General features: G+C 39.2%; 58 protein-coding genes, 5 pseudogenes and 1 riboswitch (1 of these 64 running past the window's edge). Of the genes and pseudogenes, 24 read left to right on the top strand and 39 right to left on the bottom strand.

What is annotated here, in order from left to right; genetic code table 11:
• Positions 1-25: the start of a hypothetical protein gene (locus ACQKKK_RS20270; RefSeq protein WP_427618573.1), read on the bottom strand. It extends 182 nt beyond the left edge of the window; only the first 25 of its 207 coding nucleotides appear in the window; the start codon lies at positions 23-25; its stop codon lies beyond the left edge, outside the window.
• A 529-nt stretch (positions 26-554) separates the two neighbouring features.
• Between ACQKKK_RS20270 and ACQKKK_RS20265 the strand changes: the two genes are divergently transcribed.
• On the top strand, positions 555-734 hold the full coding sequence (locus ACQKKK_RS20265; protein ID WP_427618571.1) for a small acid-soluble spore protein H: 180 nt from the start codon (positions 555-557) through the stop codon (positions 732-734).
• A gap of 726 nt (positions 735-1,460) precedes the next feature.
• On the opposite strand, the gene ACQKKK_RS20260 is transcribed toward ACQKKK_RS20265, so the two are convergent.
• On the bottom strand, positions 1,461-2,603 hold the full coding sequence (locus ACQKKK_RS20260; protein ID WP_427618569.1) for a D-alanyl-D-alanine carboxypeptidase family protein: 1,143 nt from the start codon (positions 2,601-2,603) through the stop codon (positions 1,461-1,463).
• 720 nt (positions 2,604-3,323) lie between these two features.
• Between ACQKKK_RS20260 and ACQKKK_RS20255 the strand changes: the two are divergent.
• Positions 3,324-3,954 (top strand): annotated as a pseudogene (locus ACQKKK_RS20255) (glycosyltransferase).
• Between the two features lie 73 nt (positions 3,955-4,027).
• Here ACQKKK_RS20255 and ACQKKK_RS20250 read toward each other — a convergent pair.
• From ACQKKK_RS20250 to ACQKKK_RS20200, 11 genes and pseudogenes are all read right to left on the bottom strand, one after another.
• A pseudogene (locus tag ACQKKK_RS20250) lies at positions 4,028-4,144 on the bottom strand (IS110 family transposase); the annotation flags it as partial.
• Between the two features lie 167 nt (positions 4,145-4,311).
• Positions 4,312-5,589, bottom strand: a complete 1,278-nt coding sequence (locus ACQKKK_RS20245) for an MFS transporter (RefSeq protein WP_427618567.1) — start codon at positions 5,587-5,589, stop codon at positions 4,312-4,314.
• A 3-nt stretch (positions 5,590-5,592) separates the two neighbouring features.
• Positions 5,593-6,204, bottom strand: coding sequence for a PadR family transcriptional regulator (locus ACQKKK_RS20240; protein ID WP_427618565.1), 612 nt, complete (start codon positions 6,202-6,204; stop codon positions 5,593-5,595).
• Between the two features lie 413 nt (positions 6,205-6,617).
• Positions 6,618-7,253, bottom strand: coding sequence for a Type 1 glutamine amidotransferase-like domain-containing protein (locus ACQKKK_RS20235; protein ID WP_427618563.1), 636 nt, complete (start codon positions 7,251-7,253; stop codon positions 6,618-6,620).
• Between the two features lie 699 nt (positions 7,254-7,952).
• On the bottom strand, positions 7,953-8,474 hold the full coding sequence (locus ACQKKK_RS20230; protein WP_427618562.1) for a PepSY domain-containing protein: 522 nt from the start codon (positions 8,472-8,474) through the stop codon (positions 7,953-7,955).
• Positions 8,475-8,712: 238 nt separating this feature from the next.
• Positions 8,713-9,633 (bottom strand): type I pantothenate kinase, encoded by a 921-nt coding sequence (coaA, locus tag ACQKKK_RS20225; RefSeq protein WP_427618693.1) that lies wholly within the window; start codon positions 9,631-9,633, stop codon positions 8,713-8,715.
• Positions 9,634-9,809: 176 nt separating this feature from the next.
• Entirely contained in the window at positions 9,810-10,103 is a 294-nt protein-coding gene (locus ACQKKK_RS20220) for an RNA polymerase alpha subunit C-terminal domain-containing protein (protein ID WP_427618560.1), read from the bottom strand.
• 258 nt (positions 10,104-10,361) lie between these two features.
• Complete coding sequence (locus ACQKKK_RS20215) at positions 10,362-10,679, bottom strand: hypothetical protein (RefSeq protein ID WP_427618558.1); 318 nt, start codon at positions 10,677-10,679, stop codon at positions 10,362-10,364.
• A 50-nt stretch (positions 10,680-10,729) separates the two neighbouring features.
• Positions 10,730-12,127: an amino acid permease gene (locus ACQKKK_RS20210; RefSeq protein WP_427618556.1), complete on the bottom strand. Its 1,398-nt coding sequence runs from the start codon at positions 12,125-12,127 to the stop codon at positions 10,730-10,732.
• Between the two features lie 383 nt (positions 12,128-12,510).
• Positions 12,511-13,470, bottom strand: a complete 960-nt coding sequence (locus ACQKKK_RS20205; RefSeq protein WP_427618554.1) for an L-threonine 3-dehydrogenase — start codon at positions 13,468-13,470, stop codon at positions 12,511-12,513.
• Between the two features lie 43 nt (positions 13,471-13,513).
• The gene (locus ACQKKK_RS20200) at positions 13,514-14,704 is read right to left on the bottom strand and encodes a glycine C-acetyltransferase (protein ID WP_427618552.1); all 1,191 of its coding nucleotides are present in this window, start codon (positions 14,702-14,704) and stop codon (positions 13,514-13,516) included.
• 373 nt (positions 14,705-15,077) lie between these two features.
• On the opposite strand from ACQKKK_RS20200, the gene ACQKKK_RS20195 reads away from it, so the two are divergent.
• The gene (locus ACQKKK_RS20195) at positions 15,078-15,212 is read left to right on the top strand and encodes a hypothetical protein (RefSeq protein WP_427618551.1); all 135 of its coding nucleotides are present in this window, start codon (positions 15,078-15,080) and stop codon (positions 15,210-15,212) included.
• A 674-nt stretch (positions 15,213-15,886) separates the two neighbouring features.
• Here ACQKKK_RS20195 and ACQKKK_RS20190 read toward each other — a convergent pair.
• On the bottom strand, positions 15,887-16,150 hold the full coding sequence (locus ACQKKK_RS20190; RefSeq protein ID WP_427618549.1) for a hypothetical protein: 264 nt from the start codon (positions 16,148-16,150) through the stop codon (positions 15,887-15,889).
• Positions 16,151-16,850: 700 nt separating this feature from the next.
• Here ACQKKK_RS20190 and ACQKKK_RS20185 point away from each other — a divergent pair.
• Positions 16,851-17,083, top strand: a pseudogene (locus tag ACQKKK_RS20185) (IS3-like element ISBth8 family transposase); the annotation flags it as partial.
• A gap of 19 nt (positions 17,084-17,102) precedes the next feature.
• Positions 17,103-18,043: pseudogene (locus ACQKKK_RS20180) on the top strand (Mu transposase domain-containing protein); the annotation flags it as partial.
• Between the two features lie 101 nt (positions 18,044-18,144).
• Here the strand turns inward: ACQKKK_RS20180 and ACQKKK_RS20175 are convergent.
• Positions 18,145-18,930, bottom strand: coding sequence for an SDR family oxidoreductase (locus ACQKKK_RS20175; protein WP_427618548.1), 786 nt, complete (start codon positions 18,928-18,930; stop codon positions 18,145-18,147).
• A 184-nt stretch (positions 18,931-19,114) separates the two neighbouring features.
• Between ACQKKK_RS20175 and ACQKKK_RS20170 the strand changes: the two genes are divergently transcribed.
• A complete protein-coding gene (locus tag ACQKKK_RS20170) occupies positions 19,115-20,014 on the top strand; it encodes a 3-hydroxyacyl-CoA dehydrogenase (protein ID WP_427618546.1) in 900 nt (299 codons plus the stop codon).
• A 113-nt stretch (positions 20,015-20,127) separates the two neighbouring features.
• Here ACQKKK_RS20170 and ACQKKK_RS20165 read toward each other — a convergent pair whose 3' ends face one another.
• Together ACQKKK_RS20165 and ACQKKK_RS20160 are read right to left on the bottom strand one after the other, a co-directional pair.
• The gene (locus ACQKKK_RS20165; protein ID WP_427618544.1) at positions 20,128-20,646 is read right to left on the bottom strand and encodes a DUF1456 family protein; all 519 of its coding nucleotides are present in this window, start codon (positions 20,644-20,646) and stop codon (positions 20,128-20,130) included.
• 252 nt (positions 20,647-20,898) lie between these two features.
• Complete coding sequence (locus tag ACQKKK_RS20160) at positions 20,899-21,861, bottom strand: tRNA dihydrouridine synthase (RefSeq protein ID WP_427618691.1); 963 nt, start codon at positions 21,859-21,861, stop codon at positions 20,899-20,901.
• Positions 21,862-21,995: 134 nt separating this feature from the next.
• Between ACQKKK_RS20160 and ACQKKK_RS20155 the strand changes: the two genes are divergently transcribed.
• Positions 21,996-22,226 (top strand): hypothetical protein, encoded by a 231-nt coding sequence (locus tag ACQKKK_RS20155; RefSeq protein WP_427618542.1) that lies wholly within the window; start codon positions 21,996-21,998, stop codon positions 22,224-22,226.
• 24 nt (positions 22,227-22,250) lie between these two features.
• Here ACQKKK_RS20155 and rlmD read toward each other — a convergent pair whose 3' ends face one another.
• The 4 genes from rlmD to ACQKKK_RS20135 form a co-directional block, all read right to left on the bottom strand.
• Entirely contained in the window at positions 22,251-23,639 is a 1,389-nt protein-coding gene (gene rlmD / locus ACQKKK_RS20150; RefSeq protein WP_427618540.1) for a 23S rRNA (uracil(1939)-C(5))-methyltransferase RlmD, read from the bottom strand.
• Positions 23,636-24,520 carry a DNA-3-methyladenine glycosylase family protein gene (locus ACQKKK_RS20145; RefSeq protein ID WP_427618538.1) on the bottom strand — a complete coding sequence of 295 codons (885 nt, stop codon included), beginning with the start codon at positions 24,518-24,520 and terminating at the stop codon, positions 23,636-23,638. Before ACQKKK_RS20145 ends, rlmD begins: the two co-directional genes overlap by 4 nt.
• Before the next feature lie 122 nt (positions 24,521-24,642).
• Positions 24,643-25,428: a delta-lactam-biosynthetic de-N-acetylase gene (gene pdaA / locus ACQKKK_RS20140; protein ID WP_427618536.1), complete on the bottom strand. Its 786-nt coding sequence runs from the start codon at positions 25,426-25,428 to the stop codon at positions 24,643-24,645.
• A gap of 180 nt (positions 25,429-25,608) precedes the next feature.
• Positions 25,609-25,794, bottom strand: a complete 186-nt coding sequence (locus tag ACQKKK_RS20135) for a hypothetical protein (RefSeq protein ID WP_089362623.1) — start codon at positions 25,792-25,794, stop codon at positions 25,609-25,611.
• A gap of 111 nt (positions 25,795-25,905) precedes the next feature.
• On the opposite strand from ACQKKK_RS20135, the gene ACQKKK_RS20130 reads away from it, so the two are divergent.
• A complete protein-coding gene (locus tag ACQKKK_RS20130) occupies positions 25,906-26,043 on the top strand; it encodes a hypothetical protein (RefSeq protein ID WP_427618534.1) in 138 nt (45 codons plus the stop codon).
• 48 nt (positions 26,044-26,091) lie between these two features.
• Here ACQKKK_RS20130 and ACQKKK_RS20125 read toward each other — a convergent pair whose 3' ends face one another.
• Both ACQKKK_RS20125 and ACQKKK_RS20120 read right to left on the bottom strand, forming a co-directional pair.
• On the bottom strand, positions 26,092-27,660 hold the full coding sequence (locus ACQKKK_RS20125) for a fumarate hydratase (protein WP_427618532.1): 1,569 nt from the start codon (positions 27,658-27,660) through the stop codon (positions 26,092-26,094).
• 305 nt (positions 27,661-27,965) lie between these two features.
• Entirely contained in the window at positions 27,966-28,151 is a 186-nt protein-coding gene (locus ACQKKK_RS20120) for an SE1561 family protein (RefSeq protein WP_089362622.1), read from the bottom strand.
• A 156-nt stretch (positions 28,152-28,307) separates the two neighbouring features.
• On the opposite strand from ACQKKK_RS20120, the gene yfkAB reads away from it, so the two are divergent.
• The gene (gene yfkAB / locus ACQKKK_RS20115; RefSeq protein WP_427618689.1) at positions 28,308-29,429 is read left to right on the top strand and encodes a radical SAM/CxCxxxxC motif protein YfkAB; all 1,122 of its coding nucleotides are present in this window, start codon (positions 28,308-28,310) and stop codon (positions 29,427-29,429) included.
• Positions 29,430-29,464: 35 nt separating this feature from the next.
• Here yfkAB and ACQKKK_RS20110 read toward each other — a convergent pair whose 3' ends face one another.
• Complete coding sequence (locus tag ACQKKK_RS20110) at positions 29,465-30,277, bottom strand: YfkD family protein (RefSeq protein WP_427618530.1); 813 nt, start codon at positions 30,275-30,277, stop codon at positions 29,465-29,467.
• A 459-nt stretch (positions 30,278-30,736) separates the two neighbouring features.
• Positions 30,737-31,795, bottom strand: a complete 1,059-nt coding sequence (gene cax, locus ACQKKK_RS20105; protein WP_427618688.1) for a calcium/proton exchanger — start codon at positions 31,793-31,795, stop codon at positions 30,737-30,739.
• Between the two features lie 188 nt (positions 31,796-31,983).
• Here cax and ACQKKK_RS20100 point away from each other — a divergent pair, with 188 nt between their 5' ends.
• The gene (locus ACQKKK_RS20100) at positions 31,984-33,150 is read left to right on the top strand and encodes an MFS transporter (RefSeq protein ID WP_427618528.1); all 1,167 of its coding nucleotides are present in this window, start codon (positions 31,984-31,986) and stop codon (positions 33,148-33,150) included.
• 332 nt (positions 33,151-33,482) lie between these two features.
• Positions 33,483-35,402: a heavy metal translocating P-type ATPase gene (locus ACQKKK_RS20095; protein ID WP_427618526.1), complete on the top strand. Its 1,920-nt coding sequence runs from the start codon at positions 33,483-33,485 to the stop codon at positions 35,400-35,402.
• 233 nt (positions 35,403-35,635) lie between these two features.
• On the opposite strand, the gene ACQKKK_RS20090 is transcribed toward ACQKKK_RS20095, so the two are convergent.
• Together ACQKKK_RS20090 and ACQKKK_RS20085 are read right to left on the bottom strand one after the other, a co-directional pair.
• Complete coding sequence (locus ACQKKK_RS20090) at positions 35,636-36,475, bottom strand: YihY/virulence factor BrkB family protein (RefSeq protein ID WP_427618524.1); 840 nt, start codon at positions 36,473-36,475, stop codon at positions 35,636-35,638.
• A gap of 16 nt (positions 36,476-36,491) precedes the next feature.
• Positions 36,492-36,899, bottom strand: a complete 408-nt coding sequence (locus ACQKKK_RS20085) for a YtxH domain-containing protein (RefSeq protein WP_427618522.1) — start codon at positions 36,897-36,899, stop codon at positions 36,492-36,494.
• Between the two features lie 230 nt (positions 36,900-37,129).
• Here ACQKKK_RS20085 and ACQKKK_RS20080 point away from each other — a divergent pair, with 230 nt between their 5' ends.
• The 4 genes from ACQKKK_RS20080 (at position 37,130) to ACQKKK_RS20065 (ending at position 39,480) form a co-directional block, all read left to right on the top strand.
• Positions 37,130-37,354: a DUF1128 domain-containing protein gene (locus tag ACQKKK_RS20080; protein WP_427618520.1), complete on the top strand. Its 225-nt coding sequence runs from the start codon at positions 37,130-37,132 to the stop codon at positions 37,352-37,354.
• 103 nt (positions 37,355-37,457) lie between these two features.
• Positions 37,458-38,723 (top strand): molybdopterin molybdotransferase MoeA, encoded by a 1,266-nt coding sequence (locus tag ACQKKK_RS20075; RefSeq protein ID WP_427618518.1) that lies wholly within the window; start codon positions 37,458-37,460, stop codon positions 38,721-38,723.
• Positions 38,711-39,226, top strand: a complete 516-nt coding sequence (gene mobB, locus ACQKKK_RS20070; RefSeq protein WP_427618516.1) for a molybdopterin-guanine dinucleotide biosynthesis protein B — start codon at positions 38,711-38,713, stop codon at positions 39,224-39,226. The genes ACQKKK_RS20075 and mobB overlap by 13 nt, the downstream gene beginning before the upstream one ends.
• Positions 39,227-39,237: 11 nt before the next feature.
• Positions 39,238-39,480, top strand: a complete 243-nt coding sequence (locus tag ACQKKK_RS20065) for a DUF2164 domain-containing protein (protein WP_427618515.1) — start codon at positions 39,238-39,240, stop codon at positions 39,478-39,480.
• 40 nt (positions 39,481-39,520) lie between these two features.
• Here ACQKKK_RS20065 and map read toward each other — a convergent pair whose 3' ends face one another.
• From map to motA, 5 genes are all read right to left on the bottom strand, one after another.
• On the bottom strand, positions 39,521-40,267 hold the full coding sequence (gene map, locus ACQKKK_RS20060) for a type I methionyl aminopeptidase (protein WP_061461499.1): 747 nt from the start codon (positions 40,265-40,267) through the stop codon (positions 39,521-39,523).
• 113 nt (positions 40,268-40,380) lie between these two features.
• Positions 40,381-40,896: a type 1 glutamine amidotransferase domain-containing protein gene (locus tag ACQKKK_RS20055; protein ID WP_427618513.1), complete on the bottom strand. Its 516-nt coding sequence runs from the start codon at positions 40,894-40,896 to the stop codon at positions 40,381-40,383.
• 233 nt (positions 40,897-41,129) lie between these two features.
• Positions 41,130-41,405, bottom strand: a complete 276-nt coding sequence (locus tag ACQKKK_RS20050) for a late competence development ComFB family protein (RefSeq protein WP_427618511.1) — start codon at positions 41,403-41,405, stop codon at positions 41,130-41,132.
• A gap of 45 nt (positions 41,406-41,450) precedes the next feature.
• The gene (motB, locus tag ACQKKK_RS20045) at positions 41,451-42,206 is read right to left on the bottom strand and encodes a flagellar motor protein MotB (RefSeq protein ID WP_427618509.1); all 756 of its coding nucleotides are present in this window, start codon (positions 42,204-42,206) and stop codon (positions 41,451-41,453) included.
• Positions 42,199-42,990: a flagellar motor stator protein MotA gene (motA, locus tag ACQKKK_RS20040; RefSeq protein ID WP_427618507.1), complete on the bottom strand. Its 792-nt coding sequence runs from the start codon at positions 42,988-42,990 to the stop codon at positions 42,199-42,201. Before motA ends, motB begins: the two co-directional genes overlap by 8 nt.
• Positions 42,991-43,207: 217 nt before the next feature.
• Between motA and ACQKKK_RS20035 the strand changes: the two genes are divergently transcribed.
• Entirely contained in the window at positions 43,208-43,411 is a 204-nt protein-coding gene (locus ACQKKK_RS20035) for a hypothetical protein (protein WP_427618505.1), read from the top strand.
• 47 nt (positions 43,412-43,458) lie between these two features.
• Here the strand turns inward: ACQKKK_RS20035 and ACQKKK_RS20030 are convergent, their stop codons facing one another.
• Complete coding sequence (locus ACQKKK_RS20030; protein ID WP_427618503.1) at positions 43,459-44,556, bottom strand: AbrB family transcriptional regulator; 1,098 nt, start codon at positions 44,554-44,556, stop codon at positions 43,459-43,461.
• A 508-nt stretch (positions 44,557-45,064) separates the two neighbouring features.
• On the opposite strand from ACQKKK_RS20030, the gene mreBH reads away from it, so the two are divergent.
• From mreBH to ACQKKK_RS20000, 6 genes are all read left to right on the top strand, one after another.
• Positions 45,065-46,072, top strand: coding sequence for a rod-share determining protein MreBH (gene mreBH / locus ACQKKK_RS20025; RefSeq protein ID WP_427618501.1), 1,008 nt, complete (start codon positions 45,065-45,067; stop codon positions 46,070-46,072).
• 271 nt (positions 46,073-46,343) lie between these two features.
• Positions 46,344-46,907, top strand: coding sequence for a tyrosine-type recombinase/integrase (locus ACQKKK_RS20020; RefSeq protein WP_427618499.1), 564 nt, complete (start codon positions 46,344-46,346; stop codon positions 46,905-46,907).
• Between the two features lie 51 nt (positions 46,908-46,958).
• A complete protein-coding gene (locus ACQKKK_RS20015; protein WP_427618497.1) occupies positions 46,959-47,456 on the top strand; it encodes a cation:proton antiporter regulatory subunit in 498 nt (165 codons plus the stop codon).
• A 6-nt stretch (positions 47,457-47,462) separates the two neighbouring features.
• A complete protein-coding gene (locus ACQKKK_RS20010) occupies positions 47,463-48,689 on the top strand; it encodes a cation:proton antiporter (protein ID WP_427618495.1) in 1,227 nt (408 codons plus the stop codon).
• Positions 48,690-48,805: 116 nt separating this feature from the next.
• On the top strand, positions 48,806-49,249 hold the full coding sequence (locus tag ACQKKK_RS20005; RefSeq protein ID WP_427618493.1) for a hypothetical protein: 444 nt from the start codon (positions 48,806-48,808) through the stop codon (positions 49,247-49,249).
• Positions 49,250-49,371: 122 nt separating this feature from the next.
• Positions 49,372-50,238, top strand: coding sequence for a YihY/virulence factor BrkB family protein (locus ACQKKK_RS20000; protein WP_427618491.1), 867 nt, complete (start codon positions 49,372-49,374; stop codon positions 50,236-50,238).
• A gap of 66 nt (positions 50,239-50,304) precedes the next feature.
• Here the strand turns inward: ACQKKK_RS20000 and ACQKKK_RS19995 are convergent, their stop codons facing one another.
• From ACQKKK_RS19995 to ACQKKK_RS19975, 5 genes and pseudogenes are all read right to left on the bottom strand, one after another.
• Positions 50,305-51,471: a DHH family phosphoesterase gene (locus ACQKKK_RS19995; RefSeq protein ID WP_427618489.1), complete on the bottom strand. Its 1,167-nt coding sequence runs from the start codon at positions 51,469-51,471 to the stop codon at positions 50,305-50,307.
• Between the two features lie 478 nt (positions 51,472-51,949).
• The gene (gene ribH / locus ACQKKK_RS19990) at positions 51,950-52,420 is read right to left on the bottom strand and encodes a 6,7-dimethyl-8-ribityllumazine synthase (protein WP_061461475.1); all 471 of its coding nucleotides are present in this window, start codon (positions 52,418-52,420) and stop codon (positions 51,950-51,952) included.
• Between the two features lie 79 nt (positions 52,421-52,499).
• Positions 52,500-53,138: pseudogene (gene ribB / locus ACQKKK_RS19985) on the bottom strand (3,4-dihydroxy-2-butanone-4-phosphate synthase); the annotation flags it as partial.
• A gap of 18 nt (positions 53,139-53,156) precedes the next feature.
• Positions 53,157-53,795 carry a riboflavin synthase gene (ribE, locus tag ACQKKK_RS19980; protein WP_427618487.1) on the bottom strand — a complete coding sequence of 213 codons (639 nt, stop codon included), beginning with the start codon at positions 53,793-53,795 and terminating at the stop codon, positions 53,157-53,159.
• 146 nt (positions 53,796-53,941) lie between these two features.
• Positions 53,942-54,072, bottom strand: a riboswitch (FMN riboswitch).
• Positions 54,073-54,146: 74 nt separating this feature from the next.
• Positions 54,147-54,395, bottom strand: coding sequence for a hypothetical protein (locus tag ACQKKK_RS19975; protein WP_427618486.1), 249 nt, complete (start codon positions 54,393-54,395; stop codon positions 54,147-54,149).
• A gap of 159 nt (positions 54,396-54,554) precedes the next feature.
• Between ACQKKK_RS19975 and ACQKKK_RS19970 the strand changes: the two genes are divergently transcribed.
• Positions 54,555-54,995: a hypothetical protein gene (locus ACQKKK_RS19970; protein ID WP_427618485.1), complete on the top strand. Its 441-nt coding sequence runs from the start codon at positions 54,555-54,557 to the stop codon at positions 54,993-54,995.
• 14 nt (positions 54,996-55,009) lie between these two features.
• Here ACQKKK_RS19970 and megL read toward each other — a convergent pair whose 3' ends face one another.
• Positions 55,010-56,185 carry a methionine gamma-lyase gene (megL, locus tag ACQKKK_RS19965; RefSeq protein ID WP_427618484.1) on the bottom strand — a complete coding sequence of 392 codons (1,176 nt, stop codon included), beginning with the start codon at positions 56,183-56,185 and terminating at the stop codon, positions 55,010-55,012.
• A 166-nt stretch (positions 56,186-56,351) separates the two neighbouring features.
• On the opposite strand from megL, the gene ACQKKK_RS19960 reads away from it, so the two are divergent.
• Positions 56,352-57,257: a DMT family transporter gene (locus ACQKKK_RS19960; RefSeq protein ID WP_427618483.1), complete on the top strand. Its 906-nt coding sequence runs from the start codon at positions 56,352-56,354 to the stop codon at positions 57,255-57,257.
• Positions 57,258-57,425: the final 168 nt, after the last annotated feature.

Below are 57,425 nucleotides of genomic sequence, written 5' to 3'. Positions count from 1 at the left end.
GTAAAGATAAGAATAACCAAATCATAAGCACTCTCCAAAAAATTTCATCTTTATTATTATGACATTTTTCATAGGAGATAGGAAGTAGTTAAGAACAGTTTGAATAAACTATTCTTTATTACCGGCTTACCTTTCCACATAACCCCACTTTTTCCCTATTCAGGTATCCTTAATAGGGAAATCCTTACCATCATTATTTTCAGTAGGATAATTAGTTGGGTCTCAACGTGTATCAAGGTTCCCTGCTTTATTAAATGGATCAGTATTGTCTTGTGGCATATATTTCACTCCTTTGCTCATATTATCTGCTGATGGCATTAATCTATTCGCTAATATTGGAACCTTTTAAATAAAAAAGACAGCTAATTAATATGGCTGTCTCTTTTATGTTATATCCTCTTCGTGTAGCTTTGAAACAAAGTTTGATCCACTCACGCACCCGTTAGTTCAGTAAAGTCTAAAGGATTCTTGGAAGCATTTCAATTACAACAAGTATATCTAAGTAATTTGGAACAAATATTATAACTGTTGCAAATCTAAAGGAGGTGGCTAAAATGAACGCACAACGAGCAGAAGAAATTGCTTCTTCGCCAATTATGACAAATGTGACCTATAATGAGGAAAGTATCTACATTGAGCACGTGGATAAACAAAATGGAATAGCTACAATCCATTCCCTTGATGAACCAAATAAAAAACAAAGTGTTTCTATAACCAGCTTAAAAGAACAGTAATTTGTTAAATATCCCTTTGGTAATCCTCTTCCTTCGGGCCTAGCTTTGAAATAAAGTTTGATCAAATTCATAGATAAATGAATAAATAAAAGGTCATGTTTTGAAGAAAGCAATCAAAACATGACCTTGAAATATTTATTTGGATTATTCTTTTAAAAAAAGAAAATCCGAATAGGTTAAATCAACTATATTTTGTTTCTAGCAAAGAAAAAGGAAATACGTTTAACACTCTGGAAGATTACAATATCTGTTTTCCACACCTATTTTACATTATTTTTTAAAAGTTTACTTAATCGTTAATAGGCAATGATTAATTGTTTATTTTCTTTGTATGTCTTCCAAGAGTTTTATCACAATTTCATTTTGCTTTTCAATAGATTTTAAACTCTTCTCTATCGTGCTCGTAGCAATAACTAGAACAATCAAAATGGCGATTCCAACAAATAACAATTAGGTCTCCTCCAATAGGAAGTTAAATTTTGTAAACTTATGATATCACAAATAATCCCATACATTACACATTTATCTGCTTTTATTAGTTTTTTTCACGCCAAGTTGACCAAAGATTACGCTCTGGTTTACAAGTATCTCACTCTAATTAAGGGTTTGTAATTAAAGCCACCAGAAAAGCAGAAAAACGAAGTGATTATAGAACTCGTTACTAAAGAACCTCATCGATTGGCAATTAGGGGCGTTGTTGCTTATACTTTTCCCTAAAATCAGCCACTAAATAGGAAAACCGTTATCAGAGTGATAAGAATGACACAGCCTCCCCTTCCTAGAGATGAAACAGAAAATTTTAGCTTCCTCACTGATTGCTTCTTTTTTAAACAAGGCAGGCACTTCTGTGTTCCTAACATCAGCGACCGTTTTAAGGTCATAGGCTTCTATGGTGCTCCCATCTTGGTTCATGATTGAGAGAATTCCATCATTACTGGTTTTTAGGCTAGGTTCATCACTAATTAAATGAGTATAGTATAAGTCTTCGTTCAGCTTGTAGGATTTAGAGTGATCTGCTGAATAAAGTATGCTTTTTTTATCAATTTTGGCTGATTTAAAATTTTCAAAGCCATAATTGAATAGAAGCTCAGTATCAGAGTAGGCTTCCTTGTCTGAAGGAGCTTTAAGAGTGACCGCAATCAATTCCTGTTCTCCTCTAGTAGCAGTAGAAATAAGAGTGTAGCCCGCTTTACTAACGAAACCGGTTTTCCCACCGGTTATTCCCTTATAGGGTAGTTCGCCTTTTAAAATTTTATGATGGGTAACTAGAGTTGTGTCCCATGTTTCCACTTCCCATGGTAAATCCTTCTTCCCAAAATCTTTACGGAAAATTTCATTTTTCATTGCATATTGTGTGATTTTAGCAAGGTCACTGGCTGTAGTTACATGGTTTTTGTCAAACAATCCATGGGGGTTCGTAAAATGAGTATCAGTGACTTTTACTTCTTTTCTTAAAAACTCATTCAAATCCTCCATGAACAATTTTTCACTTCCAGACATATGCTCGGCAATTGCGATAGCTGCATCATTTCCGGAGTTGATTAACATTCCTGCAATTAATTTGGAAAGCTCTATTTTCTCCCCTGGTTCAATAAATACCGAAGAGCCGTCTGCCTCAGCTGCTTTTTTGCTAACAGTCACTAATTCATTCTGATCCCCGTGCTCTATAGCATATATAGCAGTAGCAACTTTTGTTAGACTTGCTGGATACATTTTTTTATTTATATTTTTTTCGTATAATACCTTCCCACTTTTCGCATCAATAATGATCCCAGCTTCACTAATGAGAGGTAAGTCGGATTCTGCACTTACAGTCGTAGTGGCGAAGGGGATTAAAGCCAAAATGAAGACAAAGAAAAACCTTTTCATATACCTCTCCTTAATTGATAGTAAAATTCTATATAGTCATACTATAATAAATCTGAATGTTTAAAGGTGTTTTATTGAAATTGAAATAAAACAGTAATTACCCTTTAATAATCATGGAAGCATATTGGATAATATTCTTCATTTACTTTCCATAAATACCTTTATGAGGGTTGTGATTTTTTAGTACTTATCAAATTATTAAGAAGCAAAGAGGATATTCGCTGTTTTTATTAGCTTGTCGTAATTGTTTTAATTTCCCGACTTCATTTCTATTGAAAATGAACTACTTAATTTGGACTGTTGAAAATCAGCATTCGAAGCATCGTTACTTTAAATGAAGACTTTTTTACTTAATGGATCCATCTTTTTTACAATACTTATTCTTGAATTAAAAACCCATTTTTCCACATTGTTATTTCTAAAGGGGTTTGAGTGGCTATACTTTCTGACCACAATCGCTCCCTGCCGTATACAAAAAAACACTTTTGCTTGTTCTAGCCCTCGATAGTTTAGCGACCTTCATCATAAGGGTTCTTCCCCCGTTATCTTAAGAATTTTCACCATAAACCAATAATTTATTAGAAATGTACTTTAATGTTTCGGTATTTTTTATTTTCAAAAAGATATTGAAGCCCATCCTCATATTGCAATATAAGTATCCTCTTCCTAAGAAACCAAATACTAATCAGGGTACTTATTTAATTTGGAAGGAGCGTTTTCATGAAAAAAATATTATTTATGGGGTTTATTTTATACATGCTGGCTGGATCAATTAGTGCCGTCACTACAACACCAGAAAATATAAGCCAAACTGAGGTAAAGTTTCAAACTGAATTCAGGAGACTTTGGATGGATCATGTATTGTGGACAAGTAATTATATTACAAGTGCAACAACAGCAGGAGCAGAAGACCAAAAGCAAGTATTGTCCAGACTTCTGAAAAATCAAGAGGATATTGGTAATACTGTGAAGGGTGTATACGGAGAGGAGGCTGGGAACAAACTTACGGATTTGCTTAAGGAACATATCGTTATTGCCGGCAAGATTGTAGATGCTGCTAAAACCGGAAAGGAAGCCTTGGTGAATCAGCTAAACAAAGAATGGTATAGAAATGCTGATGATATAGCGGCGTTCCTTAGCAGTGCCAACCCTTATTTAAAAAATAAAGATCTAAAAAATTGCGCTTTATAAACATCTAAAATTGGTGACAAATGACTTATCTGCAAGCTTGGCAAAAGATTGGGGTGCAAGAATCGTTGCGATTGATGAAGGGGTCACACATATAATCCTAATGGCAGATGCTATCTCTGCTGGAGTTGTGAAGCAGTTTCCGGAGAAGTTTAATAAATAATCTTAAGAATCTCCAGTAGAATGCTGGAGATTCTTAAAAAATCCCAAGTTAAAGGCAAGTTTTCCCCGTCTTATTCTTTACTTTGTTTAACATGTAGTAGATTGACAGATACGAACTTAATATTATTCTTTTTTAGTAGATGAGCTAGATTTAACCAGTAGTGACCGGTTGGCTCCATGCCTACAATAACTAAAAGCGATTCAGAATCGCTCACGATCGTGGAATAAAATCTAGAGTTCAAACATACATATTTCAACTTGCTTTATTTTTTTTGACCAATAAATTAAAGTTGCTAAAAATCTCATCCCAACTTCAACATTCATGTTTCAAAAGCAGATTGTATCATCATGTAACTTTTTAAGCTTGGAATTGTTTTTCCTTAATATCTTTTTGAACGTTAATTCTTCTCACGATAAAGATGAGGACAAGTGCACCCAATAAGCAGGTTGCCCCTCCTGCTCCCATCAAGACGATTGAAACGCCAAGCCATTTGGCAAGAAGAGATCCCGCAGCTGGTGCAATAAGCATAGAAAATGTTTGTAAAGATGTGGCCACAGCAGATACTCTCCCCATAATTTGCTTAGGCGTCTCGGACTGTAAAATAAAACCATAAGGGACAGACTCACCAGAGCTAATAAAACCAAGGAAAAAGGCGCCAATCATCCAGCCCCAATAAGGAAGATTTACAATCCCCATAATACCAAACCCCATAACAATTATTAAAGAACCACTAATAATAGATGAACATGACATTAGATGTAACGGTTTGTTTTTCCAATTTATCCAATTCCCTAATAGAAGCGAACCTACTACGCTTCCAAGTCCTATCGCACTTACCAGTAGTCCAAAATTGCCTTCATTAAAGCCTAGATTCTGAGCGATAAATACCAATAGTCCATCGTATAGGAAAATGATAAAAAACGCTACTGAGGAAAAAATCACTGAAATTTTTAATAAAGGGGTATATAAAATGTGCTTGATACCATCTGAAAGTTCTCCCCAATAATAACCACTATCACTATTTTTAGTTTTTGATTTATTCTCGGCATTCATTTCTTTTTCATCTAGTTTGGGAAGAGTTAATAAAAATACCATTGCAATGAAAAAAAAGACAGCTTCAAATAAAAAAGGGCTTTTTGCACCAAAAAAAGCTATGATGCCCCCACCAAGTGCAGGGCCAATAATTTTCATTGTATTTGTAGAAAGCTGGCTAAGTGTTACTGCCTGAGGAAGGTGGTTATCAGGTATCGTGTACCTGAGTATACTTTGTCTTGCGGAATCATAAATTGCTGCGACTGTTCCCTTCAAAAACACAAATATTAAAAGGATATAAAGATTAGGAGCAAAGAATAGTCCTGCTACAATCAAGATTCTTAAAAATAAACAAATAACCATTATTTGCTTTTTGGGAAGTCGATCCACAAAGACACTTGCAAAAGGACCTATAATGACCCAAGGTAGTCCTAATACAATGATTACTGCTGCAATGGCTGTTTCATCTAGCCCCCAATTGTAAGCAACAATAACCTGCAAAGCAATAAAATCAAGCCAATTACCAAGGTCTGAAAATAGCTGTGCACCAAATAATGAACGAAATGCACGGAATCTAACAGGCTTAAATATGCCAGCTTTCATCTGTTATTTCCCCTTTTCTTCTTGGATTGCTTTTCTTCGCCTTTCTAGAAATTTTTCTGTATTCCCATTTGGATCCTGTCCTTTTGGGAGTTGATTTTTTTCCAAGGCATTTATCGATTCTTCAATCCACATCAACTCAGCTTCTAATTGTATTTCGGCATGGCGAATTGCTAGCATACCAAAATTACTGATGTAAGAAACACCGTTTTCGGGCCAATCTTTAACAAATTCAAGTAAATCCTCAGTTGTTTCTTTTCTTTTTAGAAGATGACTGATTAATATTGAGCTTTCTATATCTTCATGCCATGTGGACATCTTCATTAATAATTCATCTCTAATATTTGGATAGCTCGGGGGAAGCCGAAGCCAATCTTCAAATTCTTCCCACCCCTTTGGAGTAAGTTCATAAAGTTTCTTTTTACGTCCCTCTTCATCTTGTTCGATAGGATAAATAAAACCCTCTTCTTCAAACTTTTTTAGTTTAGGATAAATACTTCCATAACTCATCCCCCAATATAAGCCGGCTGCTTTATGCTCAAACTCAGATTTAATATCGTATCCGGTACTTGGATAAAAACTCAAAATAGCAAGAATAGAATGTTCAATAGACAACATTTATAACCCCTCTCACATATCAAAGTGATATATCATCATGATATGTCTAATTGCAGGGAAAATCAACCAGATAATAAATTTTTTTACATATTTTTTCAAGAAAATTATCTTGTTACACAGTGATCAATTTTTAAAAAGTTGTTGTTTCACAAATTTGGCCTAATTGTTGATCAATGATCAAACAGCACTCTTAAACTCCCCTTTAGTTCAATAAGAAAAACCGAAATCAAAATCATTTCGGTTTTTCTTTTTATAAACGGTACGACATTATTTCGCGCACAAGTTACACTCTCCTTTGGAAAGCATATGATATAAAAATGCACATTTTACAATATTATGAAAATTCACGGTTTATTCTTATATAAAAAATTAAACATTTTTTGTGTTTCTTAATCAACTAAAGCACCTGTTAGTTAATTTTCACCATAAATTCTTTTATTTCTTTTTCTAAAAAACGACACATTGTGAATAGGTGTAACTACTTCTTTATCCCAATATATTGCACTACCATTTGGAATAGCGTATATATCCCTATTGTATGATAAAGGAAATAATTCTTCATCAACGGTTCCATCATAGTGAACTTCTACACTAAAATCTACTAACCCTAAACCTTTTATTACTTGTGTTTCGGGATAATCTTCATCTTTTGTGATAATACAATCTCTACAAAAAACTAACGCCCCAGCACTAACACCCACCATTAAGCCCGAGAAATCTTTAATAGCTTGTATCAATTCTTTTGCAATCAAACTTTCCATTAACTTCTCTGGTCTTCCGCCTGTAAAATAAAGAACATTATGGTCTTTTATTTCATTTTGCATTTCTTGATTTGTGAGTCGATAGTCGAGTAGTTTAATATGCTCTATTCCTATATCCCCAAATGATTTTTTTGCAGAATTAAACCATCTATCAAGTTTTGAATCCTTCGTAGCGAAAGGAATTATTAAGATTTTATTTCCTGCTTCAACGTGATTTGATAAATAATTCATTACTTCATCAAGTTCCCCAGCTAAAGGGTTTCCTCCCCCAATAAAACAAAGGCTCATTAGTATTTCTCCTTGTTATGCATTTTTCAAATATTATATCCTTTTCCAAAGCTTAAAAAAGTTAGTTTCTCATGAACTAAGTGCCTCGATCGTTGCAAAAAGCTAAAGCACCCGTTACTTGAAAGACTTCCACATCGGTTCATCCTTGTTACTTAGCTTATATAGCCACAGTGCTGACAGATTGGCATATGATACGACCTCCTTTCAATTAAATTACATTAATAAATTATACCATTTTTACCCAAACAATCCTGACCATGTTAGTGGAAGATTTAAAAAGGCATTTGTAATTTTTCCACCAGCTCAAAATCTTCCTGTCGTACTTGATCAACAAATTTAAAATATTCTTCTTTTTCTTTTGTTGTTTTTTCATTGAGGGAGTAATCAAACACCTAGCGACGTCTCTGCATCAATAGAAATCACTTGAATGGATTCACATTCCCGTCTCCTGGATAAACGTTAATCATCATATTTGGCCAAATCCAATAAAAATGCGCACGGTCACCTTCAGCATCTTTGCTTACTGTCATATATTGATAGGTGAATTTTGAACCGAAATTGTATTGTAGGCTTTTCCATCTTCTAATATATTGCCAGTTACTCTTACAGCATGATATGTTCCAATTCCTACTCAAGCAAGGTGAGTAGGCATGGTTAGATTGAATGGAAAAGCTTTTTCATACGATTAAACCTTCAAATCTATTGCCTTTTTTTCGCCATCAGACGCTTATAAAGGGGAAAGCCAAACATATAATACCCTGAAAATGACAGCATTATTAAAGATAGACCTGTTATTGTAAGGATACTGTATCTATACCAATTACCAAAGAAGGATCCATCATGTAAAGTAATGAGGAAAGTTGAGTAATCCGGGTTTGTAGATAATACTTTTCCAGTACTCGCATCGATTTGAACACTTTGACTGTTATTAAAGCGAACCTGGTAAACATTTGCACTTGGTCTATATTCAATTCTAAATATATCTTCAACCGAGTCTACATTTGGAAGCCCTTGAGATGTAGCAATGGAAACGACCCTATCCATGGGTATCGATTGACTTGGACTCGCCTCTTTTCCCGTCCTTAACTCATCAGCCACTCCCAGTGGTATCATATAAACAAGCAAGAGGCCTGTGACTGCTATAAACATAAAAAAAACAGATAAAATTAATCCTGACCATTTATGTACTTTTCTGCTTAAATGATACAACTTTACAGACATTGTTCCATCACCCTCCTTGACTTCAAAACAAATACAGAACCTAGGTTAGTTCAAATAAATAATATAAAGAAATTGTGGATCTATAACATTCTAAGCTCATAGTAAGAAATTCATAATTCAAATAAACTAACTAAACAAACCCTCCCTACTTCCTTTTATACAATTTGGAAACAGGGAGGTTATATTTAAAAGTATTAAAATCTTACCTCATTTTTAATCCCTCATTAATGGCCATATATCATTTTCGTAAATAGATATTTTCAACTTTATGATCTGATCCTTTTTTTAAAACTAGATTGGCCCGTCCTTTTGTCGGCAGTATATTTTCATGTAAATTTTTCAAATTGATTTCTTCCCAAATTTGAGTCGCTTTTTCAATAGCATTTTTTTTAGACAAGTTAGTATAGCGGTGAAAATAGGATTCGGGACGTTGAAATGCAGTTTTTTGAAGCAGAAGAAACCTTTCAACATACCACCTTTCTATGTCAACTTCGTTTGCATCAACATAGAGTGAAAAATCAAAAAAGTCACTGACGAATACTTGATTTTCTTTGTTAACTTGAAGAACATTAACACCTTCCACTATTAAAATATCTGGATTACAGATAGTTTGTACTTCATTTGACAAAATATCGTACGTTAAATGTGAGTAAATTGGTACTTCCACTTTATTTTTCCCTGCTTTTACATCACCGATAAGATTAATTAATTTCTGAGTATCATAACTTTCAGGAAACCCCTTTCTTTTCATCAATCCTTTTTCTTCTAAAGAATCATTTGAATACAAAAAACCATCTGTTGTGACCAGACCTACGTTTCTATGATTATCCCATCTAGATAATAATGTCTGAAGTAACCTTGCTGTCGTACTCTTTCCTACAGCAACACTCCCTGCAATTCCAATGATATAGGGTACCTTTTTAGCATTTGTTTTTAGAAATGAAGAAGTAGCAGTGTTAAGTTGCTGAGAAGCTTCGACATATAAATTAATTAAACGAGTCAAAGGCAAATAAATCTCTTCTACTTCCTGAATAGATATTTCTTCATTTATTCCTTTTAAGTCATCCAATTCTTCTTCAGTTAAAGGAAGAGGGGTATGGTTTCGCAAAGATGCCCACTTTTTTCGATTGAATTTAAAATAGGGAGTATAGGAACTCATGCTTTTCGTTACCTCACTTTTTAGAGTTACTTTCAGTTTAACAAGGATGATGACCATAAAAAAGATGTTCCTAATCCCTTAGTGACGTAAAGCCCCCTGTCACTTGAGAAATAAATTGAATGGATGGATCCAGCAGGTATAAAAGGCATTCTTGCAAGATTAATCATTCCAGGTGATTAATCTTTGAATGATAACCCACCTGTCTCCAAAGCAGCCCTAAGTTTAGGCAAAGAAGCTGGTCCCATACCGTGAAATTTCAAAATCTCTTTTTCACTATATGTTGATAACTGTTGCAAAGAGGTTATCCCGTTGTTTTCCAATGCACGTCTGGCTGGTGCCGAGAGCAATGAAAGAAATCCGGTGTCAGGTTTGCGTTCTTTCTCACACACAGGGCAGGTCGGACAGTCGCTGGATTTATAGTATTTGTGTCCCTTTTCGCAAGTCCTCCAATTTTCCTTTGAATTTGTCATTGTCAATGTCTCCTTTTCTTCTTAATTTTAGCATTCTAGCTTAAGAAGTAATAACATCGCAGGTATCTCACGCTAAGCTTTGGCGGAAACGTATCCTGATGTCATTAACTAGACTGCCCTGATCGTTTTCCATTCGTCATAGCTTAGAAAAAATTGATATATGTCAGATAAGCGTATGCCTGTATATTGGGCCTTCTTCTCTTTTAGTGATTAGTGAATTTTCATCAAATCCATTACATATGGCGAGATACCCATCGTTCAAGTGAAGCCCAATACCATATAAATAAAAATAATCCGTTGCGTTTGTTTCATACCAACAAAGGTCCTGGTCACAAGGATTTTATCCAACGTAACAGCGTATTCATCAGCTTTGTTTGCACATAATTCTAATTGGCAATTTTCAAAACGGATAACGATGGGACAATCATTAAACCATTTATCTTCATCTTGTTCCCAGGCCACCCATATTTCTTCAATGTTTTTACCGATTAGTCCTTCAAGTTCATTTCTATGGTCTTTTATGTTATTGGATGGGTTTGTATACATTTTAGGACTGTAATTTTTAAGTCCGAACATGAAAAGGGCTGCCGCAGCAACCCTTTACAAAACCCAAAGTGAATTATAGATTAACCCGCTTTATCTTCCTTCTGAGCCTCTGTCTGAACATCGGCTTGTACACGCTTGCCTATTCCAAAAGCGAAATAACTAATTACAACGATAGCCAGAAAACCTATTCCAACCATAAGTGATATACGTGTGTCATCATTAAACCACATTCCGGTCAATACCATAATCAAGAAAGCGATGGTCAAGTAGTTTGTAACAGGTGCAAAAGGCATTTTGAATGGATGATTATCCATTTCAGCTTTTTTTACTTTTCTGAATCGAATTTGACTGATCAAAATGACAAACCACGGAATCATACCTGGAAGTACACTCGCACTGTATACATGCACAAATAAATTCTCTGGTGCAATATAACTTAAAACAACGCCAATTGCTAACCCGACTATCACACCGAACGTGCCGAATAAAGGGACACCGCTATTAGATACTTTCGCAAAGAATTTTGGCGCTTGTCCATTCATTCCTAATGTGTAAAGCATACGACCTGCACTGTAAATACCGCTATTGCAGCCAGACATAGCAGCCGTGATTACGACAAAATTAATGATTCCAGCAGCTGCTGTAATACCAACCTTCGCAAAGGTTGCAACAAATGGGCTTCCAATTGAATTTAGTTGATCCCACGGGTAAACGGTTACAATTATAAAAATCGCACCAATATAGAAGATTAAAATACGCCAAATGGTACTTTGAATCGCTTTGGTTATCGTTTTTTGAGGATCTTTCGCTTCTCCAGCTGTAATCCCGATTAGTTCTACACCCTGATAAGCGGCAACAACTAGTGAAAGAGCAAAGAAGAATCCTTTCCAACCGCCTGTAAATAAACCACCATGTTCCCAAAGATTGGATAAGCCTAATGCTTCTCCCCCGTTACCGATGCCAAAGAAAATAAGTCCAAATCCTGCAACGATCATTAATATAATCGTTACGATTTTTATCAGTGCAAACCAAAATTCAATTTCACCAAAGGACTTAACGGAAATTAAGTTCGCCGCTCCAAGAATCACCATTGCGATTAAGCCTGGAATCCAAGCAGGGAGATCTGGGTACCAATATTGCATGTACGTTCCAACTGCAATAATTTCTGCCATCCCGACAATAACCCACTGGAACCAGTTACTCCATGCAGTCATATAGCCTGCCAATGGATGAATGTACTTATAACCAAATGTTGCAAATGAACCTGTACTTGGCTCTAAATACAGCATTTCCCCCATAGCGCGCATAATTAAAAATATGAAAATCCCTGAGATTGCATAAGCTAACATTACAGACGGACCTGTCCATTGAATTGTGCTGGCCGAACCCATGAATAGACCAACACCAATCGTACCGCCCAAAGCGATCATCTGAATATGGCGGCCTTTCAAGTCCCTATTCAAATCTTTGTTTGCCATTCCATTTCCCCCTACACTACTAATAGTCGAAATCTGATGCAAGATGCTTAATGCTCTCCCTATTTAGTATAGAAATGATATAGCAGGCTCCCACTCTTTTAAATCTATCTTAAAGCTGCCTCTTAAAATCATTCTTCACTTTTAATTTAAGCATTCCTGACAGTTAGAAAGGTTCTAGTTATTAAGTATCATATGAACTTAGAAGCATAGCTTTATCCTAATCAACCTATTTCCGAATAATTAATACGAGGTTGTTCAATTGAGTCAGTTAGAAAGCGCTTTCTTTTTATTGGTTATTGAAAGTTAAACGTTTAAAATACATCTGAATTAAGAAACTCGAATAAAAGAGTTTTACAACTCTTTTATTCGGCTAGCAGGTTTATTTATGCGGTTACTAAAAGTGACCTTAATTTCAGTTTCACCAACATGTCATTCGTCATTTTCTCCAAATCATATTCCGCCTTAAATCCCCACTCTTCCTTTGCACAAGTTGAATCTATTGTATTTGGCCAACTATCGGCAATGGATTGTCTTACAGGATCGACGTCATAATTCATGACAAATTCCGGAATATGCCTTTTTATCTCAGCTGCAATTTGCTCCGGATCAAAGCTCATGGCAGACACATTGAAAGAATTCCGATGTTTTAATTTTGAAGCATCTGCCTCCATTAGTGTAATGATGGCAGCTAAAGCATCAGGCATATACATCATATCCATATACGTTCCCTTATCAATGTAAGAAGTATATCGCTTGTTTTTAATCGCTTCATAGTATATTTCAACTGCATAGTCGGTAGTTCCACCGCCAGGAGGGGTGACATACGAAATCAGTCCCGGGAATCGGAGTCCTCTCGTATCAACCCCAAATTTATGATGATAATAATCACATAATAACTCTCCGGATACTTTATTCACTCCGTACATCGTATTCGGCCGTTGAATCGTGTCTTGCTGTGTCCAATCTTTAGGAGTGGTTGGACCAAACGCACCAATAGAACTAGGTGTGAATAACTGGCAATCGAGTTCTCGTGCCGATTCCAAAGCATTGACCAATCCGCCCATGTTTAAATGCCAAGCTAAAAGAGGTTTCTTTTCGGCTGTTGCTGACAATAAAGCAGCTAAATGTATAATCGTATCCACTTCATGTTTTTTTGCCAGATTAAACATTGCTTTTTCATCAGTAACATCTAAAATCTCAAATGGGCCTGATTGGGTAACATCGCTGTCCGTTTTACGAATATCTGTTGCAACTATATTGTCAGATCCATAGATTTCTCTCATTTTCAGTGTCAGTTCTGAACCAATTTGACCTAAAGCACCCGTTACTAAGACCTTTTTCATCAAAAATCCCTCCCCCTTTTTCTCTTTGCAGCAAGCAATGTTCTTAAATGATCGACATTTCTTTTCCTACTTTTTCATAAATCGCTAATGCACGATCCAGCATCTCTTTTGTATGGGCAGCAGTCGGCATATTCCGCACTCTTCCTGTTCCCTTTGGAACGGTAGGAAATACGATGGATTTAGCATATACGCCTTCTTCATTCAGCCTCTTTGAGAATTGCTGCGTTTTTGCTTCATCGCCTATAATGCAAGGCGTAATCGGTGTTTCGCTCGCTCCGATATCAAACCCTAATTCTTTTAGGCCTTTTTTTAAGTAATCACTGCTTTCCCACAGCTTATTTTGAAGATCTGAGCTATTCATCAAAATATCAATGGCCTCTATACTAGCTGCTACAGCTCCCGGTGTGACAGCCGTTGAAAATAAAAATGGACGACTTCTCACTTTTAACCAATCAATTAAATCTTTCTTTCCTGCTACATAGCCTCCTACAACACCAATGGCTTTGGATAATGTTCCAATTTGGAAATCCACTTTATCCGATAACCCGAAATGTTTTACTGTTCCTGCACCATTACCTAATACACCCGAACCGTGTGCATCATCAACATAAGTAATTAAATCAAACTCTTCTGCAATCTCCACAATTTCAGGAAGCTTGGCAATGTCCCCATCCATCGAGAAAACTCCATCGGTAATAATCATGACTTTGTTATATAATCCGGACTCTTTTGCTTGACGCGCTTTTGTTCGTAAATCGTCCATGTCGGAATGGATAAATGGAATAATCTTTGCTTTAGATAATCGGCATCCATCAATGATGGAAGCATGATTCAGTTCATCTGAAAGAATGGCATCGTGTTTATCCATCACTCCTGAAATGGCAGCCATATTACAATTAAAGCCCGATTGATAAGCAATGGCCGCTTCTGTATGTTTAAATTCAGCAAGCTTTTCTTCTAATTTAACATGAATATCTAATGTTCCGTTGATCGTACGAACGGCACCGGCTCCGACTCCATATGTTTTCGTTGCTTCTATGCAAGCCTCTATCAATCGTCGATCTGTTGCTAAACCTAAATAGTTATTTGATGATAAATTAATTAATTCTCTGCCTGCAATGGTGATTACCGGACCATTTGGACCTTCTACCGGATCTATAACGTTGTAAAGTCCTTTTTCTTTTAAATCCTCCAAATTTTCTTTCAAAAATCGATTTAATATTTCACTTGACATTTAATATACCTCCTCATTGATGATTGGAATAAATGCAGGAATTTTATATGTTTTACCCCTATTTCAAGATAAGTGAATTTGACTAACTTTTCTAAAAATACATGTGTCCTCTCTAAAAACACACACGAAAGTAGCCTAAATCCTTTTATACTAATAGTTATAACAATCATAATAATAGAAATTTTTAACGTTGTCCATATTGTACGGACAAAAAAATCGGAATTTTTGTAGTTTTACAATAAAATCCGTTAAAAAAGGCGTTCTAATCGATGTAATTTCGAGGAGAATATCATCAATTTTCAAAGGAGACCGATGTTTTATCTTCTGGTTTTTGGAGACCTTAATAAATAACCACAAATAAGGAGGGAGTATAGTGAAAACAGAAGATGAAAAAACCTCAGAAGGCTTAAATGAAATCTTTGAAATCATCAATGCAAAAGGTGACATAGGAGAAATAAAAGAAATCGTCCAAAAATCTGATGAAGAGGAAAATAGAGAAAAGGATTAATTATCCTCTTTTATCTGTTTTATATTGCTCTAATGAATAGTTGGAGTTCATTACAACATAAAGGGTCCATTCACCCTTGGACTAAACGGACCCTTAGTTCATAAAAAAAAGTTATGCACATTATCTGGAGGAAAGTCTGAAGAATAAGGATTTCCCCTATTTCCTCCTTCCTTTATCCACAACTTGTGCACAATTTTATTAAATTGAAAAAATGAAGTCAGCCCCTTTCAATGATGACGACTTCAAATGTACATTATGGGTTTACCTTTTTCATCCTGTGGAGTAAAGAATCATCTAAATGTTCATTCTCCCATATTACAAAATCCCTCAAATAATAGGTCAAATATTGACCATAATGATTATTGGTTTTAAAAAAACAACTAATCTACCTAGTAAACTCCTTTGAGGATTCTAACCATCAGTAGCACCGATAAGGCAGCATATATACCCCAGGCTACTTGAAAGAGTAGTAAAGGGAAGAGTGTAATTTGTACAAGAAGAAGCAAGTCCTTCCATCCTAAAGGGGCTTTCGCAAAAGGTGTACTTAAGCCGAAATTGAGTAAATAGTGAGAGGCAGAAGTGTTGATTTACATTTCTGCCTCTTCAATTTTTTCGCTATTTTACTTAAGGACTTATGAGATTATTAGGCTTTAGTAATCTAACTACAATGTTTTTTAAGCTGAAATAAAAAGATAAACTATCCCATTTATAAAGAAAAGAATACCATAAAAAACCCCAAAAATACCGGCACCAAATCCACCTGGATCAAATTTACCTGCGAATTCTAACGTAACATAGAAGACTATTGGAGATAATAGCAACATTAAAATACCAAATCGTGTCATTCTCTTTTTGCTATCTTTGGATAGAAAATAAACTAAGACGTTCGTTATCACAAAAATCAATAACCCTAATAATATAATTTTAAAAACATCCATTCAATCAACTCCTCTTTATAAGCATACATAAAATTGGGATATTTTAGCTTTACATTTCTTGTTCTAACTACTATTCTAATACTCATTCACCACCTTCTCCATACCAAAAATCTCTTGCCATTTATTCATTCTATAAAGTTTCTATTTTGCACAACAAAATAAGCGTGCTATTGCTCTTCTCTGATTCATGAAAGGCTATTCCACAATAGAAAAAATAGAATTTAAATGACAGGCAACAACATCGATGGGCTCTCTCTTTTAAAAGTTATTCAACTTGCGCTTAATGAAGGAATGTTGATTTAACAACCTGGAAGTCGACTGAGAGTATGGTGTGTTTGTTATATGTCAGGTTCCATTTATAACATGACGATTAGTTGAGAAGGCTTAAATCTCCGTAATTAGAGGTGTATATAAGTTTATTCTTTATAAAAATGACTAAAATAGTTTGATTTTTCATAATTATAAAATCTAAGCATTTCATAATTTCACAATGCTGCTAAGGAAAAGACTAGTCCTTTCCTAAGTTCAAAATCTGACTTTAAAAATTGTTAGGATTTTTAGTTTTTGTAGTTTTTTTGTTCTAGGTAATAATCTTACTTAAAAAAGAGAAAAGGTTTGGTATTATCCCCTACTGGTAGACAAAGAAAAAAGAGAGCATGATAAAATGTTCTTAACCGTCTATCTGTGAGGGGATTTTTCTATGGCGAAAAAGGGGCAAACGTTTCAAACTTACACAGAAGAATTAAAGCGAGAAGTCGTTGGTTGAAGTTGGAGGTAGGCTGGTCCTATCGCAGTTTCGTGAGCGATTTGGTATCAAATGTGATGCGCAAATAGCGAATTGGGTAAAGAAAGTGATTCTTTTGAAGACCAACGTGGTGTATGGAACCGGAAGAATTTTTCTAGTGTCGAAGAAGAATGGCTTACCTGAAAGCGTAGACTATTAAAAAAAGCCTCAACGTTTCGATCCTATATAGCACGTACACCAGAATTTCATGCCTACTTTGTAGAGGACAAGCGTATTCCTTCTCTAAAAGGAACTGTTCGTTATGAAACTCCTCCGGGTAAACAAGCTCAATTAGATTGGAAAGAGAATATTCTTTATGAGACAAAGGATGGTGAAAGTGTAGAAAAAACTGTGGCTGCACTTATTCTTTCTACTTCGAGAACACGTGTTTTTCATATGAGTCTATCAAAATCACAAAGGACTTTATTTTCTTTTTTAACGGTAGAACGTATGGCGGTGTAGAAATCCTTACGAATAATATGAAGACCTTCATGGATGAGGCTAGAACAGAACATTATGCAGGTAAAATGAATGGGAAGTTTGAACAATTTGCGAAAGACTTTGGCTTTAAAGTAAAAGCATATATTGCTGGATGCCCAAGAACACCAGGGAAAATCGAAACGACAATGAAGTTGTAAGATGAGATTCATTCATATCAAGGTCAGTTAATAATCGAGGAGTTGCCTCAGTTTATACAAGATTTAGCCAACCGAGTGATTCATCAGATTCACCAGGGAACGGGAAGAATTCTGATTATTGAATTTTAAAAAACAAAGGAACCACTTACTCCAGCTACCAACTGAAAAAGTAAGAGATTCCTATCTTATCAAGCATACCCTTGTTAAAAGTCAATGCATCCAACATGATCTCCTATAAATCAAATCACTATTCATACCACCAGAATATCAAAGAAAGAAAGTAGGTTTACAGGTATATGATGACAACTTATGGATTTATTTTAACATGAAACTCATTGCACAACAGCCAAGCTAAATTATAAAGAAGAGCATTATAAAGCAAGTTTACTTATTTCATCATCAAATTACCCTGAAATGGATAATATAACCAAACCCAATTTAGCAACAATTGGAGATGTGTATAAGGAGTGAATTCTACACCAAAGAGTATCTAAAAATTAAAGCGTAAAACATCAGATTAGTGTTGACATTTATACTCTAACGAAACAGTGCCCCATAATCTTTAGACTAAATCAGATTTCCATGCTCCATCGATTCTTTTCGGTTTCTTTCATCTGTTTTTCCGTTTTCTCGGGATGGACAGTACGGAATTTATGATGATCAGCAGGGATGATTTCAATCATCTTCTCAATCATGTCTTCCGGATCGAATTGGTTCTTTAATCCCTCTTCTTGCTTTTTCATATCCTCTGCTCTTGTAAAATTCCTGGCTTCATCAAACCACTTCCATTTTTCCACTGCTGCCCTGTCATTAAAACCGGTATCGTAGGCACCAGGATTGATAGTCGCAACCTGCACCCCAAATTTCTCAAGCTCATCCTTCAAGGTTAAAGCAATTCCCTCGATGGCATGTTTGGTTGCCGCATAGGGACCGCCATATGGTGTCGTGATGATCCCAGCCATTGAACTCAAAAACACGATTTTCCCGCTTCCTTTTTTGACCAGCTTTCTTGCAGCATGCTGAACGGTTTCAAGTGTAGCGAATACATTCACTTCGAAAAGCGCCCTGAATCGGTCCATCGGCATTTCCCCGAGCGGTCCGCCCTCATTGATCGCGGCATTTGCCACAAACACATCAAAGTCTTGGTTATCAATCAAAGCTCGATCACGTGCGTTTGTAATATCCAATTTGAATACGTCCATATCCAAGCCCTGTTCCTGCGCTTCCCTCATTAGATCCGTTTTCTGAGAAGTAATTTCCGTTGTGGCAATTACCCGGTGACCCCTTTTTGCAAGTCCGAGTGCGGCGCCTCTTCCAAGCCCGCTACCCGCGCCAGTAATGAAAATTGTTTTGGCCATCTTCCATTCCTCCTATCAAAGTTCTCTACTGCTTCTTTTTCCCATAAACGAATGACATAAACACGCGTTTATCCGTTCTCTTAAGGGGAAAATAATATATATCACCCTAATTCCTGCATCTATTATCCTGATATGAGCAATAATTAACAAGAAAAGATACCCCCAAGAAAGAAGGAGAATGGCTATGAATTATAAAAATATCATGATTGCCGGCAGCGGTGTTTTAGGAAGTCAGATCGCATTTCAAACCGCATTCAAAGGATTCAACGTTTCTGTATATGACATCAATGATGAAGCATTAGAGCGTGCAAAAGATAGGATCACTAATTTAAAGCCATACTATAAAGAAGACATAGGCGCTACGGAGGAAGATCTCAATACTGCTTATGATCGTATTTCTTTCAGCAGTGATTTATCTACGGCAGTTGCTGAAGCTGATCTTGTGATTGAAGCGATTCCGGAAGTGGTTCAAATCAAAACGGATTTTTACACGGAATTAGGAAGACTGGCTCCCGAAAAAACAATTTTCGCAACGAACTCTTCGACATTATTACCAAGCCAATTTGCCGAAGCGACTGGCCGGCCAAAAAAATTCCTGGCTTTACACTTTGCTAATGAAATCTGGAAAAACAATACAGCGGAAGTCATGCAACACCCTGGAACGGATAGTAAAGTGTTTGATGAAGTGATTGATTTTGCTAAATCAATTGGAATGGTTCCTCTGCCGTTACATAAAGAGCAGCCAGGTTATATTTTGAATTCATTACTGGTTCCACTTTTGGATGCGGCCCAAATGCTTCTATTGAAAGAAGTGGCTGATACAGAGACCATTGATAAAACGTGGATGATCGCCACGGGAGCACCACTTGGTCCTTTCGCTATATTAGACGTGGTCGGAATCAATACCGCTTATAATATTTCACTGGCAAAAGCGAAAGCGACAGGCGACCAGCAATTTGAAAAATTGGCTAACTTATTGAAAACGGAGTATATCGATAAAGGAAAAATCGGAAGGGAATCAGGAGAAGGTTTTTATAAATATCCCAATCCCCAATTTGCCAAACCGGACTTTTTACAAGGATAATGAAAAACAGGAGATGTCATTGAAACATCTCCTGTTTTTCATTCAAAAAAGACCCCGAAATCAGGGTCAATTAATGATGTGCATGATTAAAATAGTGATTTTTTGCTTGAACCTTATCCCCTATATTTATAAGCTAACCCTTTTAAGAAATTCCTGGCGAATTTATCCCCGCACTCTTTATAATTTCTATGACCAACTTTTCTTAATATGGCGCTTAATTCTCCTTTGGTTATCATGACTCCTGCTTCCTCCAAGATATCAATCATATCCTCGCTTGTTAATGTCAGCGCGATTTTCATTTTCTTTAGCAGTATATTATTCATGCTTTCCTTATTCTTTGCAGTAGATGCCGGGTTTTCTGGCTGGCCGGGTTTTGGTTCTTGTTTCCCTCTTTTAAAAATGATCAAGCCATTTAAAAATGACTCCAACATCGTATTGTTACATTTTATACCTTCATCATCCATATCATCTTCTTCGTATTCATCATAGAAACCATCTTTCGGCTTTGTGAGCATCTGCATGACTTCTTCTCTTGTCACTTCAATATCCCCGAGTTTAAATATCTCTACCATATCTTTATTTTTTATATCCAGCGCATATCTTAATCGAATTAATATATCATGATTATGCATTCATAAACCTCCTGTATATTTTTCTTTTTTCACAGTACCTTCATTATTTCACAAATGGATGGGAATAAACGCAGCTGAAAATCCTGGAACCCTTTACGGATTCCCGGATCCATCTGCCTATTATTTTCTTTTCAGTTTCGTGACCATTTCCACGAGTGCAGAGTTTATTACATTTTTCTTTCAGAAAACAGACTTTATAGTGATTCATTTTTTCTCTTTTGAGAATTACATCATTTCACTGTCCCTGTCCCATCAACATTCTTTTCCAAAGTTATCAAGCAATGCACGCACTTCATCTGTTGATTTCGTGTTCATTAATTGATTTCTTAACTCACCAGCTCCACGGAATCCTTTGACATAAATTTTGAAAAAGCGATGAAGCCCTGTGATTGAACGTGGCAGTACTTCCGCATATTGATCTTGAAGATCAAGCTGCAGTCTTAAAAGATCAAGGTATTCTTTACTGCTATGCTCTTTTGGCTCTTTTTCAAAGGCAAAAGGATTTTTAAAAATACCTCGCCCGATCATAACGCCATCAATACCATATTGTTCAGCAAGCTGCAGCCCAGTTTGACGGTCAGGAATGTCTCCATTGATTGTTAGTAGCGTATTTGGTGCGATACTGTCACGTAATTTTTTGATTTCCGGAATTAGCTCCCAATGCGCATCTACTTGGCTCATTTCCTTTCTTGTACGTAAATGAATAGAAAGGTTCGCAACATCCTGTTTTAAAATATGCTTTAGCCACTCCTCCCACTCATTTACATCATTATAGCCAAGTCGTGTTTTCACGCTGACAGGCAGTCCGCCCGCTTTTGCTGCTTGAATAAGTTCTGCCGCAACGTCTGGACGCAGAATAAGGCCACTACCTTTCCCTCTCGATGCCACATTCGGCACAGGGCAGCCCATATTAATATCGATGCCTTTAAATCCTAGTTCTGCCATGCCAATACTCATTTGCCGGAAATATTCGGGATTATCCCCCCAAATATGTGCCACCATTGGCTGTTCATCTTCTGTAAAAGTCAAACGGCCACGCACACTTTTCATGCCCTCTGGATGACAATAGCTATCAGAGTTTGTAAACTCTGTGAAAAATACATCCGGTCGACCGGCTTCACTTACTACGTGGCGAAAAACAACATCTGTCACATCTTCCATTGGTGCAAGTACAAAAAATGGACGTGGTAAATCACGCCAAAAATTATCTATCATTTCAAACTCAAATCCTTTCACTATGGATACAACTTCAAACTCTCGGTCAAAAAATTTTTACACTTATATCATGCTTAATAACTTATTATCAAACACAAGTACATTTGGACATTTATAATTTGTGAAAAACTATTGTGAAAATCGGCATGTTTATTTTAACGAAAATCGGTCCTGAATGGTATTGGTTGAAAGAATGTGAAAACAAAAATTATGCGGTTGATATTGGTAAAAAGTTAAAGGATATCTTTATACTAAATGATTTAACACCACAAATTCTCCATTCATTAGTTGAAAAGATTACTTGTACTTCAACTGGCGATATTCATATCCAATATAAATTTGTTAATCCGTTACAAATAGAATAAGGAAAAGGCAACTCCCGTATAGGGTTAGTTGCCTTCTTTTAAAATGAGTTGCGATACACACTCCACATGGCTCGTCTGCGGGAACATATCCACAGGCTGCATGGATTCTACTTCGTATAATGCGCTCAATTCTTGAAGGTCCTTCGCCAATGTAGACGGATTGCAAGATACGTACACTATGGTTTTCGGTTTAACTTTCAAGATGGTCTGCAGTAAGGATTGGTCACAGCCGGATCTTGGTGGATCGACGACCAGCACGTCCGGTTTCCAGCCTTCTTTGTTCCAGCGTGGTAGGATATTCTCGGCTTTGCCTGTTTCATAATGCATGTTGGTGCGTTTGTGTCTGATGGCATTTTTCTTGGCGTCTTCAATGGATTCTTTGATGACGTCCATTCCGCGAACCTCTTTTGCATCTTCAGACAGCCAAAGTCCGATAGTGCCTACACCGCAATAAGCATCTACGACTTTTTCGGTGCCGGTTAGGGCTGCCGCTTTTTTCACTTCGTCATACATGCGGACTGTTTGGACCGGATTAAGTTGGAAGAAAGTACGGGCCGATAGTTCGTATGATAGGTCACCCAATGTTTCGTTGATGACTTTTTCGCCTGCAAGGTGAATCGTCTTTTCGCCAAAAATAAGTGATGTGTTTTGATTATTAATATTTTGAACGACTGATTTCACTTCCGGCAGTTGGTCACGAATTTGTTTAAGCAACTGATCTTTTTGTGGAATTTCCTCCGCTCCTGTAACAAGGACAACCTGCACTTCACCTGTTTCAAAGCCGACCCGTGTTATTACCGTACGGATTACACCTTTTCTTTTTCTTTCATTATAAATCGAGATGTTCAGATTCTTTAGTATCTTTTTCACTGTACGAGTTACTTTATTGGTTGCCTTATGCTGTACAAGGCAGTTGGGAATATCGATCAAGTTATGGGAGTTTAAGCCGTAAAGACCAGCAATCAATTTGCCATCTTTCTGACCGACTTGGTACTGACTTTTGTTGCGGTAGTTCCAAGGATCTTCCATGCCGATCGTTTCTTTTATATTTAATGAAGAAATCGGGAATTTCGTATGACGTTCCATCGCTTGAATGACGATATCACGTTTTTCAATAAGCTGCTGGTCATAGCTTAAATGCTGTAGTTGACAGCCACCACATTCTGCGTAGATGGGACATGGCGCAGCAATGCGGTGTGGCGATTCTTTCCGGATGGTTTTTATTTTTGCTTCAGAAAAGTTCGGCTGGACTTTCGTTATTAAAGCTACTATTTCTTCACCTGGTAATGCTCCTGGGACGAAGACGACTTTCTTTTTGAAATAACCGACTCCCTCCCCGTTAATGCCAAGCCGTTTAATGGTAAGGGGAAGCGTTTGATCCACTTCTAGTTTTGTATCTTGAATGTTTGTCATTTCTTTTCACTCCGTTTTTCAATGCTTCTCCACAAATAGAGGGAAGCGTAGCTTAGATATGGAGCCCATTTCACACTATAGGTTTCCATTTCTTCTTGGGTTGGCTTTTGCGGTAAGCCATATAATATTTTCAAGGCATTTTGAATGCCAATATCGGCTTTGGGAAACAGATTCGGTCGGCCCAAACCAAAAAGCAGGAAGTTTTCAGCCGTCCATCTACCGATACCGCGTATTTTTATTAGTGTATCCATAACCTCTTGATCGGATAGCTTTTCCATTATATCAAGATTGAGATGGCCCTGAATGATTTGCTCGGAAAGTCCGATGACGTATTCCGCTTTTCGGCCACTGAATTGAATGGCTCTTAATTGCTCGACTTGAAGTTGGGCAGTTGTTTCCGGTGTCGGATAAAACCAGGCACCTTCTATCTGGTATCCGAATGTTTTAACGAATCGTTCCGTGAGCGTATGTGCAAAAGATAAGTTCAATTGCTGATGTATGATGCATTTGACGAGGCAACTGTAGTAATCGAAGTCCAAGACTATGGCTGTACCGCGGTGCTCTTCGAAAATTTCACGCAAATCGGATTCCTGGAAATGCCGGGAAACGCCTTCTAATGGCTGGTGCCAATGTAAAATCTTTTTTAACCGTTCGATAGCTTTAGACTTGTACGCCTCTGAATGACCTTTAATGATAAAGGAGGGTTCTTCGATATTTCCTATTGCCTGAACCTGCAAAACGATTGGTTCTTTTTCTATATATAGAGGAACTTTTACCGTTCTGTTTGTAAAATCAACTACCTGAAGCGGGTCTAACGATAATCGTTCGAGAACAAGATCGAAATTATAAGGTCCTTGAACCTGTAATTTTTCTGTCCACACAAGCGATCCATCCTTTAGCAGTTTTCCACGTATTATAGCATGTTTCCTGAAATATTACTTGAAATTGAGGAGAATGGATAAAAGCAGGACCTGAATTATCACTACAGGACCCGCTTTTTATTTTAATAAAGCATTCGGTTTGGCAATTGTTTCTCAATCATTAAATCATCAAGGCTACTGAATTTATACCCCTGTTTTTCAAGATCCGTCAGAATCGAGTCGAGTGCTTCCGCATTATCTTTTGACACGGTGTGCAGTAATAATATCGCCCCGGGATGAATCTGCTTAAGTACTTCATCGTGAGCGAACGCGGCACCCTTTTGTTGGTCAACAATCCAGTCTTTATATGCAAGCGACCAGAAAATGTGGTAATATCCTTCTTTTTGTGCGACTTTCATTGTTCTCTCATTGAATACACCACGCGGCGGCCTTAGATAATTCATCCCCTGTTGACCGGTTAATTTTTCCGTCGCTTTTTTAACCCTCTCCAGTTCAGTGCGAATTACATCATCCGTCACACTGGTCATATCAGGATGGTTCCAAGAATGATTTCCGACGATATGTCCTTCATTCGCCATACGGACAACGAGCTCAGGTGCCGTTTTTAAATAATGACCCGTGACGAAAAAAGCCCCAGGAGCCTTATGTTTCTTTAGAACATCCAGAATCTGCGCCGTGTAGCCATTTTCATAACCGTTATCAAACGTTAAGTATATATCTTTTTTCTTTGTATCCCCTTTATAAATCGCCTCATATTTAGGCAGCATCTCATTGAAGTTTTTACCAGCATCGGCAGGTGTCCCATTTTTCCCTTTATTGAAGCCCCAGTTATAGGATTCTGCAAAAGCTGGACCTGCCAAAGAGCATATCAAGCATATAAAAGCGGATAAAATCACGATTTTTTTCATTAGAATATCCCCCATGTTCTTTTTTCTTAGTGTTTGGAACATAGAGATTTATATGCATGATATTGTATGGGTCGAATTAACAGGTTGGAGGATGATTTCTGTTGCTCTAGGTCGAATTATAACCTTAACCCCACACAAAAAAAGGCCTTTCCTCCGAAAAGGATTGGCCCCTCTGTTTGTTTATCCTTTAAATAGCGCCTGTGCCGCCTTCCAAATAATAGTGATGGCGAAAATGAGAACGATTACAATTCCGATTACGTCTAGGAATGTTTCAAGACCGGAGAAAATCGTGTTTGCCACAGGGAGTTGAATGAAAGCAAAACCGGATAACATGGCGATAAAGAATAAGAAGTAGCTATTCTGCATGAAAATCCCCCCTTTCTCTTCTAATATATGTACGGCCGTTCCAAAAGATTGTACTTATATGAGGTAATTATCGCCTTTTTTTTCATATACATTAAAAAAGGGGGGGATGAAATGCTGGAATGGGTTATCACGTTAGGCTTTGTTGGATGTCTTGGTTTAGGTGGTGGAGTGTTTATTCATTTTGTGAAAAATGGATTGAATTTAGAGGATTCATCGAAGATCGATCCACTTCCGGAAATAGACGAGTAAGATATGCAAAAGACGCTCAACCGATTGGTGAGCGTCTTTTACCATACATTATTTAAATACTGGTTCTTTGAATTGTGCTAATTTTTCCAATGAAGATTGCTGAACATCTTTATGGAGGCTGTTTCCATGTGAATCCATGGTAACAACTGCTGTAAATCCTTCAACATTCAAATGCCACATTGCTTCTGGAATACCAAATTCAGTGAAGTTCACACCTTCGACGGATTTGATGCAGTCTGCATAATATTGAGCTGCCCCACCGATTGCGTTTAGATAAACGCCGCCGTGTTCACTTAGTGCTTCTAATGTTTTCGGTCCCATTCCGCCTTTACCGATGACTGCACGGATGCCGAATCGTTTCATGATATCGCCTTGGTATGGTTCTTCACGAATACTTGTTGTTGGTCCCGCAGCCTTCACATGCCATTTACCTTCTTCATCCTTCAACATAACTGGGCCACAGTGATAAATGACTTGTCCATCTAGGTCGATTGGTGCAGGATTTTCAGATAAGTGCTTATGGATAGCGTCACGGCCCGTATATATCCTGCCGTTAATATGAACTACGTCACCAACTTTTAATTCACGGATTTGTTCTTCCGTGATCGGTGCTTGTAGGGTGATTTCACGGGAAGCTACAACGTCAGATTCTACAGCGGTTGCCACTTCTTCCTTCGCTGCTTTTTCTTCTTCTAGAGCAAAGTCGATTTTCTCGCCTTCTTGGTATAACCACTCATTGATTTCGCCTGTTTCTGGATTCACTTTCACACCTAAACGGCGGAAAGCCCAGCAGTTGTAAGCAACGGAGACGAAAAAGCTTGCAGGGATACGGTGCATGACACCGATTTTACATCCAAGCAGTGTGGTTTCGCCGCCAAATCCCATCGTGCCGATTCCCAATTCATTAGCTGTCTTCATGATGTAATCTTCAAGATTACGAAGGTCTTCATTCGGATTCACATCTTCATTACTGCGGAAAAGTTGAGCCTTAGCCAGATCATATCCGGATGAACGGTCCCCTCCAATACCGACGCCGATGAAGCCGGCACTGCATCCCTGTCCTTGTGCTTGGTAGACAGAGTGAAGGACACATTTACGGATTCCGTCCAAATCACGGCCCGCTTTCCCCAATCCTTCAAGCTCCATAGGCAGACTGTATTGAATGTTTTTATTTTCACATCCGCCGCCTTTTAAGATGAGACGAACATCAATGTAGTCTTTTTCCCATTGATCGAATTTCATGACAGGAAGACCTTCCCCAAGGTTATCCCCGCTATTTTCACCCGATAAAGAATCAACTGCGTTTGGACGAAGTTTTCCGCCTTTTGTCGCTAAAATGATTGCATTTCGGATTGCGTCTTTTATTTCAAGTTGGTTCACGCCAACTGGAGTTTTAATTTTGAAAGTCGGCAGACCAGTATCCTGACAAATCGGTGATACATTGTCGTCAGCCATTGTAATATTATTCGTGATGGTGGCCAAGCTCAACGCTGAACGAGTGCCTGCATTTTCACGTTTTTTTGCGCTTTTGACCGCACGACGAACATCCTTTGGAAGATTCGTTGAAGTTTCAACGATAAGACTGTACATACTTTCTTGGAATTTTTGAATATCCAAATTTCTCTTCCCCCTCTTATTTCCCCTAGATTTATTCATTTTCCTGCTTCTCTATAAAGAGCGAATGATACAACACCCGTTTTATTATACATCTAACATAATCTTTCGAAAACAAGTAATTATTTTTCTTAATGAAAAGCAATTTGGAGAGAAATGATCAAAGCGCCTTAAATAGCCCATGAGCCAAATTTCCATTACCAATCATTCCCAAGGTGAAGATTTGAGATTAAAAAGGGATGACGCAGGTTGCTCGTCATCCCTTCATGAATATTAAAATTGAAAAAATCATACTATCGAAACAGATATTATTCTTCGCGGGTTTTGAATTGCTCAACTTTGCCTTCCAAATCATCTATCATGCCGATTAAGCGGTCTATATCTTCCAATTCAGTATTTTCCGGTTCGATATGATCAAGAACCTCCATGAACATCGTGAGGCGTTCTTTTAAGTATGTTAATTGTTCGTTTTTACCTGTAATGGATTTTCCCATGAGGCACTCTCCTTCCGTTCTTCTTTTCATCGTAACGAAATCTGCTTGAAAGTGCAATGGCAAGCTAAAATGCAGCTCTCCGCCATTTGACAATTTTTGTCCCCATTGTTCATAATGGGTTAGTGCATTATTACGTAAGGAGTTTTAAACATGTCAATAATCAAGCAAGATCTTTTAACACCAATTACACCCAAGTATGATCCTTGGGAAGCATATATGGACGTTGAACAATATGGAAAACTCTGCTTGACCAATGTGGAGTTCACTACCACCACCCTTTGCAATATGCGTTGCGAGCATTGTGCTGTCGGTTACACACTTCAGCCCAAGGATCCGGATGCTCTGCCTCTGGAATTACTGATTCAGCGCCTTGATGAGATTCCTTTGCTTCGCTCGCTTAGCATCACTGGCGGGGAACCGATGTTATCTAGGAAACAAGTGAAGAATTATGTTTTACCTTTATTGAAATATGCCCGTAGCCGTGGGGTCCGCACACAAATCAATTCCAATTTGACCCTTGATTTGGAACGTTATGAGGAAATCATTCCTTATTTGGATGTCCTGCACATTTCCCATAACTGGGGAACGATCGATGAATTCATTGATATAGGCTTCGCCATGATGGACCGAAAACCAACACGGGAACAGCGAAAGAAGTTATTTGATAAAATGATCGAAAATTCCCGTGCCCTGACAAAAGCTGGTGTGCTGGTTTCTGCAGAAACGATGCTTAACAAACGCACATTGCCTCATCTTGAGCATATTCACAGACAAATCGTCGATGAAATGGGATGCCAAAGACATGAAATTCATCCGATGTATCCAAGCGATTTCGCTTCTGCACTTGAAACGTTATCATTGGAAAATATGCGTGAAGCGATTCATCATTTGCTTGATATCCGTGATGAAAATGTTTGGATGCTTTTTGGTACCCTGCCATTCTATCCTTGCAATAACGCTAAAGAGGATATAGAGCTGCTTCAACGCCTTTATGGTTCACATAAAGTTACGGTTCGAAATGACCCTGATGGACGATCCAGGTTGAACGTCAATATTTTCACCGGGGAAGTGATCGTGACCGATTTCGGGGACGCACCTACATTGGGAAATATCATTGATTCGCCATTGACCGAATCGTACGACACATGGATGAATTCGAAACTGGCCAATGAATTGAACTGCCACTGCCCGGCAGTCAAATGTCTAGGCCCGAATGTTCTCGTCAAAAATGCATACTACCCGATGGAAGACTTCAGGATCAGGAAGTCTTCCATCTGAAGAAAAAACTCGCCAATCCGGCGAGTTTTTTCATTTTACCTGGGTTGCTGCGAGACTGTAAAGCTGAAGGAAACGTGGTCCTGAACCGGTATCCATGCCCCGATGCCTTGGGAAGTGATGTTCTTGATCGTAATGGTTCTCTTATTTCCTTTTAGGTTCAAATATACTTCCCCATATGTGACCTTGCCTTTTTCATTGACGGCGGAAGCATAACTGGATAAGTAACCAATCCTATTTGAAGCAACATTGTATACCTCATCTTTTTTCGTACCAGCTCCGATGATCGTTTCGAAAGCCAATGGCAAATTGGTTTTTTCTGTAGCTTTTAACAACATCATCTTTTGAACATCCTCAGCTTTAGGGATTTTCGCGGTCAGACCGCCGCTCACTGCCTTCTGACTCTCCTGGATGTAACGGATCCTATATGGAACTTCACCACCGCGATTATCATAGTAATTCATATTGATTTTCTGGTACTCCCAGTTTGGGGCCGTTTCCGATGACTCGTAATTCAATGCCCAATGGCCAAGGTATATGGTCGCCCTGTAACCAAAAGCAAGCGGAGCCTTTGCAATTGCTGATTCATTCAACATATGAATGAGTTCTGGATTTTCAATCTTTATATCCGACGAATCGATCAATTGTTCGGCAAACTTACTCGGCTGCAGCATCGGAAGATCCTGAGTCGGGTTCGGATACGTATTCTCCTTTGCAATATTCAATACGGAAGGCGGAATCTTTACCTTATTCGGAGTTGCTTTATCTCCTGGTTTATTGGCTGCAAAACTTACATTCGCCTGAATGAAGGCAATTAGGGCAATCATCGTAATAAGAATAATTCTTTTCATGCTGTCGCACTCCTTTTGAGGGGTTCAATCATTTTGTTTATAGATTTTGTTTTTAGCCAACATTCTATACATTTCATTCCGATGTCGAATTTGCAATATATTTATAAAGTTCAGAATATTTACTTTTCTGCTGAAATCGGTTATACTTAATTTACATTATAAAAAGGAGGCGAAATCGTTCATACCTATTACAATTCCAGGAGGTATGCTTATCGAACAATCCATGACACCCTTTTAAAGGATGACAGAAAACGAATTCGCCTATACTTAAATCTGATGTAAAAGGATGGTGTAACACTCTAGAATATTTTCTCAACTTACAAAAGCGTGATGAAAAATTTTGGATAAACTTATGAATGGTAATTTACTAATATAGAAATGACTCTGCTAAATCTAACCTGAGCAGAGTCATTTTTATTTATATAAAAGAAGACCTTCCGAAACGGAAGGCCTGCATTCTTATAATAAGTAAAATCCAATCCCCATGATGAAGTAAGCAGCCAATAGGGTAAGGCCTTCAAACCAGTTCGTTTCCCCGTCATTCGAAATCATAATCATCAGAAAGACTGCTGTAACCATTGAAATCAGTTCTGGCCATGTGAAAACAAGCGGCATATGAGTTGGATACATTAACGAAATCAGTACGAGTACAGGAGCTACGAACATCGCCACTTGAAGTGTGGAACCAACGGCAATCTCCACAGCGACATCCATTTTATTCTTATAGGCCATTATTACGGCTGATGCATGCTCTGCCGCGTTACCCACGATCGCAACGATAATGACACCGATGAATAACTCTGTCCATCCGAAGGTTTCCCCCACTTCGCTGAAGGTATGGACAAGCTTCTCCGATACGAACGCAACAGCCAAAGTAGCGACAGCAAGTATTATAATCGCCTTTTTCTTACTCCATTCCGGTTCTTCCTTTTCATGTTCCTTGGTTTTCTCCGTAGGCTGATATACCCCCCGGTGAGTAACCAATTTAAAGAATAATGCAGCAAGATATAATAAGATCAAAATGATGGAAATTCCGACACTTAACGACATCGTACTTGATTCACTCATGTTTTGTGTGAATACTTCCGGTATGACGAAGGCTACAATAACTGCAAATATTAACAGCCCGGCATTATGCCTGGCATCAAATACATTAAATTTCTGCCGTTTGTATTTGGTCCCTCCGATGAAGAACGAAAGGCCAGCCACCAACAATAAGTTCCCTAAAACGGAACCAGTCAAAGACGCCAATACAACACCAACCAGCCCCGCCTTTAATGAAAAGATGGATATGATCAATTCAACTGCATTACCAAAGGTTGCATTCAATAGACCGCCAATCCTTGGTCCCATAACAATCGCTAAACTTTCAGTCGCCCGGCCCATGAAGCCTGCAAGCGCGACGATTGTTAAGCAATATACTATGAACATGATTACGCTCGGCCAATGCAATAAAGACCCAAGGACAGATAATGGGACGCCTATCAGAACAAGCCCCAAAAATATTTTATTCACGATACTTCTCCTCACAATCCTATAGTTCTTTTCATGTAACAAAAACTATCATACATAATCTTCAGGCAATGACAAAGGAAAATTTATCATCGCTCCTCTTCTTGTAAATATTTACCCAAATCCCTATTGCTTAATCCTCTTCCTAAGATGTAACATCAAAAAGGTATACATTTCTTAGGAGACATAATTTTATGAAAAATAAACTGCTTTTAAGTGTTTTAATCCTTATTGTCGGCATATCTGGTTTCTCTCAAGGGATGCTTCTGCCGATCATTGCCATCATTTTTGAAAATGACGGAATTAGTTCATCCTTAAACGGATTTCATGCCGCCTCCCTTTATATTGGGATTCTGTTGATTTCTCCTTTTATGGAAGCGCCACTCCGTAAATATGGGTATAAGCCATTGATATTATTTGGCGGGATAACGGTCATTCTTTCTCTTGCCTTATTTCCTGTTTGGAAATCATTCTGGTTTTGGTTCGTACTACGTTTCTTCATTGGAATCGGCGATCATACACTCCACTTTGCTACCCAAACATGGATCACTGCCATTTCACCAATAGCGAAGCGCGGAAGAAATCTCGCCATCTATGGACTTTTCTTCAGTCTTGGCTTCATGGTTGGCCCGCTAATGACGAAGCTTCTCGAGATTAATCAGTCTTTGCCTTTCATCATCACATCCATACTCAGTCTTCTTACTTGGTTAACTGTTTTCCTTATTAGAAATGAGCTTCCTGAACAGGATGAATCTGAAAACACATCATTTCTTGGCACACTTAAAAGGTTTACGAAGGTGAGCCGCATAGCTTGGGTCGCTTTTTTACTTCCGTTCACTTTCGGCGTGCTCGAAGCATCATTGAATAGCAACTTTCCAGTTTTCGCCCTGCGCTCCGGAATCGATTTAACTGCAGTATCCATCATAATTCCGGCATTTTCAGGCGGAACTCTGCTTACACAGATTCCCCTGGGTATGATCAGTGACCGCTTTGGCCGGCGAAAGACCTTGCTGACTATCCTCTTTTCGGGCTTTATCATATTTTCTCTAGCAGGGATTTATTCCTATTCAGTGCTTGGACTATTCATCTGCTTCATGCTTGGAGGTATGATGGTTGGTTCGACTTTCTCCCTGGGAATCAGTTATATGGCAGATCTGTTACCTCGAAACCTTTTACCAGCAGGAAATTTATTATGCAGTATTTTCTATAGTCTGGGCAGCATTGGCGGTCCATTCTTTGGCGGCCTTGTAATAGATCATGTACACAGTGGGAATTTTTTTCATATGATAAGTATCATGCTTTTCCTTGTCTTCATTTCATTGGCCTTTTTTAAGGAGAAAATGCCTGCATCTGTTATGTAATATAGTTTATTATCTGGCCAATTCCATTTATTATTCAATTTGCATGGTATTTACAATAGCCCTTGTACATTGAAATAAATGGAATTTTATATTTTTTACTAGATTAGAATCATTCTTCTTTATTTCTGAATAGGATATGTGGTAATATAATATTAACAAAAGGGACATCATGTTAATAAATCTCTGTATTCATTGCTGCCATCGCAATAAGATGGCAGCTTTCATATTTTATCCAGAGAAATGACGTTGATTATCTTTCTCAATTGGATATTGCACAAATGATAATCCATATCATTTATACAAAAATAGAGAAGAATGTGGGAGGGAATCTTATGACTACAGATACTAAACATTTAACCCAACCGGCTACATGCAAAACCTCTTGGTTGGAAAAGGTAAAACCTCATTTAGAACTTATTGCTGCATTATTCAGCGGTTTATTAATAGTTTTGGGCTGGGCCCTTTCAAAGAACGGAATGGAGTCCACTTCCATAGTCATATACTTAGCCTCTTTCCTGATTGGCGGTTACGCCAAGGCAAAAGAAGGCATAGAAGATACGATTGCCGACCGGGAATTGAATGTTGAGATGCTGATGATTTTCGCCGCCGTCGGTTCTGCGATCATCGGATACTGGACAGAAGGTGCCATATTAATTTTCATCTTCGCTTTAAGCGGTGCGCTTGAAACATACACGATGAATAAAAGCCATAATGAGATTTCGGCGCTTATGGACTTACAGCCAGAAGAAGCGCTGCGCATCACTAACGGATATGAAGAAACCGTATCCGTTTCCCAGTTGCTTGTCGGGGATCTGATTTTAGTGAAACCAGGTGAGAGAGTCCCTTCTGATGGAAAAATCACGGACGGCCGTACCAATATAGATGAAGCGGCCATCACTGGCGAATCCATACCAGTCAGCAAATCCTTGGATGATGAAGTTTTTGCGGGAACGGTTAATCTCCGTGGTACGATTACCGTGGAAATTACCAAACCAGCAAGCGAAACATTATTTCAAAAAATAATCACTCTCGTTCAATCCGCACAAAGCGAAAAGTCCCCTTCTCAGTTGTTCATTGAACGGTTTGAAGGGACTTATGTAAAAGTCGTATTGACAGTAGTCGGCTTGATGATGTTCGCACCACATTTCATATTGGGCTGGAGCTGGACCGAAACATTCTACAGAGCGATGATCCTGCTCGTTGTCGCTTCTCCTTGTGCCCTTGTAGCATCTATTATGCCAGCTACACTTTCTGCCATATCAAATGGTGCACGCCATGGCATATTATTTAAAGGCGGCATCCATCTTGAGAATCTAGGTAATCTGCAGGCGATTGCTCTAGATAAAACCGGAACATTGACAAAAGGTAAACCAGAGGTAACGGATGTTATCATCCGCGAAGATTTAAGCGAAGAAGATTTCTTATTTCATATTGCTTCAGTTGAAAATTATTCAAACCACCCTTTGGCAACATCAATCGTACGTTATGCTAAAACGAAATTGCAAAAGGACATCATTAAACCGGATAACATGGAAGATATCTCAGGTAATGGGGTTCAAGCTTATTTCAATGGCGTGCTTTGGCAAGTTGGAAAAGCTGATTTCGTCGGTCGCAGCGAAGCCGAACGATTCAAAAACGGCATAGCGCTGACATTGGCTGAACAAGGTAAGACAATTGTTTATGCTAAAGATGATTTAGGGATTGCTGGTATACTCACTTTGAAAGATGTCGTGCGTGAAGAAACAATCTCTGCCATCGAAGCTTTGAAAAATGAGGGGATCCATACCATCATGCTGACAGGTGATGGTGAAAAAACGGCTAAAGCGATTGCGTCGGAGAGCCATATTGATGCATATATTGCCGAATGCCTACCTGAAACCAAAGTGAATGAAGTGAAAAAGCTGAAAGAAAATTTTGGTACAGTAGCAATGGTTGGGGATGGCATCAATGATGCACCTGCACTGGCAACAGCTTCCGTCGGAATCGCAATGGGTGAAGGTACTGATGTTGCCTTGGAGACAGCTGATGTTGTTCTGATGAAGAATGACCTGCCGCGTATTGCGGAAGCCGTCAAATTATCCAAGAAGATGAATCGAATCATCAAACAAAACGTCATTTTTTCGATCTCGGTCATCATGATCCTGATAGCATCCAATTTCCTTCAATTCCTTGACCTTCCATATGGCGTCATTGGCCATGAAGGAAGCACAATCCTTGTTATACTGAATAGCTTAAGACTTTTGAGAAACTAAAATGAAAAGGAGCCTATAAGGCTCCCTTTTTTTATGTTCGTTTCATTTAGTGATATCCGTTCTTACCGTTTGCAGAACCTGAAGTTTTATGGTTCGAACCTTTATTTTTTCCTTTTTGCTTTGTGCTGCCATCCTTTTTACTCATGAAAGAACTCCTCCTCTACAAAAGTTGTGTCATTTCTTGAATAGTATCTGCTTCAGGATAGGCCACTATTACGGGAACTCCAGGAAACTCATTCACATTCTGGATTTTCCTTTTCACTTAACAGGGCATTTATTTCCCCGCCCAGTATGATGATGAGCCCAGATAAATAAAACCAGACCATTAATACGATTATTCCTCCAAGGCTTCCATATGTCGCCGAATAATTAGCAAAATTCTTCACATAAAAAGAAAACAAAAGGGAAACGAGACTCCATCCTGCCGTTGCAAAGATAGAACCAGGCAATACGGTTAGGCATTTCAGTCTTTTGTTGGGCGCAATCCAATAAAGGATCGTGAACACTATTAAAAATACAAGCGTGCTGATCACCCAGCGCAGTTGATTCCAAATGATTAGAAACTCATCGGATTGTCCAATTTCGGCGAATAGAAATACTCCGATCTGTTTTCCGAATATCGGAAGCAATAAAACGACAATAAACACAAAAATCATCGCTAAAGTGAGAAGAATCGACATTCCCCGGGAAATAAAGAAAGTTCGACTTTCTTTTACACCATATGCATGATTAAATGCTTTAATGATTGCATTCATCCCATTCGATGCCGACCATATGGTTCCAATGACACCAAACGACAATAAAGTACCATTCGCTTCCATCACTTCCGATAGGTTAGCCTCAATGATTTTCATCGAACCAGCGGGTGCATATGTACTTATAGTATTTAAAATATCTTCTTGGGAAAATGGCAGATAGGCCAATAAAGTGAACAAAAAAATAAGTAATGGAAACAGGGAAAGTAAGAAGAAATAAGACAGCTGTGCGGCAAGTCCCGACACATCATCCATCTGTAACCGCTTTATGAATGTCTTAAAGAATGAGCCTTTAAGCCATTCTTTTTTACTGGCCATACCCCCACCCCATTTTTTAATTTAAGGAAACCCGTCCTTGCGGATCCTGACTTGAAGACGTCTCTTCCGTCTCTTCCGGCTCTGCAGCAAAGACTTCCTTCGTCTCCATCACTACTTGCGCAACTTGCGTTGGAATATCTTTCATTTCCTCCACCTTTTGGGAAATGAAAGATACATCATCGGAAATTTTTTCAACAGTGGAACGGACCTTAGATGATGTTTCACGTACTTGTGAAAGCACCCCATTGGGATTCTTCACGAATTCTTTCATATTACTCATGCAACTTTTGCTGTTTTCCAATACGGAATAACGCGTATTTTTATCAAAAAGGCTTACTGCAGCACCTGCTAACGCCCCGATAAAGACCGCTTGCATAAATTTACTTTTCTTGGCACACTTATATTCTTCTCGAATGTTGCTCATATATTCTCCTCCTCGTCATATATTGATTGATGATAATGGTAGCTATCTCCATTATACAATGTTTAAAAAAGTTTTTTCCTATCTTTTCCCAAACTCTCTCACTTTAAAACGCAGAGATGACAAAGTGAATTGAGGCTCAAGCTTCGTTTTCCACCCGAATATTCATTGACTTCTAGGGGTAATCATGCAAAGATGAAAATAATTTAGGAACGTATGAAAGGATGAAGGAAATGGATTTAACACAAAACACAGCTGAAAGTGTCGAGTTTATGGTTGAAGCAATTAAGGATAAATTAAAGGTGATGAACTTCGGTGCAATCAAATCAACCCATTTTGATATCGAAATGTACGAAGAACTGCACGATATTTATAAAATGGTGATGAAAAAAGACAATTTCAGTGTCCGTGAAATGGAAGCGATCGCTGAAGAACTTGGAAGACTGCGTAATAAGTAACATTCAAATCCTCCCATTCCGGTGAGGATTTTTTCATTTTTTTAGAGATTTCTGCTACATTTGATAGAGAACTTATTGTTGAAAACAGACAGGAGTTGTAAGCATGGTAGATAGAAGAACGCCTATTAGTATCGCCGAAGCAGTGGAAAAAGTGATGAAGCATAAATTAGGAGGACATGTGGAATTGATTCCCCTGGAAGAAAGTCAAGATCGTTTTTTGGCTCAAGATATTACAGCTACAAATGATGTTCCGCATTTTAACCGCTCGCCATATGATGGATTCGCCCTCAGGTCCAGGGATACCGTGGAAGGTTCCCTAAATAACCCACTCGAATTCGAAGTGGTTGAAGAGTTAGCTGCAGGTATGGTATCGACTATTCCCGTGCAAAAAAACCAAGTTGCAAGAATCATGACTGGAGCTCAGATGCCAGCTGGGTGTGATGCCGTAATTATGCTCGAGCTCACTAAGGAATTCGAAAAGGATGGAAAGAAGTACATATCATTTAAACGCTCACTTAAAGAAGGGGAAAACGTTTCTTTTCAAGGTGAGGACGCAAAGAAAGGGGATCTTCTTGTAAAAAAAGGGACAGCAATCAATCCAGGGATCATCGGCTTACTGGCAACATTCGGTTATGCAGAAGTCCCTGTTGCCAAAAAGCCTGTCGTCGGATTATTTGCAACAGGTTCGGAACTACTTGATGTTAATGAACCTTTGCAGCCCGGGAAGATTCGCAACAGCAATTCGTATGCCCTTTCCGCTCAAATTCGGAGGGCGGGAGGAGAAGTCCGTTTTTATGGAAAGCTTAAAGATGAATTCGAATTAAGCTACGAAGCCATTTCAACGGCTTTGGAGGAAGTCGATCTACTCATTACAACTGGGGGCGTTTCCGTCGGTGATTTTGACCTTCTCCCAGATATTTATCAAAAAGTTGGAGCAGATGTCTTATTCAACAAAGTGGCCATGCGCCCTGGCAGCGTGACGACCGTAGCCGTATATAATAACAAGATTTTATTCGGTTTATCCGGTAATCCATCCGCCAGTTATGTCGGCTTTGAACTATTTGCAAGACCGATCATCCGCACCATGCTGTTTTCGGAACATCCGCATTTACGAAAAGAGACTGCTCAATTGGCGGAGGACTTCTTAAAGCCCAACCCATTCTCACGTCTGCTTCGAACCCGATTATTTTACGAATCCGGCCGGTTGAAGGTAATTCCTAGCGGTGTGGATAAATCCAATATTACAACAAGCCTTTCTGGTGCCAATTCACTGACTGTCTTACCTGGGGGGACCCGTGGCTTCCAAACTGGAGATATCGTGGACATTCTGCTTCTCGATGACCAAGAAGGAAGCAAATGGCCTTGGTAAAACCCTTTATTTTTCAAGTGGTTGGCTACCAAAATAGAGGAAAAACGACATTCATAACGAATATAATCGAAAAGCTTCGCGCAGTAAAATTAGAAACAGCCATTTTAAAACACCATGGACATGGCGGAAAACCAGATATCACAGATATGAAAGATTCCCATAAACACTTTCAGTCTGGGGCAGCCGCTTCACTTGTTGAAGGAGACGGAACAATAGAATTGCTCGGCAATTTCAAGGGCGAAGCCCCTATCGCTGAGTTAATTCAATTATTGGGTCTATTTCTCCCCGATGTGATTTTAATTGAAGGTTATAAGCAAGAGGACTTTCCTAAGGTCATTATAATCAAAGAAGAGAGTGACCTCCTGCTATTGGAAAGACTTACGAATGTCAAAGCAGCGGTGGCTTGGCCAGAATGTCTGGAACAAACCAGGAATCATGCTTCAGTACCCGTCTTCCCTTTGGATTCGGATCAATTCATTCCATGGTTTTTAAAACAAATATGAAGGAGGGCACAATGTTCATTCAATTTCCCTTAGAGAAACGCAGGAAGATGATCGAACGTATCCAAGAATATGTGTATCAGGAACATGGCAAGGAAATAGGTGAAATCGCTGCTGAAAACCACTTGCAATTCATTTTGGAAAACATCGCTCCCTTTATTTATAATGAAGGGATTAAAGATGCGAAAAAAGTGATTGAGGACAGATTAGGCAATATTGAAGAGGATTTGTATTCATTGGAACGACCGATTGATTAAAATGAAAAAACAGCATCCTAATTGATGCTGTTTTTTACGTTCATTGTTCTGTCAGAATAAGCGGACCGTTTTTCGTGATGGCAATCGTATGCTCATATTGAGCCGAGTATTTCCCGTCTGCAGTGGAAGCCGTCCATCCATTCGCATCCCGGCTGGCTTTATATGTACCTACGTTTACCATTGGTTCGATAGTGAATACCATGCCTTCTTTAAGACGCGGGCCTTTATTCGGCAGCCCATAATGCGGAACCTGCGGCTCTTCATGAATGACATTTCCTATCCCATGTCCGATGAAATCACGAACGACCGAGAAGCCTTCCGCTTCGACATAGGTTTGAATGGCATGACCAATATCACCAATCCGATTGCCTTCCACACACACTTCAATCGCCTTATATAAAGATTCCTTCGTCACATGAACTAAATGTTCAGTTTCCTTGGAAACCTTTCCGACCGTATACGTCCAGGCAGAGTCGGAAAGGGCCCCGTTATAATTGACGACCATATCAATCGTTACGATATCTCCATTTTTCAAAGGGGTCTTACGGGGGAAACCATGACAGATTTCTTCATTTATGCTGGCACATGTCGCATACTCATACCCCTTGTAACCCTTTTGTTCCGGCTTCGCTCCATGTTTTTTTAAGAATCCTTCGACAAATTCTTCTATTTCCCATGTTGTTACACCAGGAACAATCAACTTTGCAATCTCCCTATGACAAGCCGCCAAAATTTTACCCGATTCATGCATCGCTTGAATTTCACGTGCAGATTTTAATACAATCAATCGTGACACTTCCTTTTTTATTCGTCTCTCCTTTTATTTTACTGCAAAGATGGAAGTATATGAATCCTTTAAATCTTATTAAATAAAAAATCCCGGCAGGCCGGGATTTTTCATTATTTCAATAGATTAAGCGATTCCCGGTTAAATGCCGGAAGATCTTCTGGCGTCCTGCTGGTTACAAGCTGATTGCCGCATACAACGACCTCTTTGTCCAAATATTTGGTACCTGCATACTCCATATCCACTTTAATGGATGTATATCCTGTTGCGTGGCGTCCTTCAAGTGTTTTCGCTGTAATCAGCAGCTGCGGTCCATGACAAATTGCAAATACAGGTTTTTTATCATCCATGAACGATTTGGCGAACGATACGAAGCGTTCGTCAGCACGCAGTTGATCAGGCGAGAACCCTCCGGGGATGAACAATGCATCGAAGTTCTCTGGTTTCACCGAATCGATGCTTTCATCAATCTCTACTTCTACTTCCCCTTGTTTTCCTTTAACAATTTTCCCTTTTTCCATTTCAATCGTCGTAACCGTATGGCCGGCTTCTTCAAATGCTTTTGCTGGTTCACTGTACTCCGAGTCCTCAAACATATTCGTTACTACACATGCGATATTTTTACCCATAAATATTCATCTCCTCAATTTTTGATCGAATGAACTTACTTTGTACTTTATTTATGTTCCCTCTTGCAGCATAAATAAAACACAAATTTAAGATGTCACTAAACCCAAAACCATTTCCGTTCATTTGAGTGAGATTCCGCTATAATTTCCGACATTCTTTCGAAGGTTGCTACACCTCGGTTTTAAAATCTGAAAGATAAGGAGTCCCTGACCTCTTTTCTTTTTCCAAGCCTTCAATGTTTGGGATACTGGCCAATAACGTGTATGGCATTGATGATTCTTTTATTGATCCATTTCCTGTTCTCTTCTGTATTCAAATTTTCAAACATCCTTTTCCGCCATTCTTCCGTGGTTACATAGTAATTAGGCAGGTTATTCAGTGATAATGTAATGATGTCATTTTTACATTTGCTGCACGAACAAAATGTTTGGTATTCCATACCTGACATTAAAACCTTTACCCATGTCACAATGATTTCTTCCATCACGTTTGTATATTGTCTTTCCATATATTCTCCTTCAAAAAGAAAAACCCGCCCATTCATGGCAGGTTTTTACTCATTTATTGCTGTCCGTGGAACAATCAGGATTTCAACTCTCCGGTTTTTCGCTCTTCCTTTTTTCGTTTCATTAGAAGTAACCGGCTTGAATTCCCCATGTCCCTTGGCACTGAACATTTCGGGATCCAACTCTTTATTTTCGAGGAGAAGTTTCATGAAATTCACGGATCGCATTACGCTCAGATCCCAGTTGGATTCATATCGGTAATTTTTAATAGGAACATTATCGGTATGTCCGCTTACAATAATGTTTCTGGGTAAGTCCATGACCAGTAAATCCGAGATTTCCTTAGCGATTTTCCGGTTTTCAATTTTCACCTCAGCCACACCCGATTCAAACAGCACGTTTTCCCTAATTGATATCAGCATGCCTTCATCTGTAAGGTTCGTTCCCAATTTATCCGTTAAATTATTCTTTTTTATATAGGCATTTACACGTTCCTGAACTTCCGTAAGTTTTTCTTGTTCGTTTTTCCCTAACTTCTTAAGATCTTCTACCCCAGATCTTTGCTCAGGTGATGTAGGCTCATTGCTGGGGGAATCACTTGGGAATTCCATAAAACCCGTCCCGCTCGTAAAGACCTGGTTAAATACATTGGACAACTGCTGGAACCTCACTGCATCAACCGAACTTGAAGCGAATAAGACGATAAAAAGCGCAAGAAGCAATGTTAAGATATCGGCATAGGGAACCAACCATGATTCATCGATATGCTCTTCATGCCTTTGTTTCTTTTTGCGCCTAGCCATCTTCTCTCACATCGCCTTCTAACCACTTTTTACGATCTCCAGCAGGCAAATATGATGTTAATTTCTGTTCAATCGTCCTTGGCGCTTCCCCTTCGATGATCGACAAAATCCCTTCTATCATCATTTCTTTAATCCGGACTTCCTGCTTGGATTTCCGTTTGAGCTTATTGGCAAATGGATGCCATAACACATACCCCGTGTAAATCCCCATCAAGGTTGCGACGAAAGCGGCAGATATCGCATGTCCCAATGCCTCCGTGTCAGCCATATTACCCAATGCAGCAATCAGCCCGATTACCGCACCCAATACACCAAGTGTCGGTGCGTATGTTCCGGCTTGACTGAAAATCGCTGCCGCGCTCAGATGACGTTCTTCCATCGCGTCTATTTCCTCTGCTAAAATATCACGAATATAATCGGCACTCTGACCTTCGACTGCAAGATTCAAGCCATTTTTCAAAAAAGTATTATCCACTTGCTCCGAAATGCTTTCCAATGCCAATAAGCCTTCTTTCCTGGCAATGACCGCCCATTCCGAAAAAGTTTTTATTAATTCTTCAGGCTTTGTCAATTTTTGTTCAAAGAATAAAATCTTAAATATTTTTGGTAGTCTTTTTAATTCTGACAAAGGGAAAGCCGTTACGACAGCAGCTATCGTCCCCACAATAATGATCATAATAGCCGCAGGGTTAATCAACGCTGTTACACTAACGCCCTTTAACACCATTCCGACTAAGATGGCCACAATACCCAGAACTACGCCCAAAACTGATGTTATATCCATATTACTCACCCATTCATTTAAAGTCTCGTCTTCTCCTTATATCGGATGAAAAAAAGAAATAGTAAGGATTATTTTACTAATTTTAAATTAAATCACCACAAATCCCACCTGTTCCACTCCTTGTAAGATCGAATTCAACAGCATGTTTCAACAGTCCGGGTAAAAATTCCGTCGAGAATGGAATTTCAGGACGTTTCGTTTGGGAGTTTCGTTCGCTTTGCGGAAAATTGTTCATTTACTCGTGAGTTTCGGTGCTTTACTCGTGAGTTTCGGTGCTTTACTCGTGAATTTTGGTGTTTTACTCGTGAGTTTTGGTGCTTTACTCGTGAGTTTTGTGCTTTTACTCGTGAGTTTTGGTGTTTTACTCGTGAGTCTCGTGCTTTTACTCGTGAGTGCTACGCTTTTAAGGGCAACATGCTAAAAGTTTCCGACATAGTAATTCCGTATTGAAAACAGGGACAAAGCCTGTCAGCTTTGTCCCTGTTTTTGCTTCCCCTGGTTTCTTCCATCCAACCATTTTATGATGGGTGATAGAAAAAATAAAATGAATAAAATCCTGAATAAATGAAAGCTTGTGACAACGGATAAATCCACATGCACAGACATGGCTGTGACTGCCATTTCGGCCACGCCGCCTGGCGCCATGCTCAAAAATAATTCGTTCGCCTGCAAGGATAGGATCGGAGCAAACTGAATGGAAAGATAATAGCAAAATCCAATTAACAGGACATTACTGACGAATACGGCCCCGAACATCTTTCTGAAAAGTCGGGGATTATCAACCTTCAGTGTGTAGCCTAAATGGGCGCCAATCAACAATTGTGAAAAGTTCAACCAAAAGTCAGGAATTTGCGGGGCACCTGGACCTACTAAATTAAATAAGGCTGCGGCCATGAGAGGTCCTAGTAAAAAAGGCAGCGGGAAATTCGCTTTCTTTGTGATGAAGATGAATAATAGCAAGGTGGCCAACATCATGATTGCTAATTTCCCATCATATTCAAATAAGAAAAACGGCCGCTCCGCTTTGGCCATCACCGCACCTGATTCAACTGACATTACATGGGTCACAAGCCAAGGAACAATGGATATTACAAGGATGACCCGAAGTGTTTGCATGAAACCTACAACCGTTTCATCACTATCCTTCATTTCCTCACTTAAGACCACCATCTGGGAAAGACCTCCCGGAAAACTGCCAAGCATGGAAGTGCTCAAAGATAAGTCCATTCGCTTCCCTAAAAACCAGCCAGTCAAAACTGTAAATGAAATGATTGCGATTGTCGTAAAAAGCATAACCGGCAAATATTCAAGCATCTCATTTAACGATTGTTTCGTGAATGAACTGCCCAGCTGTAAACCAAGAATGACCAATCCTGTACTTCTAAAAGTTTTAGACCAAAACATGTACTTCCCTAACTTCACTTTTGCAATCATCACCACGAATAATGGTCCTAGCATCCATGGTAAGTATATCCCAAGGCAATCAAACGCATATCCACCCAGGAAAGCTAGAAAAGATGTAAAGATGACTCTAAAACTCTTACTCTCGATTAAATTTGCACTCAAAAAATTACCTTCTTTATCTAAGCGGATTTTCATCTATATCTTAACATAAAATAAGCTAATCCAAAGCTGCCTTGCACCCTTTCAACTGAAGCGAGGAGTATGATGGGGAAAATACGAGGAAGCGAGAATTACCTTATGGACTTACGAGATTGGAATGCCTTGCCGGTGTAACTGTTGTAAATATATCATCCTGAGTTTTATATTCTATTTCTTGGATTACCGCTGATCTTTTCACATTTTTTTTGCAGTTCGTAGCCAATTTATTTGGCGGTTATTGTGCAGATCGATTTGGTAGTCATTGGCGGAGCTTAAATGGCAAGCATTTGTCTGCAATAGGCAAATTGTTGGTCCCGCTCGCCAGCGCACTTTTATATTTCATCATGTTTTTGCTCTATGAAAAGGAACAGTTCGACATTTCCACTATTTACTAGATTACCCACCCCCACAAACTCGCTACAAAAGGTAGAATGAATATATAGGGGTCAAACTCTTATGGAGGGGTGACTAGATGTTATCAAATACAGAAATAGGCATTGACTTAGGAACTGCAAATACGCTAGTTTACAGTAAAAATAAAGGAATCGTATTTAATGAGCCATCTGTGGTGGCCATTGATATAGAGACTAATAAAGTATTGGCAGTCGGTGTTGATGCTAAAAACATGATCGGGAAAACACCTGGAAATATCGTTGCAATCCGTCCACTTAAGGACGGTGTCATTGCGGATTTTAATGTAACCGCGCAAATGCTTCGGGAAATCATGAAAAAAGCAAGTAAGGCATTAGGCTTATCGATTCGAAAGCCTAGTGTAGTGGTCTGTACACCATCAGGTTCTACATCAGTTGAAAGAAGGGCCATTCAGGATGCAGTCAAAAGCTGCGGAGCCAAACAGGTCCACCTTATCGAGGAACCAGTAGCAGCAGCAATCGGCGCAGGCCTGCCTGTCGAAGAGCCCATTGCCAATGTCATCGTTGATATCGGCGGCGGCACGACTGAGGTCGCAATCATATCTTACGGCGGCGTCGTTTCTTGTAATTCAATTAGAATTGGCGGAGATCAATTGGATGAAGATATCAGCCAATATGTTAGAAAAAAACATAATGTGCTGATCGGGGAAAGAACAGCCGAGGAAATAAAAAAAGAAATTGGCTACGCACTCGTTGAACATCCCGCGATCACCATGGAAGTCAGGGGCCGCGATCTTGTAACGGGTCTTCCAAAGCCGATTACAATATCATCCACTGACATCCAGGAAGCCATCCAGGAATCGCTTCTTCATATATTGGAAGCAATCCGAGCCACTTTGGAAGACTGTCCTCCTGAATTAAGCGGGGATATCGTCGATCAAGGAGTCATTTTATCCGGCGGGGGTGCACTTCTCAACGGGATACAAGAATGGCTGACGAATGAAATTGTCGTCCCAGTCCAACTTGCAGATAATCCGCTTGAATCAGTTGCCATAGGTACTGGCATGTCACTTGAGGTCATTCACAAATTACAAAAAGCCGTATATTAAAAAGATGAAGGAATCCCAACTTGGGGTTTCTTTTTTTTATCTACCAAGCCTGATGTTCCCATGATGCTAAAAATAATCTCCACATTTTAAAGTTAAATAACTTCCCTGATATATTTTACCTCGTTTGGGTAGAGAATAAGGAAAAGGGTTTTTAGTTCGACAGTATGGTTGCTTTTTGGGAAAGATAATTCCTCCAGAACTAAACTCATGCAATGTAACATAAGTTGTGATACAATATAATTATGTTACATTGGTAAGAGGAGAAGATCTTATGGAATATGTAGAAGCCTTTAAGGATATCAATCAAATCAGCAAAATTAAAACATACTTACGAGCTCACTCCAGTCGGGATTATTTATTGTTCGTACTCGGCATCAATACTGGTATGAAGATAAATGAAATGCTCGAAATCACTGCCGCCAACGTTCTCGATGAAACGGGAAAAATCAAGGAGTTCTATGAGCAACGGATGGAAAATGACGACGTCAACCAAATTTATTTGAACCTGAAAGTCCGAACTGCCTTACAAGAATACCTTAAAGGTTCGAAGGTTATCGAAGGTCAGTTTTTATTTCTTTCCCCTAAGACGAAAAAGCCGATTACACGTCAACAGGCGCACCGAATCATCCATGATGCTGTGGAGGGAGCAGGTCTGACAGGTAAATTCGGAGCAAGTTCGATGCGTAAAACTTTTGGCTACCATGCCTATAAACAAGGAGTTTCACTAGCCTTGATACAAAAGCATTACCATCATTCCAGTCCATCGGAGACATTAAAATACATCGGCATATCCAAGGAAAAGAAATTTAAGACCAATATTGACGTTAACTTATAACATTCTTCTATCTTCTGTAAACTCTAACCAACATTTTAAGGAGGAATTCCAGTGAGAATTAGAGAAAGTGAACTTCCTGGTATTGGCCAAAAATTTGAAATCATAACAAGAAATGATGAAAAGTTAGTAGTCGTCATTCACGATGACGGCCGTCGGGAATTGTACCATTTTGATAATGAACATGAAGACGTCATATCGAGCATCACCCTTAACGATCAGGAATCACGGCAATTGGCTTCCATCATAGGCGGTATGGTTTATAAACCACAAGCACTTGAAACGATTGAAATGTCATTGGGTGACTTAGTGATTGAATGGTTCAAAGTGGAACCAGGTTCCAAGGCCATCAATCAAACGATCGGTTCGATAGATATCAGGAGCAATTATAACGTAACCGTCATCGCCCATTCGAAAAAAGGAAAAAAACAACTGAATAATCCTGGTCCAGACTCTATCATCGAAACAGGCGATACCCTTGTGATATCCGGGGAAAGAAAAGATATCCGTAACCTAATAAGAGAATTATTGACCGACGAAAGGAGTGACTAAGCTCATATGGACCATTTAGTCTTTGAAGTGGGAACTGCCCTACTTCTAGTAGCATTAGCTGCTCTCGTTGCAGGTAAATTTAAAATCTCAAATGTTCCACTATTAATTATCATCGGGATGCTCGTTGGCCCTCATGCCCCACAATTCGGATTAATTGACCTACGTTTCATTGAAAGTGATGAAATCATTGCATTCCTCGGACGTGTCGGTATCTTATTCCTTCTGTTTTACTTAGGTTTGGAATTTTCCGTTAAAAAGCTTATGAAGTCCGGGAAAAATATCGTGACCGGCGGAACGTATTACATTGTAATCAACGCCGGATTAGCCTTTGTATATGGTTTCCTTCTCGGTCTTCCTATAAAGGAAGTACTAATATTAACGGGGATAATCAGCTTTTCATCCAGCGCCATTGTGGCAAAGGTACTTGTGGACCTTAAAAGGACTGGGAACAATGAAACGGAGCTTATCCTTGGCATCATCATGTTTGAAGATATCTTCCTCGCTGTTTATTTATCAGTCGTATCCGGATTGGTATTAAGCTCTTCTGGTTCCATTTGGGGAACGTTACTTTCTACTTTTATCGCGATTGGGTATATGCTGGTATTTTTTGTTATCGCCCGGAAAGCATCTGGAATCCTTAACAAATTATTCAATATAACCTCTGATGAGATTTTTATCATCGTCGTGTTCGCATTACTATTCTTCATTGCAGGTTTCTCGGAAACGATTCATGTTGCGGAAGCCATTGGTGCATTACTGCTCGGCCTAGTCTTTTCTGAGACCGAACACAGCGACAGGATTGAGAAACTTGTCATTCCCTTTAGAGACTTCTTCGGGGCCATTTTCTTCTTTAGCTTTGGATTGAGTATCGATCCGACGACCCTTGGTGGAGCTGTCTGGATGGTTCTTGGAGCTGTCATCATCACTATAATCGGTAACTTTGTTGCTGGTATGATTGCCGGACGCAAATCCGGTTTATCTCACAGAGCTTCAGCAAACATCGGTTTAACGATCGTTTCACGTGGCGAATTCTCCATAATTTTGGCCAACCTCGGCATTGCCGGCGGCTTAATGCCTATACTAACCCCGTTCGCAGCACTTTATGTTTTGACCTTAGCGATTCTTGGGCCAATCCTTACGAAAGAATCCAAACACATCTATAATATCCTAAATAAAGTCTTCAAATGGACCCCTCCCAAGGTTCCAAAGGAACAGGGAAAAGAAGTGCAATAGATAAAAAAGCCAGACATGCTGTCTGGCTTTTTTATGTTTACCTATAACAACACACTTAAAACATCTTCCATAATTTCCTAGTTGTTATTATACTTGTTATAAAGGAGGCAAAAATCATGAATCTTTCTTTGAAAAGAGCCATTAGATATTTAATATTCCTTGTAGTATTATTAGGCGTATTATTCGTAGGCTTAAAGTATCAACAACACCTATTTAAGCTTAGCAGGGAAACATACGAGATTAAGGGATACTTGCTGTTCGAATCTTTATTCCCGATTTTCCTGGGCATGGTACTCGCCATTCCCCGAATTCTGCAAATTTTTTCAAAAAAAGGGCATTTGAAAGTGAATTGGCTAAGAATAGTTATCCTTGGCTTGCCATTCATTTACTTCGCCATCATTCCGGTATTGTATTTCTCTGAAGCAGTTAAAATTGATTTGCCCCTCTCAAATTTTATTTTTGGTTATTTCGGCGTAAATGGATCTACCACATTTAATACGATCACTGGAGTAATTGCAGGTTATATAATTGTTACAAGCTTATACAAGCGCGCAGATTAAACATGAAAGGGACTTCTTCTTTAGGAAGACCCTTTCAATTTCTTTTAATTAGAGGATTAACTTACATGAACAGAGGGAAAAGAAGCAGATAACCTAAGTAACTATTCAGGAGTGATGCACGAATGAATAAGCCGATAAAATTTTCAAAGGAACTGATTAAAGAAATAAAGGAAGATCGTGTTACGGGGCTGGCCGCTGAACAAGCTTATTACTATTTACTCGCACTTTTTCCTTTACTCATTTTACTGCTGTCCATATTACCTTATCTGAATATTGATATTCAGACAGCCCTGGACACGATTAAAACCTTCATGCCTGCGGAAACGATGGAAGTCATCGAGAAAAATATCATCACCATATTATCTGAACGGAACGGCGGCTTACTGACTTTTGGTTTCCTTGGCACCATATGGTCCGCCTCCAACGGAATGAATGCGTTCATCCATTCCATGAATATCGCTTATGATGTTGAAGAAACAAGGAATTTCCTTAAAGCCCGTTTCATCTCCATTATATTGACATTAGGCTTGGTTGTAGCATTCATCGTCATGTTGGGTCTCCCCGTCTTCGGAAAAGTCATCATCGATTTATTACAGCAAGTCATTCAGATTCCTGAAGAAATGCAAATTTTATTCAGCTTATTACGGTGGGGTATCGCGGTTGTAGTCATCTCACTCGTCCTAACTTTTCTATATCGCTTTGCACCTAATAAAAGTTTCCCCATTAAACATGTCTTCCCCGGGGCAGTGACCGCAACTGTACTTTGGCTGGGGATATCACTTGGATTTTCATTCTATGTCAGTAACTTTGCCAACTATTCTTCCACATACGGCAGTTTAGGAGGCGTCATCATCTTGATGCTATGGCTGTATTTGAGTGGTCTGATCTTTGTTATTGGGGGAGAAATTAACGCAATCCTTCATCGCCAAAATTCCATTCCAAAAAAACAATCACGTACGATCGTACATCCTGTTCCGCTTAAAAGGTAAAATCATGAATTACGATGGAAGAAACTAAGAAAGCGGCTGTCCCATTCGGACAGCCGCTTTTCCTATTCACCCTTTATTGACAAACTCTTCATATCTCTCATCATGGGCCAGCCATGCCGCATATTTCCGCTTCATGTATTTTTCCGCTTCCCCAAATGTATCGAATGTTTTTTTCTGCTGTTTTCCGTTGATTTCAACAATCCATTCCTCTTCTTCATCTTCATAGATGAATATGTCCTGTTTTTCTCTCGTTGAATATAGGCATCCCTCTGGGGATTCTTTTAAATTCAATTGATTTTTATGTGCATCGCGTTTAAGAGGCTCAGCAAAGAAGGTCTTTTCGACATATTGACTATATGCCTTTTCGGACATGGTACAACCAGCGGCTTTTTGATGGCCGCCCCCTTCGTACTTGCCAGCAACCTCAGAAACATCTATGTCATCGTGGATTGTCCGGAAGCTGATTCTTTTACTTCCTACCATCAGGATGGCTATATAATCCAGATGTGAGAACTCTTTCGACAGTTCATTTCCCAATTCTGAATGGTATGACTCTGCATGGACCACACCAGCTGTATGGGGACCGACCGTAGCCTGATAGACTTCTCTTTTTTTCCTGTTTATGTACCGATCTACCCGACTCTCTTCAACATTCAGAAGCGTTTGCTCCACTTCGTCAAAAGTAAAACTTTTTGCCGTAGACAGTTTATTTGCGATTTTCATTTCGAATTCTTCTATCGGAATCATGAAAAACAGGTCATTCAACCGTTTTGCCGTTGAATTTTTATTTACTTCCCATTCCCAAGTATCGTATTGACGGACCAATTCAACGAATTCAGCGACAATACTTGAAGGTTCCAGCAATTTTTTTTCAACTGCATACTGATAGAATAATGAAGTTGCTGCCGTCTGTTTACCGTCTTCCTGTTCGACAGTTACAGATGCCCAATCATGCTCGTTCAAATGCAGTGCTGACTTATGATGATCGATCAGCAGCGCTTTGCCTCCGTCTTCCACAAACTGCGTAATCATCTTTTCGTTATCTTCATCAACCGATAGATCAGTAACAATCAATGTATCCTCAATCTTTGCCTGCTCAAGAAATGCTCCTACATTTTGATTAAGGCGACCAATTGAATTATAACTAACCACTACTTCTTCTCCAAATGCCAGCTTAGCGACAATGCCGCAGCCGACTCCATCTAAATCATTATGTGTAAAGAGATGGTACACACAAACCCCTCCTAATAACTAATAATTTTACTTTTCCCTAAAGACAGGAATTTCAATTGCAATCTTTACAATTGTAGCATAATCATATCTGCATATTTTATCATGCTTTCATTACGCGATGCTTTTGTTCGTTTTTTTTTCGAAAAATCACTAATGAATCATTATTTCACAGAAATTATTCCTAAATATAATGAAAACACATTACTTTGAAATTGTTTTCCATGTATTCCTTTAAAACGGACAGGGCAGCACAGTAAACCATTAATGGTTCTGACATATCCCCGTTAGTGATCACTTTAAGTCTCATCCTATCCATCTTTCTAGGTCCCCCCAATAAGTGGCACTTAGGCTATTTTCAAGATTGTCCATACAACACGGGAAATCTGAGGAAGTCACAAATGCCTTCATTGAACTTAAAATCCGGTACATCAAAAAAGCCGCAGGGAATGTTATTCCCTACGGCTTTCCTAATGTGGAATCACTGTTCTATCAATTTTCCAAGGTTGGCCATTTCAATGGCACTAACGGCAGCTTCATAGCCTTTGTTACCTGATTTTGTTCCGGCACGTTCAATGGCTTGTTCAATGTTCTCAGTTGTCAACAAACCGAAGATAACCGGTACACCTGTGTCCAAGGAAACGGAAGCCATGCCTTTAGCTGCTTCATTGCAGACATAATCATAATGTGAAGTGGCACCCCTGATTACCGTTCCAAGTCCGATAACCGCATCATATTTACCCGTATTCACAAGTTTTTTCGCAATTAACGGAAGTTCGAAAGCACCCGGAACCCACGCGATGTCAACATCATTTTCATCAACGCCATGACGCTTAAGGCCATCCAATGCCCCTCCTAAAAGCTTGCTTGTGATAAACTCATTAAATCTTCCTACCACGATTCCGACCTTCAATCCTGATCCTATTAATTGTGCTTCAATAACTTTCCCCATGTCCAATTCCTCCAATTTTTTTAAAAATATCATTTTTTTCATATAAAGATTACATGCGCTAAAAAATCATTCAAGCATTCGGGATGTTCAGTTCAAGTTCCTGTTTCCCGATTGTATCACTTTGTTGAAGATACCGAATCAAATCGGCTATCGTAATGAATTTCAGATTGAATTTTCCAGCGATGACTTCTAAATCGGATACGCGTGCCATAGATCCATCATCATTCATGATTTCACATATGACACCAGCAGGAGCGGCACCGCATAATTTTGCCAAATCCACCGAAGCCTCAGTATGTCCTGCCCTCCTTAATACGCCGCCTTCTTTAGCGACTATCGGAAAAGTGTGACCAGGCCTTTGAAAATCTTCAGCTACCGAATCTTCTTTAAGAAGCTCAAGAATGGTCAAGGACCGTTCAAAAGCACTGATTCCTGTGGAAGTGCTTTTATGATCAACACTAACCGTAAAAGCAGTACCATGATGATCGGTATTTTCTCCTACCATAGGATGCAGGTTCAATTTCCCTGCCAGTTCTTCTGTAATGGTTGTACAAATCAAACCTCGTCCATGAGTCGCCATAAAATTGATTGCTTCCGGCGTAGCCTTTTCGGCCAACAAGACGAAATCCCCTTCGTTTTCCCGGTCTTCATCATCGGATACAATTACTACCTTGCCAGCTTTCAAATCTTCGATCGCTTCTTCAATTGTATGAAACATCATTACACCGCCCTTTTATTAGAATCCGTGCTCTGTCAAAAACTCTAAATTCAGTCCAGGTTTTGAATCGCCATTTTTCATTTGATGTATAATATATTTCCCTATCATGTCGTTTTCAATGTTAACGATATCGCCAGCCGCTTTTTGCCCCAATACGGTGTCCTGATGAGTCAATGGAATCAGAGATACAGTCAAAAGGTTTCGTTCAATTCCAAATATCGTCAGGCTCGTTCCATCAATGGTTACAGATCCTTTTGGAATGCAAAAGGCGCTAAGCCCTTCTTCCAATTGGATTACATAATATACGGCATTTTCTTTTCGTTCTTTTTTTATGATTGTTCCGGTCCCGTCGATATGACCTGAAACAAAATGACCGCCAAACCTTCCCTGTGCACTCATGGCTCGTTCGAGATTCACAGGTGATCCCAATTTTAACGTTCGGATCGAGGAAGCTTTGACCGTTTCCGGCATTACGTCGACCGTAAACAAACTTCTCGTGAAGGACGTTACCGTTAAGCAGACCCCATTGACTGAAATACTATCCCCCAGATGAACATCTTCAAGGATTTTCTCAGAACGAATCGACAACTCCATACTGCTTTTTCCTTTTTTCAAGGAATGGACGGTACCGATATCCTCGATGATTCCCGTAAACATGTTTTTCCCCCTTTTATAAAATATAAAAAACCCCTTAGGATGACCTAAGGAGTTAACAGGAGAAATGAGTGAAAAAAACTGTATACCTAAAAAGCCTAATATTTTCTTTTTTGAAAAATTAGGCGTACGTATACACTTGGGTTTCACACGTCCTTCTCCCATCCAGACTGTACTGTCGGCTTTGGAATCTCACCAAATCCTGCCTTTATCAGGCTCGCGGGCTTAGAATTTCTTCATCACCGCCGGTTGGGATTTTCACCCGACCCCGAAGGACTAAATAATATGAATCTTTGAATATTTTATCACCTTAAAGTGAGGATGTAAAATTTCTAAACTTAAATGGTTCATTTGTTATAGGAACTCCTTCACTTTATGGAAAAATGAAATTCCGCTCCAAGTATCTTCGATGTGCTCTAAAAGGTTAATCAGGCCAAATTGGTGTAATAGGCTATGCGGATTACAATTCAGACCCCAGCTTATTGCCATCAACAATTTGCTTTTCTTTCTATTCGTCGTCACGATGAATTTTTCAGCCAATTTCCTGCCTTTGAACGGCCGAACATCAAAAGAGCTTCCCGATAAACAGGATGTCCTCTTCACTCCTGCCGGTTATGTAATTTCCATATGGGGTTAATCTACTTTTTGCTCCCAACTGGATTTTAAGGAAATTTTTAGGTGAGCATCGTTAAAGTCCTGCAATAGAGCATCCTCCCCTAAGTTCTTTTTTAGCTGTGTCCTAAATGGCGCTTGGCTTATGGCTTGGAATTACGAACAATTTTTGTTGTCCGTATTCATTATCATTGTTCTTTTGGCTACATTAATAGTCATTTATACAAGCATAAAAAAGTGAAGCATAATGCTTTCGACCTATTTCCATTTTCCGTTTATACAGGTTGGGTGAGTGTTGCAGCCATCGCCGACATTTCTTATTACCTTACCTATATCGAATGGGACGGTTTTGGGATTTCCAGTGTAGCTTGGACGATCGTCTTGCTGATTGCAGCAACAATCCTGGCCTTTGTCTTTGCAGGTAAAAACCCGGATTGGTGCTATCCTCTCGTATTCGTTTGGGCATTCATAGGCATCGGGAACCGAAATGGTGCGGCCTACCAGGTAATCACAAACATTTCTTATATTCTGGCTGCTCTCATTTTTATCATGTCGATCATGACCTTCAATAAAAATCAGAGGAACTGCTAGGGAAGTATGGTGGTCTAAAAAGCTTGCTGAAGATCGTGCCATATGTCCTGCCAAGCTTCAAGGCCAACTGAGAGACGGACCAGTTGGTCACTGATGCCCATTTGTTCTCGCGATTCTTCAGGAACGGCAGAGTGCGTCATGGTAGCGGGATGCTGGATCAATGTTTCGGCATCTCCTAGACTGACAGCAATTTTTATAAGTTTCAATTTATTGAGGAATTCCTGTGCATCCTGTTTTGTGCCATGCAATTCGAAAGAGATAAGGCCGCCTCCGTGTTTCATCTGTTTTTGCATTATATAATGTTCCGGTGAAGCTTCATCACCTGGATAATATACCTTTTTCACCTTTGGATGTTTCTCAAGTTCATGAAAGATTTTCATTGCATTGGCTGAGTGACGGTCCATCCTGACAGGCAAGGTCTTTAACCCCCTTAATAGTAACCAGGCATCGAATGGTGAAATGATTCCACCGATATCCTTCTGTGTAGTCCCAGCTATCTGACTCATAAAGTCCTTCTTACCAACGACAAGGCCCGCAACGACATCCCCATGTCCGCAAAGATATTTCGTAGCACTATGAAGCACGATATCACACCCATATTCAAGCGGTCTCTGTAAGTAGGGTGTCGAAAACGTATTATCGACTACAACCGTCACATTATACTCCTTCGCTACTCTCACTACCATCTGTAAGTCAATCATTTTCATCGTCGGATTGATCGGGGTTTCTACATAAATGCAGGTCGTTTCCGGCCGAATCATTTTCCTTACCTTTTCTTCTGTATCCATTTCACAAAAATCATGAGTAATGCGGTATTTATTTTTCATTAACTGCAGAAGGCCAAAAGTACAACCATATAAACCCTGTGAACACAGGATGTGGTCATCCGTTTTAGTTAACGCAAAAAGCACCGCAGAAACTGCAGCCATACCTGATCCGAAAGCAAGGCCAGCTTCCCCGCCTTCCAAAGCGGCAATCTTTTCTTCCAGCACTTGTACCGTCGGATTTCCAAGGCGTGAATAAATATATCCATCTTCTATACCGGCAAAACGCCGTTCCCCTTGCTCTGCCGTTTCAAAAGTGAATGTTGAGGTTTGGAATAATGGTGTTGCCAAGCTCCCTAAATGCTTCTTCGAGTCATATCCTTCATGTATGACTGCCGTTTCAAACTGTTTATACTTTCCTGTCATAACGTCTCCTCCTAACCTATGTCTATTGCTATCATATGTCAAAAACCCACATAAAGGAAGCGTTTTCATACATGGTTTTCCCTATTTAAAAAAACCCTTATTTTAGTAAATATGATATAATTTAACGATTCGATATTTATAGTTGAAGACTTTGGGAGGGCACAAGATGAACAAATTCATTTTTGGTTTTCTGGTCATTTTAACGACTGCGTTAATGGGTTCTTCATTTGCTATAGGAAAAATTGGCTTAGCGTATACTTCCCCGATGTTACTTGCAGCGATTCGGTTCATCCTAGCAGGTTTCATCATGGCCATTGTCGTCAAGCTCATCAAACGCCCGCATCCAAAAAAGATCAAGGATTGGTCCAAATTGAGTATCATTGGTTTTTTCCAGACAGCTGGTGTCATGGGATGCATCTTTGTAGGTTTAAGGACCATTTCAGCCGGTGAACTTTCAATCTTGACATTCATGAACCCATTATTAGTGGTCATTTTTGGAACGCTATTTCTTAGAACTATTTATACCCTGCAACAATGGTCGGGAGTTTTGCTCGGTTTTATTGGCGTTTTTATTACAATGGGAGCACATCTTGATTTGAAGACCGGCACCCTTCTTGGATTGATGTCAGCCATTTCATGGTCCATCGCGACCCTATTGATGAAAGTCTGGGGACATACCTTCGACACTTGGGTCATGTCAGCCTATCAAATGCTGTGCGGAGGTTTTCTCCTGCTCATTGGATCATTTCTTTTTGAACAGCCCTTTTTCAAGATTTCCCAGGCATCCATCCTTATTTTGTTATGGCTGGCCATCATGGCATCCATCGTTCAATTTTCTGTTTGGTTTTTCCTATTACAAAAGGGGGATTCAGCCAAAACGAGCGCCTTCCTATTTCTAGCTCCCTTTTTTGGTGTCCTATCTGGCTACCTCTTACTGGATGAGCCTGTTCACTGGTACGTTGCAGTTGGAGGCTCTCTCATTTTCATCGGCATATTTTTGGTTAACTGGGAATCCCATCATACAGTGGAAAAGGTATGTAGAGTGGATTCTGAAAATGAATATCCACTTTAATTTCAAGACGAGAAGGAGTTCAGGCATGTGTGCGGATTGTATATGCCCCTGCAAAAAAAGAGATAGCCGCAACGGAGGGCACTGAAAAAGTCCCTTCGGGCCAATAGAGGTAGATTTTCTCAGTTTATTCTGAGGAAATCTACCTTTTTTTGTTTTATAATCAAGGTA

This window comes from Peribacillus sp. NPDC006672, assembly GCF_050274955.1.
Taxonomy (GTDB): Bacteria; Bacillota; Bacilli; order Bacillales; family DSM-1321; genus Peribacillus.
This window is presented reverse-complemented; position numbering and strand designations above follow the sequence as displayed.

What these genes read in the sequence shown, in the direction of transcription:
- ACQKKK_RS20170 (WP_427618546.1), top strand. Translation starts at nt 19,115, where the DNA reads ATGAATTATAAAAATATCATGATTGCCGGCAGCGGTGTTTTAGGAAGT.
- ACQKKK_RS20065 (WP_427618515.1), top strand. Translation starts at nt 39,238, where the DNA reads ATGTTCATTCAATTTCCCTTAGAGAAACGCAGGAAGATGATCGAACGT.
- ACQKKK_RS20240 (WP_427618565.1), bottom strand. Translation starts at nt 6,204, where the DNA reads ATGTTGTCTATTGAACATTCTATTCTTGCTATTTTGAGTTTTTATCCA.
- ACQKKK_RS20265 (WP_427618571.1), top strand. Translation starts at nt 555, where the DNA reads ATGAACGCACAACGAGCAGAAGAAATTGCTTCTTCGCCAATTATGACA.
- ACQKKK_RS20000 (WP_427618491.1), top strand. Translation starts at nt 49,372, where the DNA reads ATGAATAAGCCGATAAAATTTTCAAAGGAACTGATTAAAGAAATAAAG.
- ACQKKK_RS20235 (WP_427618563.1), bottom strand. Translation starts at nt 7,253, where the DNA reads ATGAGCCTTTGTTTTATTGGGGGAGGAAACCCTTTAGCTGGGGAACTT.
- ACQKKK_RS20075 (WP_427618518.1), top strand. Translation starts at nt 37,458, where the DNA reads ATGGTAGATAGAAGAACGCCTATTAGTATCGCCGAAGCAGTGGAAAAA.
- ACQKKK_RS20085 (WP_427618522.1), bottom strand. Translation starts at nt 36,899, where the DNA reads ATGAGCAACATTCGAGAAGAATATAAGTGTGCCAAGAAAAGTAAATTT.
- ACQKKK_RS20130 (WP_427618534.1), top strand. Translation starts at nt 25,906, where the DNA reads ATGCTGGAATGGGTTATCACGTTAGGCTTTGTTGGATGTCTTGGTTTA.
- mreBH (WP_427618501.1), top strand. Translation starts at nt 45,065, where the DNA reads ATGTTATCAAATACAGAAATAGGCATTGACTTAGGAACTGCAAATACG.
- ACQKKK_RS20165 (WP_427618544.1), bottom strand. Translation starts at nt 20,646, where the DNA reads ATGCATAATCATGATATATTAATTCGATTAAGATATGCGCTGGATATA.
- ACQKKK_RS20190 (WP_427618549.1), bottom strand. Translation starts at nt 16,150, where the DNA reads ATGGATGTTTTTAAAATTATATTATTAGGGTTATTGATTTTTGTGATA.
- coaA (WP_427618693.1), bottom strand. Translation starts at nt 9,633, where the DNA reads ATGAGTTCCTATACTCCCTATTTTAAATTCAATCGAAAAAAGTGGGCA.
- ACQKKK_RS20175 (WP_427618548.1), bottom strand. Translation starts at nt 18,930, where the DNA reads ATGGCCAAAACAATTTTCATTACTGGCGCGGGTAGCGGGCTTGGAAGA.
- ACQKKK_RS20200 (WP_427618552.1), bottom strand. Translation starts at nt 14,704, where the DNA reads ATGTCAAGTGAAATATTAAATCGATTTTTGAAAGAAAATTTGGAGGAT.
- ACQKKK_RS20110 (WP_427618530.1), bottom strand. Translation starts at nt 30,277, where the DNA reads ATGAAAAGAATTATTCTTATTACGATGATTGCCCTAATTGCCTTCATT.
- ribE (WP_427618487.1), bottom strand. Translation starts at nt 53,795, where the DNA reads ATGTTTACGGGAATCATCGAGGATATCGGTACCGTCCATTCCTTGAAA.
- ACQKKK_RS20095 (WP_427618526.1), top strand. Translation starts at nt 33,483, where the DNA reads ATGACTACAGATACTAAACATTTAACCCAACCGGCTACATGCAAAACC.
- motB (WP_427618509.1), bottom strand. Translation starts at nt 42,206, where the DNA reads ATGGCTAGGCGCAAAAAGAAACAAAGGCATGAAGAGCATATCGATGAA.
- ACQKKK_RS20220 (WP_427618560.1), bottom strand. Translation starts at nt 10,103, where the DNA reads ATGACAAATTCAAAGGAAAATTGGAGGACTTGCGAAAAGGGACACAAA.
- ACQKKK_RS20215 (WP_427618558.1), bottom strand. Translation starts at nt 10,679, where the DNA reads ATGTTCGGACTTAAAAATTACAGTCCTAAAATGTATACAAACCCATCC.
- ACQKKK_RS19960 (WP_427618483.1), top strand. Translation starts at nt 56,352, where the DNA reads ATGAACAAATTCATTTTTGGTTTTCTGGTCATTTTAACGACTGCGTTA.
- pdaA (WP_427618536.1), bottom strand. Translation starts at nt 25,428, where the DNA reads ATGAAAAAAATCGTGATTTTATCCGCTTTTATATGCTTGATATGCTCT.
- motA (WP_427618507.1), bottom strand. Translation starts at nt 42,990, where the DNA reads ATGGATATAACATCAGTTTTGGGCGTAGTTCTGGGTATTGTGGCCATC.
- ACQKKK_RS20005 (WP_427618493.1), top strand. Translation starts at nt 48,806, where the DNA reads ATGAATCTTTCTTTGAAAAGAGCCATTAGATATTTAATATTCCTTGTA.
- ACQKKK_RS20210 (WP_427618556.1), bottom strand. Translation starts at nt 12,127, where the DNA reads ATGGCAAACAAAGATTTGAATAGGGACTTGAAAGGCCGCCATATTCAG.
- ACQKKK_RS20205 (WP_427618554.1), bottom strand. Translation starts at nt 13,470, where the DNA reads ATGAAAAAGGTCTTAGTAACGGGTGCTTTAGGTCAAATTGGTTCAGAA.
- ACQKKK_RS20260 (WP_427618569.1), bottom strand. Translation starts at nt 2,603, where the DNA reads ATGAAAAGGTTTTTCTTTGTCTTCATTTTGGCTTTAATCCCCTTCGCC.
- ACQKKK_RS20135 (WP_089362623.1), bottom strand. Translation starts at nt 25,794, where the DNA reads ATGCAGAATAGCTACTTCTTATTCTTTATCGCCATGTTATCCGGTTTT.
- megL (WP_427618484.1), bottom strand. Translation starts at nt 56,185, where the DNA reads ATGACAGGAAAGTATAAACAGTTTGAAACGGCAGTCATACATGAAGGA.
- ACQKKK_RS20100 (WP_427618528.1), top strand. Translation starts at nt 31,984, where the DNA reads ATGAAAAATAAACTGCTTTTAAGTGTTTTAATCCTTATTGTCGGCATA.
- mobB (WP_427618516.1), top strand. Translation starts at nt 38,711, where the DNA reads ATGGCCTTGGTAAAACCCTTTATTTTTCAAGTGGTTGGCTACCAAAAT.
- ACQKKK_RS20050 (WP_427618511.1), bottom strand. Translation starts at nt 41,405, where the DNA reads ATGGAAAGACAATATACAAACGTGATGGAAGAAATCATTGTGACATGG.
- rlmD (WP_427618540.1), bottom strand. Translation starts at nt 23,639, where the DNA reads ATGACAAACATTCAAGATACAAAACTAGAAGTGGATCAAACGCTTCCC.
- ACQKKK_RS20160 (WP_427618691.1), bottom strand. Translation starts at nt 21,861, where the DNA reads ATGATAGATAATTTTTGGCGTGATTTACCACGTCCATTTTTTGTACTT.
- ACQKKK_RS20245 (WP_427618567.1), bottom strand. Translation starts at nt 5,589, where the DNA reads ATGAAAGCTGGCATATTTAAGCCTGTTAGATTCCGTGCATTTCGTTCA.
- ACQKKK_RS20055 (WP_427618513.1), bottom strand. Translation starts at nt 40,896, where the DNA reads ATGGGTAAAAATATCGCATGTGTAGTAACGAATATGTTTGAGGACTCG.
- ACQKKK_RS20120 (WP_089362622.1), bottom strand. Translation starts at nt 28,151, where the DNA reads ATGGGAAAATCCATTACAGGTAAAAACGAACAATTAACATACTTAAAA.
- ACQKKK_RS20090 (WP_427618524.1), bottom strand. Translation starts at nt 36,475, where the DNA reads ATGGCCAGTAAAAAAGAATGGCTTAAAGGCTCATTCTTTAAGACATTC.
- ACQKKK_RS20080 (WP_427618520.1), top strand. Translation starts at nt 37,130, where the DNA reads ATGGATTTAACACAAAACACAGCTGAAAGTGTCGAGTTTATGGTTGAA.
- ribH (WP_061461475.1), bottom strand. Translation starts at nt 52,420, where the DNA reads ATGGGGAAAGTTATTGAAGCACAATTAATAGGATCAGGATTGAAGGTC.
- ACQKKK_RS20020 (WP_427618499.1), top strand. Translation starts at nt 46,344, where the DNA reads ATGGAATATGTAGAAGCCTTTAAGGATATCAATCAAATCAGCAAAATT.
- ACQKKK_RS20230 (WP_427618562.1), bottom strand. Translation starts at nt 8,474, where the DNA reads ATGTCTGTAAAGTTGTATCATTTAAGCAGAAAAGTACATAAATGGTCA.
- ACQKKK_RS20010 (WP_427618495.1), top strand. Translation starts at nt 47,463, where the DNA reads ATGGACCATTTAGTCTTTGAAGTGGGAACTGCCCTACTTCTAGTAGCA.